This window comes from Thalassospiraceae bacterium LMO-SO8, from assembly GCA_031655335.1.
Classification (GTDB): domain Bacteria; phylum Pseudomonadota; class Alphaproteobacteria; order Rhodospirillales; family Casp-alpha2; genus UBA1479.
On sequence record CP134226.1, the window covers coordinates 3,707,015 to 3,762,508 of the forward strand.

61 protein-coding genes, 1 tRNA gene and 1 pseudogene (2 of these 63 only partly in view) are annotated in these 55,494 nt (G+C 64.2%); 14 read left to right on the plus strand and 49 right to left on the minus strand.

The features are described from left to right. The 4 genes from RJ527_17940 to RJ527_17955 all read right to left on the minus strand — a co-directional run. On the minus strand, positions 1-622 hold the 5' portion of the coding sequence (locus RJ527_17940; protein WND75895.1) for an aspartate dehydrogenase. The gene continues 206 nt to the left of window position 1, outside the view; only the first 622 of its 828 coding nucleotides appear in the window; the start codon lies at positions 620-622; the stop codon falls past the left edge of the window. 75 nt (positions 623-697) lie between these two features. Continuing rightward, positions 698-1,114, minus strand: a complete 417-nt coding sequence (locus RJ527_17945; GenBank protein WND75896.1) for a MerR family DNA-binding transcriptional regulator — start codon at positions 1,112-1,114, stop codon at positions 698-700. Between the two features lie 51 nt (positions 1,115-1,165). Beyond that, complete coding sequence (gene mgtE, locus RJ527_17950; GenBank protein WND75897.1) at positions 1,166-2,581, minus strand: magnesium transporter; 1,416 nt, start codon at positions 2,579-2,581, stop codon at positions 1,166-1,168. Between the two features lie 168 nt (positions 2,582-2,749). Continuing rightward, a tRNA-Leu gene (locus tag RJ527_17955) sits at positions 2,750-2,836 on the minus strand. Between the two features lie 110 nt (positions 2,837-2,946). Here RJ527_17955 and lipB point away from each other — a divergent pair. Both lipB and RJ527_17965 read left to right on the plus strand, forming a co-directional pair. Next, positions 2,947-3,609 carry a lipoyl(octanoyl) transferase LipB gene (gene lipB, locus RJ527_17960; protein ID WND75898.1) on the plus strand — a complete coding sequence of 221 codons (663 nt, stop codon included), beginning with the start codon at positions 2,947-2,949 and terminating at the stop codon, positions 3,607-3,609. A 10-nt stretch (positions 3,610-3,619) separates the two neighbouring features. Then, the gene (locus tag RJ527_17965; GenBank protein ID WND75899.1) at positions 3,620-4,018 is read left to right on the plus strand and encodes a hypothetical protein; all 399 of its coding nucleotides are present in this window, start codon (positions 3,620-3,622) and stop codon (positions 4,016-4,018) included. A gap of 10 nt (positions 4,019-4,028) precedes the next feature. Here the strand turns inward: RJ527_17965 and RJ527_17970 are convergent, their stop codons facing one another. Next, positions 4,029-5,690 (minus strand): GGDEF domain-containing protein, encoded by a 1,662-nt coding sequence (locus RJ527_17970; protein ID WND75900.1) that lies wholly within the window; start codon positions 5,688-5,690, stop codon positions 4,029-4,031. Between the two features lie 125 nt (positions 5,691-5,815). Continuing rightward, the gene (locus tag RJ527_17975; protein WND75901.1) at positions 5,816-6,775 is read right to left on the minus strand and encodes an MBL fold metallo-hydrolase; all 960 of its coding nucleotides are present in this window, start codon (positions 6,773-6,775) and stop codon (positions 5,816-5,818) included. A 142-nt stretch (positions 6,776-6,917) separates the two neighbouring features. On the opposite strand from RJ527_17975, the gene RJ527_17980 reads away from it, so the two are divergent. Next, a complete protein-coding gene (locus RJ527_17980; protein ID WND75902.1) occupies positions 6,918-7,427 on the plus strand; it encodes a heme-binding protein in 510 nt (169 codons plus the stop codon). Between the two features lie 256 nt (positions 7,428-7,683). After that, a complete protein-coding gene (locus RJ527_17985) occupies positions 7,684-9,708 on the plus strand; it encodes a methyl-accepting chemotaxis protein (protein ID WND75903.1) in 2,025 nt (674 codons plus the stop codon). Between the two features lie 6 nt (positions 9,709-9,714). Here the strand turns inward: RJ527_17985 and RJ527_17990 are convergent, their stop codons facing one another. From RJ527_17990 to RJ527_18000, 3 genes are all read right to left on the minus strand, one after another. Continuing rightward, positions 9,715-9,990: an acylphosphatase gene (locus tag RJ527_17990; protein ID WND78084.1), complete on the minus strand. Its 276-nt coding sequence runs from the start codon at positions 9,988-9,990 to the stop codon at positions 9,715-9,717. Between the two features lie 38 nt (positions 9,991-10,028). Beyond that, on the minus strand, positions 10,029-12,014 hold the full coding sequence (locus RJ527_17995; protein ID WND75904.1) for an acetyl/propionyl/methylcrotonyl-CoA carboxylase subunit alpha: 1,986 nt from the start codon (positions 12,012-12,014) through the stop codon (positions 10,029-10,031). A gap of 192 nt (positions 12,015-12,206) precedes the next feature. Further along, complete coding sequence (locus RJ527_18000) at positions 12,207-12,446, minus strand: 2TM domain-containing protein (protein ID WND75905.1); 240 nt, start codon at positions 12,444-12,446, stop codon at positions 12,207-12,209. Positions 12,447-12,513: 67 nt separating this feature from the next. Here RJ527_18000 and RJ527_18005 point away from each other — a divergent pair, with 67 nt between their 5' ends. The 5 genes from RJ527_18005 (at position 12,514) to RJ527_18025 (ending at position 18,118) form a co-directional block, all read left to right on the plus strand. Then, positions 12,514-13,995, plus strand: coding sequence for an SLC13 family permease (locus RJ527_18005; GenBank protein ID WND75906.1), 1,482 nt, complete (start codon positions 12,514-12,516; stop codon positions 13,993-13,995). A 77-nt stretch (positions 13,996-14,072) separates the two neighbouring features. After that, on the plus strand, positions 14,073-15,008 hold the full coding sequence (locus tag RJ527_18010) for an N-carbamoyl-D-amino-acid hydrolase (protein ID WND75907.1): 936 nt from the start codon (positions 14,073-14,075) through the stop codon (positions 15,006-15,008). A 12-nt stretch (positions 15,009-15,020) separates the two neighbouring features. Next, positions 15,021-15,614 carry a demethoxyubiquinone hydroxylase family protein gene (locus RJ527_18015; protein ID WND75908.1) on the plus strand — a complete coding sequence of 198 codons (594 nt, stop codon included), beginning with the start codon at positions 15,021-15,023 and terminating at the stop codon, positions 15,612-15,614. Between the two features lie 7 nt (positions 15,615-15,621). Next, the gene (locus tag RJ527_18020; GenBank protein WND75909.1) at positions 15,622-16,323 is read left to right on the plus strand and encodes an NAD(P)H-dependent oxidoreductase; all 702 of its coding nucleotides are present in this window, start codon (positions 15,622-15,624) and stop codon (positions 16,321-16,323) included. Between the two features lie 100 nt (positions 16,324-16,423). Beyond that, complete coding sequence (locus RJ527_18025; protein ID WND75910.1) at positions 16,424-18,118, plus strand: tetratricopeptide repeat protein; 1,695 nt, start codon at positions 16,424-16,426, stop codon at positions 18,116-18,118. Between the two features lie 9 nt (positions 18,119-18,127). Here the strand turns inward: RJ527_18025 and RJ527_18030 are convergent, their stop codons facing one another. Continuing rightward, a complete protein-coding gene (locus tag RJ527_18030; protein ID WND75911.1) occupies positions 18,128-19,300 on the minus strand; it encodes an NAD(P)/FAD-dependent oxidoreductase in 1,173 nt (390 codons plus the stop codon). Positions 19,301-19,474: 174 nt separating this feature from the next. On the opposite strand from RJ527_18030, the gene RJ527_18035 reads away from it, so the two are divergent. Continuing rightward, positions 19,475-20,596, plus strand: a complete 1,122-nt coding sequence (locus RJ527_18035) for an NADH:flavin oxidoreductase/NADH oxidase (GenBank protein WND75912.1) — start codon at positions 19,475-19,477, stop codon at positions 20,594-20,596. 168 nt (positions 20,597-20,764) lie between these two features. Here the strand turns inward: RJ527_18035 and RJ527_18040 are convergent, their stop codons facing one another. Next, positions 20,765-21,397 carry a YdhR family protein gene (locus RJ527_18040; GenBank protein ID WND75913.1) on the minus strand — a complete coding sequence of 211 codons (633 nt, stop codon included), beginning with the start codon at positions 21,395-21,397 and terminating at the stop codon, positions 20,765-20,767. A 99-nt stretch (positions 21,398-21,496) separates the two neighbouring features. Between RJ527_18040 and RJ527_18045 the strand changes: the two genes are divergently transcribed. Next, positions 21,497-21,940 carry a helix-turn-helix domain-containing protein gene (locus RJ527_18045; protein WND75914.1) on the plus strand — a complete coding sequence of 148 codons (444 nt, stop codon included), beginning with the start codon at positions 21,497-21,499 and terminating at the stop codon, positions 21,938-21,940. Positions 21,941-22,024: 84 nt separating this feature from the next. Here RJ527_18045 and RJ527_18050 read toward each other — a convergent pair whose 3' ends face one another. From RJ527_18050 to RJ527_18065, 4 genes are all read right to left on the minus strand, one after another. After that, positions 22,025-23,230, minus strand: a complete 1,206-nt coding sequence (locus tag RJ527_18050; GenBank protein WND75915.1) for a CoA transferase — start codon at positions 23,228-23,230, stop codon at positions 22,025-22,027. Positions 23,231-23,241: 11 nt separating this feature from the next. Continuing rightward, positions 23,242-24,126: a TauD/TfdA family dioxygenase gene (locus RJ527_18055; GenBank protein ID WND75916.1), complete on the minus strand. Its 885-nt coding sequence runs from the start codon at positions 24,124-24,126 to the stop codon at positions 23,242-23,244. 132 nt (positions 24,127-24,258) lie between these two features. Continuing rightward, complete coding sequence (locus RJ527_18060; protein WND75917.1) at positions 24,259-27,147, minus strand: YdbH domain-containing protein; 2,889 nt, start codon at positions 27,145-27,147, stop codon at positions 24,259-24,261. Between the two features lie 45 nt (positions 27,148-27,192). Next, positions 27,193-28,725: an acyl-CoA carboxylase subunit beta gene (locus RJ527_18065; GenBank protein WND75918.1), complete on the minus strand. Its 1,533-nt coding sequence runs from the start codon at positions 28,723-28,725 to the stop codon at positions 27,193-27,195. Between the two features lie 310 nt (positions 28,726-29,035). Between RJ527_18065 and RJ527_18070 the strand changes: the two genes are divergently transcribed. Then, positions 29,036-29,608, plus strand: coding sequence for a response regulator (locus RJ527_18070; protein ID WND75919.1), 573 nt, complete (start codon positions 29,036-29,038; stop codon positions 29,606-29,608). 15 nt (positions 29,609-29,623) lie between these two features. Here RJ527_18070 and RJ527_18075 read toward each other — a convergent pair whose 3' ends face one another. Genes RJ527_18075 through RJ527_18085 form a run of 3 tightly spaced genes read right to left on the minus strand, consistent with a single transcriptional unit; the run spans position 29,624 to position 33,366 of the window. Beyond that, positions 29,624-30,358, minus strand: a complete 735-nt coding sequence (locus RJ527_18075) for an ATP12 family protein (GenBank protein ID WND75920.1) — start codon at positions 30,356-30,358, stop codon at positions 29,624-29,626. 27 nt (positions 30,359-30,385) lie between these two features. Next, a complete protein-coding gene (locus tag RJ527_18080; protein ID WND75921.1) occupies positions 30,386-32,692 on the minus strand; it encodes an AsmA family protein in 2,307 nt (768 codons plus the stop codon). Further along, positions 32,689-33,366 (minus strand): HAD-IA family hydrolase, encoded by a 678-nt coding sequence (locus RJ527_18085; protein ID WND75922.1) that lies wholly within the window; start codon positions 33,364-33,366, stop codon positions 32,689-32,691. Before RJ527_18085 ends, RJ527_18080 begins: the two co-directional genes overlap by 4 nt. Before the next feature lie 309 nt (positions 33,367-33,675). On the opposite strand from RJ527_18085, the gene RJ527_18090 reads away from it, so the two are divergent. After that, entirely contained in the window at positions 33,676-34,152 is a 477-nt protein-coding gene (locus tag RJ527_18090; GenBank protein ID WND75923.1) for an OmpA family protein, read from the plus strand. A gap of 93 nt (positions 34,153-34,245) precedes the next feature. Further along, complete coding sequence (locus tag RJ527_18095; GenBank protein WND75924.1) at positions 34,246-35,076, plus strand: OmpA family protein; 831 nt, start codon at positions 34,246-34,248, stop codon at positions 35,074-35,076. A 347-nt stretch (positions 35,077-35,423) separates the two neighbouring features. Here RJ527_18095 and RJ527_18100 read toward each other — a convergent pair whose 3' ends face one another. The 31 genes and pseudogenes from RJ527_18100 to RJ527_18250 form a co-directional block, all read right to left on the minus strand. Beyond that, on the minus strand, positions 35,424-36,494 hold the full coding sequence (locus tag RJ527_18100) for a PAS domain-containing sensor histidine kinase (GenBank protein ID WND75925.1): 1,071 nt from the start codon (positions 36,492-36,494) through the stop codon (positions 35,424-35,426). Further along, positions 36,487-37,638, minus strand: a complete 1,152-nt coding sequence (locus RJ527_18105; protein WND75926.1) for a DUF2336 domain-containing protein — start codon at positions 37,636-37,638, stop codon at positions 36,487-36,489. Before RJ527_18105 ends, RJ527_18100 begins: the two co-directional genes overlap by 8 nt. 15 nt (positions 37,639-37,653) lie before the next feature. Continuing rightward, complete coding sequence (locus tag RJ527_18110) at positions 37,654-38,397, minus strand: response regulator (GenBank protein WND75927.1); 744 nt, start codon at positions 38,395-38,397, stop codon at positions 37,654-37,656. 215 nt (positions 38,398-38,612) lie between these two features. Continuing rightward, a complete protein-coding gene (locus RJ527_18115; protein ID WND75928.1) occupies positions 38,613-39,647 on the minus strand; it encodes an RluA family pseudouridine synthase in 1,035 nt (344 codons plus the stop codon). Beyond that, positions 39,647-40,024: a fluoride efflux transporter CrcB gene (gene crcB / locus RJ527_18120; GenBank protein ID WND75929.1), complete on the minus strand. Its 378-nt coding sequence runs from the start codon at positions 40,022-40,024 to the stop codon at positions 39,647-39,649. Before crcB ends, RJ527_18115 begins: the two co-directional genes overlap by 1 nt. A gap of 50 nt (positions 40,025-40,074) precedes the next feature. Next, on the minus strand, positions 40,075-41,391 hold the full coding sequence (locus tag RJ527_18125; GenBank protein WND75930.1) for a replication-associated recombination protein A: 1,317 nt from the start codon (positions 41,389-41,391) through the stop codon (positions 40,075-40,077). Further along, positions 41,388-42,833, minus strand: a complete 1,446-nt coding sequence (locus RJ527_18130) for a DegQ family serine endoprotease (protein ID WND78085.1) — start codon at positions 42,831-42,833, stop codon at positions 41,388-41,390. The genes RJ527_18125 and RJ527_18130 overlap by 4 nt, the downstream gene beginning before the upstream one ends. A gap of 174 nt (positions 42,834-43,007) precedes the next feature. Beyond that, positions 43,008-43,436, minus strand: a complete 429-nt coding sequence (gene rplQ, locus RJ527_18135) for a 50S ribosomal protein L17 (GenBank protein ID WND75931.1) — start codon at positions 43,434-43,436, stop codon at positions 43,008-43,010. Positions 43,437-43,571: 135 nt separating this feature from the next. Further along, positions 43,572-44,588: a DNA-directed RNA polymerase subunit alpha gene (locus tag RJ527_18140; protein ID WND75932.1), complete on the minus strand. Its 1,017-nt coding sequence runs from the start codon at positions 44,586-44,588 to the stop codon at positions 43,572-43,574. Between the two features lie 154 nt (positions 44,589-44,742). Beyond that, positions 44,743-45,135: a 30S ribosomal protein S11 gene (gene rpsK, locus RJ527_18145; GenBank protein WND75933.1), complete on the minus strand. Its 393-nt coding sequence runs from the start codon at positions 45,133-45,135 to the stop codon at positions 44,743-44,745. A gap of 24 nt (positions 45,136-45,159) precedes the next feature. Continuing rightward, on the minus strand, positions 45,160-45,528 hold the full coding sequence (gene rpsM / locus RJ527_18150; GenBank protein ID WND75934.1) for a 30S ribosomal protein S13: 369 nt from the start codon (positions 45,526-45,528) through the stop codon (positions 45,160-45,162). A gap of 229 nt (positions 45,529-45,757) precedes the next feature. Further along, positions 45,758-46,408, minus strand: coding sequence for an adenylate kinase (locus RJ527_18155; protein WND75935.1), 651 nt, complete (start codon positions 46,406-46,408; stop codon positions 45,758-45,760). Then, the gene (gene secY / locus RJ527_18160; GenBank protein WND75936.1) at positions 46,408-47,748 is read right to left on the minus strand and encodes a preprotein translocase subunit SecY; all 1,341 of its coding nucleotides are present in this window, start codon (positions 47,746-47,748) and stop codon (positions 46,408-46,410) included. The genes RJ527_18155 and secY overlap by 1 nt, the downstream gene beginning before the upstream one ends. 148 nt (positions 47,749-47,896) lie before the next feature. Next, positions 47,897-48,349: pseudogene (rplO, locus tag RJ527_18165) on the minus strand (50S ribosomal protein L15). A gap of 23 nt (positions 48,350-48,372) precedes the next feature. Next, positions 48,373-48,564 carry a 50S ribosomal protein L30 gene (gene rpmD / locus RJ527_18170; GenBank protein WND75937.1) on the minus strand — a complete coding sequence of 64 codons (192 nt, stop codon included), beginning with the start codon at positions 48,562-48,564 and terminating at the stop codon, positions 48,373-48,375. A gap of 14 nt (positions 48,565-48,578) precedes the next feature. Beyond that, entirely contained in the window at positions 48,579-49,187 is a 609-nt protein-coding gene (gene rpsE, locus RJ527_18175) for a 30S ribosomal protein S5 (protein ID WND75938.1), read from the minus strand. A gap of 33 nt (positions 49,188-49,220) precedes the next feature. Beyond that, the gene (rplR, locus tag RJ527_18180; protein ID WND75939.1) at positions 49,221-49,583 is read right to left on the minus strand and encodes a 50S ribosomal protein L18; all 363 of its coding nucleotides are present in this window, start codon (positions 49,581-49,583) and stop codon (positions 49,221-49,223) included. A 3-nt stretch (positions 49,584-49,586) separates the two neighbouring features. Then, positions 49,587-50,120, minus strand: coding sequence for a 50S ribosomal protein L6 (rplF, locus tag RJ527_18185; protein WND75940.1), 534 nt, complete (start codon positions 50,118-50,120; stop codon positions 49,587-49,589). 35 nt (positions 50,121-50,155) lie between these two features. After that, positions 50,156-50,554, minus strand: a complete 399-nt coding sequence (gene rpsH / locus RJ527_18190; protein ID WND75941.1) for a 30S ribosomal protein S8 — start codon at positions 50,552-50,554, stop codon at positions 50,156-50,158. An 18-nt stretch (positions 50,555-50,572) separates the two neighbouring features. Next, positions 50,573-50,878: a 30S ribosomal protein S14 gene (gene rpsN, locus RJ527_18195; protein WND75942.1), complete on the minus strand. Its 306-nt coding sequence runs from the start codon at positions 50,876-50,878 to the stop codon at positions 50,573-50,575. Positions 50,879-50,904: 26 nt separating this feature from the next. Further along, the gene (gene rplE / locus RJ527_18200; GenBank protein WND75943.1) at positions 50,905-51,450 is read right to left on the minus strand and encodes a 50S ribosomal protein L5; all 546 of its coding nucleotides are present in this window, start codon (positions 51,448-51,450) and stop codon (positions 50,905-50,907) included. Between the two features lie 16 nt (positions 51,451-51,466). After that, positions 51,467-51,781 (minus strand): 50S ribosomal protein L24, encoded by a 315-nt coding sequence (rplX, locus tag RJ527_18205; protein WND75944.1) that lies wholly within the window; start codon positions 51,779-51,781, stop codon positions 51,467-51,469. Positions 51,782-51,796: 15 nt separating this feature from the next. Continuing rightward, on the minus strand, positions 51,797-52,165 hold the full coding sequence (gene rplN, locus RJ527_18210; protein ID WND75945.1) for a 50S ribosomal protein L14: 369 nt from the start codon (positions 52,163-52,165) through the stop codon (positions 51,797-51,799). Positions 52,166-52,222: 57 nt separating this feature from the next. After that, the gene (gene rpsQ / locus RJ527_18215) at positions 52,223-52,459 is read right to left on the minus strand and encodes a 30S ribosomal protein S17 (protein ID WND75946.1); all 237 of its coding nucleotides are present in this window, start codon (positions 52,457-52,459) and stop codon (positions 52,223-52,225) included. A gap of 17 nt (positions 52,460-52,476) precedes the next feature. Next, the gene (gene rpmC, locus RJ527_18220) at positions 52,477-52,683 is read right to left on the minus strand and encodes a 50S ribosomal protein L29 (protein WND75947.1); all 207 of its coding nucleotides are present in this window, start codon (positions 52,681-52,683) and stop codon (positions 52,477-52,479) included. A 3-nt stretch (positions 52,684-52,686) separates the two neighbouring features. After that, positions 52,687-53,106, minus strand: coding sequence for a 50S ribosomal protein L16 (gene rplP, locus RJ527_18225; protein WND75948.1), 420 nt, complete (start codon positions 53,104-53,106; stop codon positions 52,687-52,689). 45 nt (positions 53,107-53,151) lie between these two features. Then, positions 53,152-53,832, minus strand: a complete 681-nt coding sequence (gene rpsC, locus RJ527_18230) for a 30S ribosomal protein S3 (GenBank protein WND75949.1) — start codon at positions 53,830-53,832, stop codon at positions 53,152-53,154. Beyond that, positions 53,833-54,213, minus strand: coding sequence for a 50S ribosomal protein L22 (rplV, locus tag RJ527_18235; protein WND75950.1), 381 nt, complete (start codon positions 54,211-54,213; stop codon positions 53,833-53,835). Positions 54,214-54,215: 2 nt separating this feature from the next. Continuing rightward, entirely contained in the window at positions 54,216-54,494 is a 279-nt protein-coding gene (gene rpsS, locus RJ527_18240; protein ID WND75951.1) for a 30S ribosomal protein S19, read from the minus strand. Between the two features lie 11 nt (positions 54,495-54,505). Beyond that, positions 54,506-55,342, minus strand: coding sequence for a 50S ribosomal protein L2 (gene rplB, locus RJ527_18245; protein WND75952.1), 837 nt, complete (start codon positions 55,340-55,342; stop codon positions 54,506-54,508). A 51-nt stretch (positions 55,343-55,393) separates the two neighbouring features. Next, on the minus strand, positions 55,394-55,494 hold the 3' portion of the coding sequence (locus tag RJ527_18250; protein WND75953.1) for a 50S ribosomal protein L23. The gene runs 223 nt beyond the window's last position; only the last 101 of its 324 coding nucleotides appear in the window; its start codon lies beyond the right edge, outside the window; it ends in the stop codon at positions 55,394-55,396.

Below are 55,494 nucleotides of genomic sequence, written 5' to 3' on the forward strand. Positions count from 1 at the left end.
CGCCCAGCCCCGCCAGGCCCAGGGCGACCGCCACATTGACGTTGGCGGGGAATTTGTCGGCGGCGTCGCGGACCGAACCTTCGAACAGCTTTTTCGGCGCGGTCAGCCCCATCAGGTCGATGCCCTGCTCCCGCACCCAGCGGGCCTTCTGGAAGCCTGCGGGCGGCTTGTGGGTGCGCATGACGACCGACCGCAGATTGCCTTCGGCGGCGGCGCGCACGGTGTCCAGGCCGACCAGGGCCCCCGTCGGCACGACGATGGTGGCGCCGGTTTCGCGGGCCCGGTCGACCAGATCCATGTGATGAAGAAGCTGGCTGACCGAAAGCGGCACCAGGATGCGGCCCTGTTCCACGGCCGGGCCGCAGACGTCGAGAAAATGTTCCGGCGGCGCACATTCGACCACCACGTCGGCGACGGCGGCCAGATCGGCCAGTTCCATCACCTGGGGCGGCGTCTTCAGATGAGCCAGACGGCCGACCGCCCGTTCCTTGTCGCCGGCCGACACGGCGACCAGTTCCAGGCCCGGTTCTTCCCGGGAATCAAGCCATTCCACCACCGGCAGACCGACGGCGCCCAGGCCGCCCATGGCGACCCGCAGGGGGGTATTCTTGGTGTTTTGCAATGATGTATCCTCCGCTCCCTTCCTTCTCACAGGGACGGCCTAAAATCAATCTTGGTCACAGGGGGAATGGCGGGATCAGCCGGCGGCCTTGGTGCGCGGCTGCTCCCGTTGGGTCAGCAGGTCCTGCGACTGGGCTTCCAGGCGGTCCAGCTCGGCCAGGGTCTCGGCAATGTCTTCCTGCTGAATGCGCAGTTGTTCGCGCCGCAGCTGAAGTTTGCCGATGAACAGCTTGAGCTGCGAAACCTCGCTGGGATCAACGTCGTACAGGTCGATCATTTCGCGGATTTCGTCGAGCGAGAAGCCCAGGCGCTTGCCGCGCATGATCAGGCGCAGGCGAACATGGTCGCGGGGGCCGTAGACGCGCCGCTGGCCGTCCCGCGCCGGAGTCAGCAGCCCCTTGTCCTCGTAGAACCGGATCGCGCGGGTGGTGATCCCGAATTCGCGGGCCAGTTCGGCGATGCCGAAGGTCGGTTGTGTCTGGTCCAGTGCCATGGCCGGAACTGTAGCTAACGTTTACGTTAACGTAAAGTTCGCCGTCGGCGGCTAGAGCAGGAACACCGCCGCCAGCCCCAGGAAGGCGAAGAAACCGACCACGTCCGTCACCGTGGTCAGGAACACCGAGGACGCAATCGCCGGATCGATCCCGAAACGGTCGAGGATAAGCGGAATCGCGGCCCCGGCCAGGCCCGCGACGATCATGTTGATGATCATCGCCAGGCCGATGATCAGGCCGATCTGCGGCTGCCCGAACCAGAACCAGGCGACGGCCCCCGTGATGACGGCGAACAGCACGCCGTTGATGACGCCGACCAGAACTTCCTTGCCGATCACGCGGTAGGCGTTGGTCGCGGTCAGTTCGCGCATGGCCATGGCGCGCACGGCCACGGTCAGCGTCTGGGTGCCCGCGTTGCCGCCCATGGAGGCGACGATGGGCATGAGGATGGCGAGCGCCACGATCTGCTCCAGCGTCGTCGCGAACAGGCCGATGACCAGCGACGCCAGGATCGCCGTGAACAGGTTGACCAGCAGCCAGCGGAACCGCGCCTTGGTCGTGTCGATGGCGGCGTCGTACAGATCGTCCTCGCCCACGCCGGCCATCGCCAGCATGTCTTCCTCGTGTTCCTCGTGGATGACGTCGACGACGTCATCGATGGTGATGGCGCCGACCAGGCGCTGCGCCTCGTCGACCACGGGGGCGGACACTAGGTCGCGCTGACGGAACAGGAAGGCGACGTCTTCCTGGTCCATGTTCACGGGGATCAGCTTGAGCTCCGTCTCCATGATGTCCGAGACCTTCACGGGCCGCTTGGACCGCAGCAGGTGGCTCAGATGGATCGTGCCGACGGGCTTGTGCGTCGGGTCGACGACGAAGATGTCGTAGAATGAATCCGGCAGGATGTCGTCGTCGCCTTCCGCCGCCTGGCGCATGAAATCGATGGTCTGGCCCACGGTCCAATGGGTCGGCACCGTGACGATTTCCCGCTGCATCAGGCGGCCGGCGGATTCCTCGGGATACGACAGGCTTTGTTCGATCAGCCGCCGGTCCGGCGCCGGCATGGCGTCGAGCACCCTCTGCTGGTCGGGGGCTTCCATCTGGTGGACGATTTCGACCGCGTCGTCGGAATCCAGTTCCTGGACGTGGGCCGCGATCTGCTCCGGGGCCATGGCCTCGAAGATTTCCTCGCGCACCGACTCGTCCAGTTCGGCCAGCACGTCGGGCGCCATGTCGGGCCCGATCTCGGTGATCAGCTGTTCGCGGCGGTCCGGGTTCAGGCGTTCGACGATGTCGGCGACGTCCGCGTAATGCAGACCGTCGACCAGTTCCCTCAGACCGGCCGTATCGCCCGCGTCCAGCGCCGTGATGACGGCGGCATCGACCTCGTCGTGCTCGGGCTCGGTCGGCTCCTCGGGCTTGGCCGCGGGCTCCATCTCAAGCGTGTCGTCCGGGCGCTCGCTCATGGCGCGGGTCTCCGATCCAGGGGTCTAGGCTGCCGCAGATGGCGTGATTGCGGGCCCACCGCAGATCGGCCGCGCGAAAGCGACAATAGCCCGAATTCATTACAATTTCGCCCGGAAAAGCAAAAAACCCGGGCCAGAGCCCGGGTTTTTTCATGCCTATTCAAGGTTTGGTGCGGTCGAGAAGACTCGAACTTCCACGGGATCTCTCCCACAGCGACCTCAACGCTGCGCGTCTACCAATTCCGCCACGACCGCATTTTTCCTTGCCGCAAGCACGTCACCTGCGAAATACATGGCGGCAGATAGCAAATCGGCGCACCCATATCAAGCGGAAGCGCGACCACGGCGGAGCAAATAGGAAATTGATGACGGACCAAGGCGTCGAATGGCGGATATCGGACACGCCCGTGGCCTATGACGAGGCCGTGGCCGTGATGGAGGACCGCGTCGCCGCGATCCGCGCCGGCACCGCGCCGGAAATGGTCTGGCTGCTGGAGCATCCACCGCTCTACACCGCCGGGACCAGCGCCGATCCGGCCGAGTTGACGGACCCGGACCGCTTTCCCGTCCACAAGACCGGGCGCGGCGGGCGCTACACCTATCACGGCCCCGGACAGCGGGTCGGCTACGTGATGCTGGACCTGAAACGGCGCGGCGAGGACGTGCGCGCCTTCGTCTGCGACCTGGAGAACTGGATCATCCGCGCCCTCGCCCGCTTCAACGTGATCGGCGAGCGGCGCGACGGCCGGGTCGGCATCTGGGTCGCGCGCGGCGCGCCCGGGTCGAAGCTGTACCGCGAGGACAAGATCGCCGCCATCGGCGTGCGCCTGCGCAAATGGGTGACCTTCCACGGGGTTTCGCTGAACATCGAACCGGATTTGAGCCATTTCGACGGCATCGTCCCCTGCGGGATCGCGGAGCACGGGGTAACGTCCCTGGTCGACCTGGGGATCACGGCATCCACGCCCGAGGTCGACGTGGTCCTGCGCCAGACCTTCGCCGAGGTGTTCGGAACCCCTCAAGCCTAAGGAGCCAGTTTTGCAAAATACTCCCGACAGGGCCGCCGTCGAGGCGGCCGGGCTGGACCTTCTCGACCGCCACATGGCAGCACTGAACGCCCATGACGCCAAGGCCATGGCGGCCCTGATGCATTATCCCCATCCGCGCCTGGCGGAAGGCAAGGTCACCATCTATGACGGCCCGGACGCCAACCCCATGGACCTGTTCGACCGCCTGAAGGCCCAGGACAACTGGCATCACAGCGAATGGAACGAACGCGAACTGATCCAGTTCAACGCCGACAAGGCCCATTGGCGGCTGGTCTATACCCGCTTCCGCGCCGACGGCAGCGTCATCGGCGTCTATGATTCCCTGTATATCCTGACCCGCCTGGACGGGCGCTGGGGCATTCAATCACGGTCCAGCTTCGGGCCCTGACCGGGCACCCTCAGGTGTCCTGCGGCGCGTGGGCGACGACCCGGTTGCGCCCGCCCCGCTTGGCTTCGTACAGCGCGCGGTCGGCATCGTCGAACATCTGTTCCGCCGTCTGACCGGGCGCCCGTTCCGTCACCCCGAAACTGAGCGTCACGGTGAGCGGCCGGCCGTCGTGCGTCATTCCCATCTGTTCGATTTCCCGGCGCAGCCGCTCGGCCAGTTGGCGGGTTTCCTCAAGGGGGGAGCCGAAGCAGCCCAGGGCGAATTCCTCGCCGCCGATCCGCGCGTCGAGATCGCCCGAGCGCACATGCGCCCGCAACACGCCGCCGACCCGGCGCAGCACCACGTCCCCCACGGAATGGCCGTGGGTGTCGTTGATCTGCTTGAAGTTGTCGACGTCGGCGAGGATCAGCGATACCGGCGCGTTCTGCCGCTCCGCGCGGGCGATGTCGCGCCCGAACCCTTCGAAGAAAGCGCGGCGGTTGGACAGCCCGGTCAGTTCGTCGGTTCGGGCCTCGTCCTCGGCCCGGCGCTTGGCGACTTCGAGTTCCCGCGTGCGGGCCTTGATCTGCACCCGCAGGCTGGCGATGTGGGAAACCGCCAACAGCGCGAGAAGGACGACGATTCCCGCCGCCAGTTCCGCGCGGTAGCGGTCGATGTATTGCATGATCTGCCCCCAATCCCCCGACGGGTACATGAACCGGGTCAGATTGACCTGGTCGGACAGCCGGCCCTGCTGTTCGAACACCGCCTGGATCCGGCGCCAGCGTTCCTCGTTCATGTAGCCGATGGGAACGACGTTGGGCAGGATCAGCTTGGTCAGTTCCAACGCTTCGAATTCCAGGTGCTCGCGGACCTTGTTCTGGGTGTTGTAGCGCTTAAGGATCACCTCGATCAGTTCGTCCGGGTGGCCGACGGCGTAGCTCCAGCCCTTGAGGGTCGCGGCGCGGAACGCCTCGACCATGTCGGGCTTCTCGTCGATCAGCTTCTCGTTGGTCAGCAGCACATCGCCGTAGAAGTCGACGCCGTAATCGCGGGGCTGAAAGATTTTGAAGGGTATCTTCCGCTGCGCCATGAAATAGGGCTCGTTCGTCGTATAGGCGGTGTAGGCGTCGACCCGGCCATCGATCAGCGTGTCGAGCGAGGTGTCGCTGGGCACCAGGTCCAGTTTCTCGACCGGCAGGCCCGCATTGCGCAACATCGTCGTCAGTTCGGCGTTCATGAAGCCGCCGCCCAGCATCAGCCGCCGGAAACGCAGGTCCTCAAGCGTTTCGATACCGGTGTCGGCGCGGGTCATCAGGATCGACGGCGAATGCTGGTAGATCGCCGCCAGGGCGACCAGCGGCACGCCGCTCGCGCGGTAGATCAGCGCCCCCGTGTCGGCGACGGCGAATTCCACGCGGCCCTGCATCAGCTGGTCGATGGGCGTCACGCCGGGCGAATATTCGATCAGGGTCACGTCGAGCCCGGCGTCGCGATAGAACCCCTTCTCGATCGCCGCGTAGTAGCCGGCGAACTGGAACTGATGGCGCCATTTCAGCTGCACCCGCACCGGGGTCAGGCCGTCGCCGCGGTTCTCGGCCTGGACGGGTGCCGCCACGCCGATCCATATCCACAGGCCCAGCAGGCAGGCCGCCGTTTTCAGGTTCGCAGACACTCTCGGCAGGGCATGCATCTCGGTTTCGGCCGTTCGATCTGATCGCGGGCGATGCCACGGCCGACGTGCGCCAGCCGAAGGTTCTAGATAGCAACCTTAGCCCCCTGCCGACAACAGGCCGCGGTCCCGCAGCGGCCTACCCGCTATTCGAACTCCATCTGCACGAACACCCGCCCGGCGTTGCGGGTCGCCAGCTGCTTGAAGGTGTCGAGATGGGCATAGGCCGACTGGTCCACGTAATAGGCGCCCTTCAGGTCGCCGCCGCCATCCAGGTGTTCGCGGATATTGCCCCGCAGATAGACCAGATAGTCGTGGGTATAGCGCCGCACCTGGGCCATGTTGGTGGGATGGCCGTGGCCGGGGATGACGTAGGTCGCCTTCAGGCCCTCGAACGGCCCTGCCCAGGTTTCGACCCAGCCCTTGGTGTCCGTGTCGTCGAAGATCGGCGGCATGCGTTCGTGGAACGCCATGTCCCCGGCGATGACCAGAGATTGCCTGGGCAGCCAGACCTGGGTGTCCCCGGGGCTGTGGGCCGGCCCCAGATGCAGGACCTCGATATGGAAGCCCCCCATCTCGATCACCCGCTTGTCGGTGAAGGTTTCCGTGGGACCGACGATCCGCGTGCCCGCGGCCCGTTCCTTCAGCACGCCCTTGGCCGACGCCAGGATTTGCGCGCCGCGCGCCGCGAATTCCTTGGCCGCATCGCCGTGCGCCAGGATCGGCACCTTCTGCTCGGCCCAATACGAATTGCCCAGCATGGCGTGGCCCTGGCCGTTTTCGTTGATGACCAGTTTCACCGGCTGCGGGGTGATGCGCTTGATCTCGTCATGCAGGGCCTTGGCCAGAAGGTAGGCCCCGCCGCCGTTGACCACCACGACACCGTCGCCGGTGACGATGAAGCTGAGGTTGTTGTTATGGCCCCAGTTTTCGTAAGTCGGCGGCGCCGTGGCGCCGATCGCCGACCACACATGGGGAATGACCTCGACCGGCTTGGCGTAAAGGGCGGAGGCCGGATACTGGTCGGCGATGGCTTCGCTGGCCCGCGCGCCGGCGGGTGCCGTCATGCCGAGAATGACCCATATCAATGCGAAGAAACGTTTCATGTGGGAATCCTGTCGTCGTTGCAGGGTGGTGACCCGGTTGGGGATTGCTCAACTATGCGATAACAGTTACATAAAGTCGAATATGAGATTTCGCGCGGATGCCCCCCTGCCCGCCCGCGCGCCAAACGGGAGGACAACCACCATGAAACAGCTGCATGCCACCCTCGCCGCGGCCGCCCTTGCCGTCGCCGCCCTTGCCGCCCCGCCCGCACAGGCCGAGGGCGAGATCATCAAGGTCCGCATCATGTCGTCTGACCTGGCCGCCAAGATCGCCCAAGGCGCCGTCCACGCCTGCCGTGACAAGGGATACCAGGCCTCGGCCGTGGTGCTGGACCGGGCCGGCAACATGATCGCCGCCCAGCGCGACACCCTGGCCAGCCGTTACACCCTGGAAATCGCGGAGCGCAAGGCCGGCCTGGTCGTCATGTCCGGCTCCGATTCCGGCGAAATGCGAAAATCCCGGGGCGACATCCGCCCTGAATTGAACCAGATGCGGGGCATTATCGTGATGGACGGCGGCGTGCAGATCCGCGTTGCCGGCTCCCTCGTGGGGGCTGTCGGCGTGTCCGGCGCGCCGGGCGGCGACATCGACGCGGAATGCGCGCGTAGCGGCATCGACAAGGTGCGCGATATTCTCGACTTCGCGGATTGAGCGCTTGTCGCGGCCGCGAAAATGACAAAAACCTGACAACAAATCGCGTTTTTTCGTATACAATTTTATGACAAACTAAATTAGGAAATGACCTTAACTATCTGTTATATATAATTATTTTAATTCATGCGTTCGGTCTGATTTTAAAAGTATGACCAACGGCCAGATTTTTCCTTTTAAATAAACGGTGTATTGCCGTCGATTGCTGCGGACCGGGGGGACCGCACGGCATCGTATTTGGAGGAGAGTCCGCACCATGTCCTTGTTCCTGTCATTCATGAACAACACGAAGATTCTGACCAAGATCTTCATCGGCTTCGGGATCGTCCTGGCCCTGCTGCTGGTCATCAGCGCAACCGGCGGCGTCAGCCTGCAGAGCGGCGAAGGCAACTTCACCCAGTACCGTGAGCAGGCCGCCCTGTCGAACCGCGCCGCCATGGTCCAGGCCACCCTGCAGAAGGCCCAACTGGCGGTCGGCGACTACATCACCCAGTCGTCGGAAGACGCCATCGCGGAATTCGAGGAACGCATTTCCGAGACCATGGAATTGATCGAGACTCTGGACGGCCAGGTCACCGACCCCAAACGCAAGAAGACCATCACCAACGCCATCGAGAACCTGGGCACCTATCGGTCCGCGTTCGACCAGGTCACGTCCCTGCAAACCAAGCGGAATTCCATCTCCCAAAGCCAGATGGAGGTGATCGGCCCGGACATGGAGAGCAAGCTCACCGCCCTCATGCAGAAATCCTATGACGAGACGGACGTGTCCGCCGCCTACCGCGCGGCGAAGACCCAGCGTTCGCTTCTGCTCATGCGCCTTTACGCCAACAAGTTCATCACGGCCAACCAGCTCGACGATTTCGACAAGGCCATGGCAGCCGCCGGCGAGATGAAGGAAAACATCGCCGAATTGCAGAACGAGCTGTTCGACGAGGAACGCAAGGCCACCACCGCCAAGATCGCCGAGATGCTGGAACAGTACGAAGCCGCCCTCACGGAAGTAAGCGAGGTCATGGCCCAACGCGACGAACTCGTGCTCGGCACCATCGGCTTCGTCGGCCCCAATATCGCGGCCTTGATGAACGACCTGCGGAACGACCTGAAGGCCGTTCAGGAAGCCTTGGGGCCGGCCACCAGCAAGGCCATGAAGACGGCGATGATGGTAACCCTGGTGGTCGCCGGCGTCAGCGTCCTGTTGGGCGTTCTGGCGGCGCTGTTGATCGGCAACGGCATCGCGCGGCCCGTGACCGCCCTGACGGCGGCCATGACGTCGCTGGCCGGCGGCGACAAGACCGTCGACATTCCCAGCCAGAAAAACGGCGACGAGGTCGGCGACATGGCGCGGGCCGTCCTGGTGTTCAAGGAAAGCATGATCAAGGCCGACGAGCTTGCGGCCCGCGAACGGGAGGCCCAGAAACGGCGCGAGGAACGGGGCCGCCAGATCGAGGCCCTGACCGGCTCGTTCGATTCCGACGTCTCGGCGCTTCTGCAATCCCTGACCACATCGGCGGCCGAGATGACCTCGACCGCGTCGACCATGTCCAAGATCGCCGACGGCACCAACGAGCGGGCGGCCACGGTCGCCGGCGCCGCCGAACAGGCCTCGGCCAATGTGCAGACCGTCGCCACGGCGACCGAAGAACTGTCCTCCTCGATCCAGGAAATCGCCCGTCAGGTCGCGCAGTCGTCCAACGTGGCCGCACGGGCGGTCAACGAGGCCAACCACACGGACGAACAAATCCAAGGACTGGCCCGCGCCGCCCATCGTATCGGCGAGGTCGTCGACATGATCACCGACATCGCCGAGCAGACCAACCTGCTGGCGCTCAACGCGACCATCGAGGCCGCCCGCGCCGGCGACGCCGGCAAGGGCTTCGCCGTGGTCGCCAGCGAGGTCAAGAATCTGGCCAACCAGACCGCCAAGGCGACCGACGAGATCAGCCAGCAGATCGCCGATATCCAGGCGGAAACCCAGGATGCCGTGCGGGCGATCAAGTCGATCACCTCGACCATCAGCGAGATGAGCGAGATCGCCAGCACCATCGCGTCGGCCGTCGAGGAACAAGGGGCGGCGACCAGCGAGATCGCGCGCAACGTGGAACAGGCCTCGACCGGCACCCAGGAAGTCACCTCCAACATCATCGAGGTGACCCATTCGGCCGGGGAAACCGGCACCGCCGCGACCCAGGTCACCAGCGTCGCCAGTTCCCTGAACACCCAGGCCGATCACCTGAAGCAGCAGGTCGAGAGGTTCCTGGAAGGCGTGCGGGCGGCTTAAGACGCCCTAGACGGTCGGCCGGGCGTCGAACCCGGTCACGCCGGGGGCGGTGGCGGGCATGCGGACAACACTGTCCACCCGCGCCGCCGGCGGGCCTTCGTGGCAGCGTTCAATCATCCGGCGGACGGCATCCGGCCTGCCCGAGAACACCGCCTCGACCGTACCGTCGCGGCGGTTGCGGACCCAGCCCGAAAGCCCCAGTTCCCGCGCCTGCTCGCAGGTCCAGCCCCGGAACCACACGCCTTGGACCCGGCCGGAAATGACGACATGAACGGTTTCGATGGGGCCGGACATGACGGCCTGTCACTCCGTCGGGGCGGTCACTCGAATTCCAGGATGATCTGGTCGACCATCAGGCTGTCGCCGGGGGCGGCCTTGATCTCCTTGACCACGGCGTCCTTTTCGGCGCGCATGACGTTTTCCATCTTCATGGCCTCGAGAACGCAAAGCTCCTCGCCGGCCTTGACCTCCTGCCCGACCGCGACGGCGAGCGACACCAGCAGCCCCGGCATGGGCGACATCAGGAATTTCGACGTGTCGGGCGGCTGCTTTTCCGGGATATGGCGGTACAATTCGGCCGTGCCGGGGCTCAGCACCAGGGCCCGCGATTCCGTCCCCGCATGGATGATGCGGTAGGCAATATCGGCGCGCCCGACCTGGACGCTCTGCGGCTTGCCGTCCAGCGTCAGCTCCATCAAGGTGTCGCCAAGCCGCCAATCGGTCCGCAGTTTTAAGGTCTTGCCGCCATAGGTCACGTCGTAGCCGCCGTCGGCGGGATCGACGTGGACCGGATGGGGATCGCGGCCCAGAACGACCACCCAGTCGGCGGAAACGGCGCGGGAATGGCCTTCGACCTGACCGCTGATACCGGCGGCGCGGTCCTGATAGGCGCGGTGCATGGCGGCGGCGACGGCGACGCTCAGGGTCGGGTCGTCCTGCACGGCGTCCTTGGGGTTGAAGCCGTCGGGATATTCCTCGGCGATGAAGTTGGTGGAGAACTCGCCCGAACGCACCCGCTCGTGCGCCATCAAAGCCGACAGAAAGGCGATGTTGTTGGCGATGCCGGTGATCTGGAATCGGTCCAGGGCCCGCGCCATCTCGTCCATGGCGGCATTCCGGTCCTTCCCATAGGTCACCAGCTTGGCGACCATGGGATCGTAGAACATGGAAATCTCGCCGCCTTCGAACACGCCGGTGTCGACGCGCACGGTCTCCGTCTCGGCCGGCGGGCGGTAACGCACCAGGCGCCCGGTCGACGGCAGGAAGTTGCGGAACGGGTCCTCGGCGTAGATGCGGGCCTCGACGGACCAGCCGTTGAGCGGCACGTCCTTCTGCGCGAAGGGCAGCTTTTCCCCCGCCGCGACGCGGATCATCAGTTCGACCAGATCCAGGCCGGTGATGAATTCTGTCACCGGATGTTCGACCTGCAAGCGCGTGTTCATTTCCAGGAAGAAGAAATTCTTGTCCTTGTCGACGATGAATTCCACGGTCCCGGCCGAGCAATAATCCACCGCCTGAGCCAGGGCCACGGCCTGTTCGCCCATGGCCTTGCGGGTCTTGGCGTCGAGGAACGGCGACGGCGCCTCCTCCAGCACCTTCTGGTGGCGGCGCTGGATGGAGCATTCGCGCTCGTTCAGGTAAACGCAGTTGCCGTGCTTGTCGGCCAGCACCTGAATTTCGATGTGGCGCGGCTGGACGATGTATTTCTCGACGAACACCCGATCGTCGCCGAAGCTGGACGCCGCCTCGGACCGCGCGCGTTGCAGGCCGTCACGGCATTCGGCGTCGTTGTGCGCGATGCGCATGCCCTTGCCGCCGCCGCCGGCGGACGCCTTCAGCATCACCGGATAGCCGATCTTGTTGGCGATCTCGACCGCCATGTCGGGGTCCGCGATCGCTTCCGTATGGCCGGGGACGACGCTGACCTTGGCCTTTTCCGCCAGTTTCTTGGATTCGATCTTGTCGCCCATGGCGTTGATGGCACCCACGGGCGGGCCGATGAAGGCGATGCCCTTCTTGGCCAGGGCCTCGGCGAACTTGGCGTTTTCCGAGAGAAATCCGTATCCCGGATGAACCGCGTCGGCGCCCGTCTGCTCGATGGCGGCCAGAATCTTGTCGATCACCAGATAGCTGTCCGACGACGGCGAGGCGCCGATGTGCACGGCTTCGTCGGCCATGTCGGCATGCAGGGCCAGCTTGTCCGCGTCGGAATAGACGGCGACGGTTTTGATCCCCATCTTCTTCGCCGTTTTCATGACGCGGCAGGCGATTTCGCCCCGGTTGGCGATGAGAATTTTTTTAAACATTATTCGGCCGGCCCTGTTTGTTATTTCCGTGTTTGAACCTGTGACGGTTCGTCCTTCTGGCCTGAAACGGCCAATCCAACCCCGCCATTGGTGTAACCGAATTCACACGCTATTGCAGCGCAAAATTCGGCTTCCCGCGTTGATTCTACTAGTAGAATTGGCCGTTCCGGACCTGTTCACGGTTCCGGCCGCCTAGTTCTTCCCGGTCAGGCCATCGAACAGCCCCATCACCCAGGCCGCATGCAGCGCCAGCGGCGCGCCCCAGGCGACCATGGGGTAGATGAACCACAACTGGTCCGGCGTCTTGAGGTAGTTCAAGGCGGCGCAGCCGGCGATGGTGATAAAGTATATCAGCAAATGCAGGGCGAAACCCTTGAGGCGATTGCGGGTGCGCGCATCGTCATCGTCTTCGGCGGGGTCGTGATCGTTCATGGCGGGTCCTTCGTCTGGTCTTTAATCTAGGCCCGCGCCGCCGCCACTGCCAACACAGGAAGCCATGATGACCGCAGATTCCAGCCCGCCCCCCAGCCCGGAAGGCGCCCGCCCGGCCGCGCCGCTCGTTGGATTGGCGGCGGGGCCGGCTCTGTGCCTGGCCCTGGCCGCCCTGCCGGCACCCGACGGGCTTGGCCGGGAGGCCTGGATGACCGCCGGGGTGGCGGTCTGGATGGCCCTGTGGTGGCTGACCCAGGCCGTGCCGCTGGCCGTCACCGCCCTGCTGCCGGTCCTGCTGTTTCCCGTGCTGGGCATCGCCAAGGCCGCCGATGCGGCCCATCCCTACGCCCATCCCCTGGTCTTCCTGTTCCTCGGCGGCTTCGTCATCGCGCTCACCATCGAACGCTGGAACCTGCACCGCCGCGTCGCCATCGCCATCGTCTCCGTCGCCGGGGTGCGCCCGGACCGTCTGATCGGCGGCTTCATGCTGGCCACGGCGGGGCTCAGCATGTGGGTGTCCAACACGGCGACGACCCTGATGATGGTGCCCATCGGGCTCAGCGTCGTCGCCTTCATCGAAGGCCGGCGCCAGGACGGTGCGCCGCCCACACCCGCTCAGGACCGTTTCGCCCGCGGCCTGCTGCTCGCCATCGCCTACGCCGCCAGCATCGGCGGCACGGCGACCCTGATCGGCACGCCGCCCAATGCCTTTCTCGCGGGATACCTGGCGCAGAACCACGGAGTAGACCTCGGGTTCGCGCGCTGGATGCTGCTGGGCGTTCCCCTGGCGGCCGTCATGCTGCTGGCCGCCTGGCTGCTGCTGACGCGGGTCCTCTACCCGGCGAACGGCCTGGACCTGACACGTGTCGCCGCCGGCATCGCGGCCGAAAAGGCCCGCCTCGCCCCGCCCGCGCGCGGTGAGGCGCTGACCGCCCTGCTGTTCGCCGCCGTGGCCCTGGCCTGGGTGTTTCAGCCCTTGATCGCCGACATCGTTCCGGTCAGCGACACCGCCATCGCACTCGCCGGGGCCGTCGCCGCCTTCGCCATCCCCGTGAACCTGAAAAAGCGGGAATTTCTGATGGACTGGGACCACGCCATCCACCTGCCCTGGGGCATCCTGATTTTGCTGGGCGGCGGGTTTTCCCTGGCCGAAGCCATACAATCGACGGGCCTCGCCGCTTGGCTGGGCGGCCTCGTCGCCAGCGGCGGCCATCTGCCGCTGATCCTGCTGTTGCTGGCGATCACCGGGCTTGTCGTGTTCCTGACCGAGATCACGTCGAACACGGCGACCGCCGCCGTGTTCATCCCCGTGGCCGCGACCCTGGCCGTCAGCATGGGGTTCGACGCCGTGACCTTCGCCGTGCCCGTGGCGCTGGCCGCCAGCTGCGCCTTCATGATGCCCGTGGCGACCCCGCCCAACGCCATCGTGTTTGCCGCCGGGCGGCTCGACGTCGTGCATATGTGCGCCGCCGGGGTCTTCCTGAACCTGATCGCGACGGCGGTGATCGCCGGGGCGGCGCTGGTCCTGGTCCCGATCGTGTTCGGCTAGCACCGCCCGGCTTGTCGGCCCCGCCGTCCGTCCCGTATTCTCGCGGCCCCGCAGTCCCACAAGAAACGGAATACACCATGACTCGTATCGTCCGCGTCGCCGCCGCCCAGCAGGGCCCCAATCTGGAAACCGACAGCCGCCAGGTCATCGTCGCCCGTCTGCTCGACATGATGAAACAGGCGAAATCCAAGGGCGCCGACTTGGTCGTCTACACGGAAACGGCGCTGACCACCTTTTTCCCCCGCTTCTATGCGGAAAACCGCGCCGACATGGACCCCTGGTTCGAACGCGACATGCCGAATGACGCGACGCGCCCCCTGTTCGACTACGCCGCCGACAACAACATCGGGTTTTCATTGGGATATGCGGAACTGACCCCCGACGGTCACCACTTCAACACCCAGATCCTGGTCGACAAGGCGGGCGCCATCGTCGGCAAGTACCGCAAGGTGCATCTGCCGGGCCATGTGGAGCTGGAGTCCGAACGGCGCTTCCAGCATCTGGAGAAACGCTATTTCGAGCCGGGCGACCTGGGCTTCCCGGTGTGGCGCACCATGGGCGGCGTCATGGGCATGTGCATCTGCAACGACCGCCGCTGGCCGGAAACCTACCGGGTCATGGGCCTGCAAGGGGTGGAACTCGTCATGCTCGGCTACAACACGCCGTCGTGGAATGGCCTGGGCGGCCCGGACACGCCCGAACTGCGCCACCATCATTCACGCCTCAGCATGCAGGCCGGGGCCTATCAGAACGCGACCTGGGTGGTCGGCGTCGCCAAGGCCGGCGAGGAAGCGCCGGGCTATCACCTCATGGGCGGGTCCTGCATCATCAACCCGGACGGCCAGGTGGTGGCCGAGGCGGAGACCGAGGACGACGAGGTCATCGTCCACGACTGCGACCTCGACGCCTGCGCGTTCCTCAAGAACTCGACCTTCAACTTCGCCGCCCACCGGCGCACGGAGCACTACGGCCTGATCACGGAACGCACGGGCGCCGTGCCGCCGCCCGAGTAACAGCAAAAGACCATGGATCAACCTGACCGCACCATTGCTCGGATTCTTAAGGTGAATCACGCCGGCGAATACGGGGCGATCCGTATCTACCGAGCGCAATTATTGATGGCGCGGCGCCTCTATCCAGACATCGTGGATTTTCTGGAAACCACATTGGAACATGAGATCCACCATTGCTCTGCATTTCGCCAAGCCATGCCCCAATGGTCAGCGAGGCCGTGCCGCATCATGGCGTTGTGGGGCAATGGCGGCTGGGTCCTGGGATTCGTCACCGCTCTGATCGGTAGGAACAGCATCTGGATATGCACTGCGGCGGTGGAGGCCACGGTTCATCGACACCTGGAAGACCAATTGGGATTTCTCCACGATAGAGCACCGGGCTTACATCAGCTGATCACCGGCATCCAAATAGAGGAACGGGAGCATTTGCGGTACGCGCAGCAGCAAATCGCCCGTCATGGCGTTTGGGAGGAGCTCCTCACTTGGACTATCAGCCTGTCCACGGAGATTGCTATCTGGTTATCCACTTGGGGTGAGTCTACGCGGATGGCCAAGATCCTAAAACGTCAGGGAACCGGACCGACGCAACCCACAGTGGTGAAATGACAACGCCATGAACGTCTTGATCGTCCACGCCCATCCGGAACCGAAGTCGTTCAACACGGCGCTGCGCGATCATTCCGTCAAGATACTTAACGGTCTGGGCCGTGCGGTTCAGGTCTCCGACCTGTACGCCATGGGCTTCAACCCGGTCGCGGGGCCGGGGGATTTCGGGGACCGCGCCGATCCGGACTATCTGGTCTACGCGCTCGAACAGCGCCATGGGCACGAGACGGGCACCCTGGCCCCCGACATCCGGGCCGAGATCGACAAGCTGATGTGGTGCGATCTTCTGATCCTGCACTTCCCGCTTTACTGGTTTTCCGTCCCCGCCATCCTCAAGGGCTGGATCGACCGGGTGCTGGTCTCGGGCCTGACCTACGGCGGGCGGCGGTTCTATGACCGGGGCGGCTTGGCGGGCAAACGCGCCCTGCTGACCCTGACGCTCGGCGGGCGGGAACACATGCTGGACAATGATGCCGCCGTCCACGGGCGCCTGAACGACATGCTGAAGCCATTGCTGCAGGGCACCCTGGCCTATACGGGCATGACCGTGCTGCCGCCCTTCGTGGCCTGGCATGTGCCCTATGTGGATGATGCCGCGCGGGCGGGATACCTGGAGACCTACGCGGAACACTTAAGAAATCTCGACAATTTGACGCCCCTCGCCTTCCCCTCCCTCGACGATTTCGACGTGGCCATGAGGCCCAAGTAAGTCTTGGCGGCAACCAACCCTCGGATAACGGCTGGCCCCTCGGCCAGTGCTGGGTTAAACCTTTGGTCACCTTCATGCCGTCTGTTCGAGAGCGCCCAACGTGAATTTACTGCAAGAAGCATTCGCCGCGCACCAATCCGGCAGGCTTCAAGATGCCCAGCGCCTGTACCGCGCGTTCATCCAGGCCAACCCCGGGCACGCGGAGGCCCATCATCTGCTTGGCGTCGCCTGCATGCAGATGGGCAACCTGTTGAGCGCCATCGAGGCCTTGACCCAGGCGGTCGACCTGAACCCCAAGAATCCGAATTATTTCAACAACCTGGGCCTGGCGCAGTTTTACCGCAACGACGCCGCGGCGGCGCGGGACAGCTATCAACGCGCCCTCGCCCTGGCGCCGAACAATCCGGACACGCTGAACAACCTGGGGATGGCGCTGCAACGGCTCCAGGATTTGACGGGCGCCGTCGCCAGTTTCGAGGCCGCGCTCCGGATCAATCCGGACGAACCTGAAATTCTCCACAACTACGGCATCGCCTTGCGCGACGACGGGCAGGCGGCCAAAGCCATGGCGGCCCTGAAGAAAGCCATCGCCGTCAGCGGCGGCATCCCCGACACCCATGCCGCCCTGGCGTCCTTGCAGTTCGTGTTCGACCAGTATGACGACGCCATCGCGTCCTGCTGGGCGGCGGTCAAGCTGGACCCCCTGCATATCGACGCCCACAAAACCTTCAAAGGCCTGAAGAACGCCATGAGCCGCGAGAGCGAGCGTTACGACACGTTTCGCTGGGCGCTGGAGGCGATGCCGCAGAACCCAAAGGCCTACGAACAATACGGCTGGGAACTGGCGCAGGACGAAAAATTCACCGAGGCCGAGCCGATCCTGCGCCAAGCGCTTGAGATCGATCCCGACCTGCCCATCGCCCTGACCTGCCTGGGCTGGTCCCTGTCCATGCAAGGGCGGCACGATGAGGCCCTGCCCCATCATGCCCGGGCGGCGGAATTATCGCCGGACGATCCGCAAATCCTGGAAAGCTACGGCCAGAGCCTGATCCGCGCCGGCCGCCCCGGCGACGCGGTCGCCGTGCTCATGAAGGCGCACCGGATCGTCCCGCGCCTGAGCACCGTCATCGGCACCATGACCATCGCCATGGTCGAAGCCGGCGATCCCGCCGTCGATACCTTCGTCGACTACGACGCCGACGTGGTCACGCAGATGCTGCCCACGCCCGCCGGGTTTCCGGACATGGCTGCCTTCAACGACGCCCTGCATGCGGAACTGGAAAAACGCCACCAGAAGGGTTCGCTCCCCCTCGACCAGACCATGCGCGGCGGCACGCAGATTCCCAACAACCTGTTCCGCAACGCGTCGGGCCATGTCCTGACCGTGCGGAACATGATCCTCGATGCCATCCGCGCCTATGTCGATGGGCTGGAGGACGACCCCGACCACCCGTTCCTGCGCTACATCAACCGGGACTTCCGGTTTACCGGCGCCTGGTCGACGATCCTGTACGGCGCCGGATACGACGCCAGCCATGTCCACAACGAAGGCTGGCTGTCGGGCGTGTACTACGTGAAGGCTCCGGAATTGGACGAGGACCGCTGGGCATCCGGCGAGGGCTGTATCCAGTTCGGCGCGCCGCCGGACGCCTTCGTCAGCGACAAGAACCGGACCCGAAGGCTGATCCGGCCGCAGTCCGGGTTGTTGGTGCTGTTCCCGTCCTATGTCTGGCACGGCGTCAAGCCGTTCACCCAGGAAGGCCTGCGCCACTCCATCGCCTTCGACATCAAGTAGCCCGCGGCCCTAGACCACCTCGCCGCAGGCATGGCCCGACGCCCAGGCCCATTGGAAATTGAAGCCGCCGAGATGGCCGGTCACGTCCACGGCCTCGCCGATGAAGTACAGGCCCGGCGCGTCCTTCGCTTCCATGGTCTTCGACGACAAATCCCGCGTATCGACCCCGCCGACCGTGACCTCCGCCGTGCGCTCGCCCTCCGTGCCGGCCGGCGTGACGGCCCAGGCATTGACCTGATCTCCCAGGGCGCGCAGGCGCTTGTCCGGCTGGTCGGCCAGACGGCCGAGGCAGCCTGTCCATTCGCAGAGCCTTTGCGCCAGGCTTTTCGGCAGCACCTGGGCCAGCGCCGTCGGCACCTCTTTCTTCGGTTGCGTCCGCTTCCATTCCTTCAGCATTTGGAACAGGTCCGTGCCCGGCAAAAGGTCGAACAGGATCGTGTCTCCCGGCCGCCAGTAGGATGAAATTTGCAGCACCACCGGCCCGCTAAGCCCGCGATGGGTGAACAAGAGCGCCTCGGCGAAGCGCACCTTGCCGAGCGCCGCCGTGGCCTCGACCGAGACGCCGGACAGGCCCTCGAGCCGTGCCAGCATGGCCGCGTCGAAGGTCAGCGGCACCAACCCCGGGCGCGGCGTGACGACACGCAGCCCGAATTGTTTGGCGATCTCGTAGGCGAAGCGGCTGGCCCCCATCTTGGGAATCGACGGCCCGCCCGTGGCGATGACCAGCGCCGCGCCCGAAAACGTCCCCTTGTCCGTGTCCACGCGGAACCGCGCGCCGTCCCGGGCGACCGCGGTCACGTTGACCGCCGTGCGGATGTCCGCCCCCCTGGCCTCGTCCAATAACAGGTCGATGATCTGCTGCGCGTTGTCGTCGCAGAACAGCTGGCCCAGGGTCTTTTCGTGATAGGCGATGCCGTGCTTTTCCACCAGGGCGATGAAATCGCGCTGGGTATAGCGCTTGAGCGCCGAGACGCAGAAATGCGGATTGTCCGACAGGAAGTTCGCGGGGGCCGCGTGCAGGTTGGTGAAATTGGCCCGCCCACCGCCGGAAATGCGCACCTTCTGCGCGACCTTGGGGTTGCGTTCCAGCACCAGCACCCGGCGCCCGCGCCGGACCGCCCCGGCGGCGCACATGAGCCCCGCCGCCCCCGCGCCGATGATGATGACGTCGAAGTCTTCCATCCGCGTCCTATAGCCGACTGCCGGCCCATTCCCAAGCGCGGGTTGTCAGGCGGCACGGGGCTCCCCATTTGTCCGGAACAGGGAATTCCACTAGGCTTTCCCGCATCCCGCCGCTGATTTCACCCTCCGCGCTTCCGCGACACCTCCCGCACTCTCAACAACCGATGGACCGCCATGCCCAGCCAGCTTTTCTCGCCCATTCGTCTCGGCAACCTGGACCTTGCCAACCGCATCGTCGTCGCCCCCATGTGCCAGTATTCGGCCCATGACGGCACCATGACCGACTGGCACCTGGTCCACCTGGGGCAGTTCGCCCTGGGCGGGGCCGCGCTGGTGTTCGTCGAAGCCGCCGGGGTCGAGCCCGTCGGGCGCATCACCCCCGGCTGCGTCGGGCTGTATTCCGACGACAACGAGGCGGCCATGCGCCGGGTCATCGACTTCTACCGTGATTTCGGCAGCGCCAAGATCGGCATCCAGTTGGCCCACGCCGGGCGCAAGGGATCGACCGAGGTGCCGTGGAAGGGCGGCACGCCCCTGCCCGCCGACGACCCCCGCGCCTGGGCGACGGAAAGTGCCTCTGCCCTGCCCTTCGCGGCCCCCTGGCCGACGCCGGCCGCCTTGGACGACGCAGGCCTGGCGCGCATCAAGAACGCCTTCGTTCAGGCCGCGCACCGCGCGCTCCGCCTGGGCTTCGACGCCATCGAGTTGCACGCCGCCCACGGCTACCTGTTTCATCAGTTCCTGTCGCCCCTGAGCAACCAACGCAACGATGCCTACGGCGGCGATCTGGCCGGACGCATGCGCTTTCCGCTGGAGGTGTTCGAGGCCGTCAAGGCCGTGTGCCCCAAGGACTATCCGCTCGGCGTGCGCGTCTCGGCGACGGATTGGGTCGACGGCGGCTGGGACATCGCCGACACCGTCACTTTCGCCAAGGAAGTTCAGGCGCGGGGCGGCGCCTTCGTCGACGTGTCGTCGGGCGGCAATTCGCCGTTGCAGCAGATCGCCGTCGGCCCGGGTTACCAGACCGCCTTCGCCGCGCAAATCCGGCGCGAGACGGGCATGACCACCATCGCCGTCGGCAAGATTACCGATCCGGTGCAGGCGGAGACCATCGTCGCCTCGGGCCAGGCGGACATGGTGGCGCTGGCGCGCGGCATGCTCTACGACCCGCGCTGGCCGTGGCACGCGGCAGAGGCGCTTGGCGCCGAGGCCGCCTTCCCGCCGCAGTACAAGCGGGCGCATCCGACGCTCATGGGCGAGCCGGTGCCGGGAACCCCACCTGCGCCGAAGCCGTAGCCTCCGTCTTCCGGCGGCGCGGCGTCAACAGTCCGGCAAGACGGCGAACGGCGGCGTGAAAAGCCAAGGAGCGTAGAAGCCGCGCGCGGCGCAGTTCCTCCGCCATGCGGCCGGGCGAAAGGTCGGTATCGGGTTGCAAGTTCATGTCACGTCTCCTTCTTCTTCGCTTCATGCATAGAACGGCGAACGCATTTGACGGCTGGCCTGCTCGACGACCGCCCCGTCGAAAATCCGGGTCGTGTAGGCCGCGCCCAGAGTCGCCGGCGTTCCCGGGAACGCCTCAACCGCGAAGGCGGTCGCGTTCTCAATCGTGTCGAACGCGTCCAGACCGCCGATCGACTGCGTGTTCAAGCCGCTGAGCCAGGTCTTGGACATCAGGCCGGGAACCTGTTTCAGAACCGGATTTCGTTTCCGCCATGGCCCTTGTTCAAACGGAACGCTGGCCTGGATCTCCGTATAGACATAGGCCCCTGGCATTTGCCGCAGGACACCGCCGAAGTGCGGAGAGTTCATGTCGCGGCTCGCCTCCTCGATCACGCCGGCCTCGAAAAGGCGCGTCGTCTGCGCCACGCCGAACCTGCGCGCTTCGCCCGGGAAGTAACCGGTCACGAAGGCCGTCGCGTTCTCCAGGCTGTCGAAAGCATAGATCCCGCCCAGCGAATGATTGCCGACGCCCGCCAGCCAGGTCTTGTTCAACAACCCCGGCTGTTCGAGCAGGGTCTTGTTCACCTCTGCCCAGGGGGCGTCGGCGAAGGGCACGGCCAATTGCAGTTCCGTGTAGACGAATGCCTGGGGGGTCATGGCGGGGTCTCCTGATTTCGATATAACTTGCTTTTTACAAGTTGTATCGATTTACGCATATTGCTTGCTTTTTACAAGTGTTATTTTTATGCTGTTTTCATGAAGACCGAAGTCAAGAAACACGACAGCGATTGCCTGGTCGCCTACGGCGTCGATACCTTCGGCGACCGCTGGACCCTGCTGGTGCTGCGCGACATGATGCTGTACGGCAAGCGCCGCTATAACGAGTTCCTGGCATCGGAAGAGCAGATCGCCACCAACATCCTGGCGGCCCGTCTAAAGCATCTCGAATGCGAAGGCATTCTGACCAAGGAGCGCGACCCGGAAAACCGGCGGAGTTATGTCTACAGGCTGACCGACAAAGGCATTCGACTGGCGCCGGTGATCCTGGAAATCATGCGCTGGAGCAGCCATCACTCCAAGATCACGGCCCGGCGCCGCAAGCTGCTGGACCGCATCGAACACGACCGTGACGGCGTTCTGGCAGACATCCGCGCCGCGCGCCCGATCCTCCCGCCCCCCCCCGCCCGCGCCGGAGCCTGAACCAAAATCCCCCGCAACGGCTAGGACCGTGCGGGGGATCATTGGTACGGCGGCCGAGCGACGGGCGGCCAATATCTCAGGCGGTCAGATCACGCCTTCGTCCTTGAGCTTGGCAAGCTCTTCCTTGGAAACGCCCAGTTCACCGCAAAGGATTTCCTCGTTGCTCTGGCCCTTGCGCTGACCGGGATGGCGGACTTGCGCCGGGGTCTCGGACATGAACGGAAACGCGTTGGTCATGCGCAGCTTGCCCAGATCTTCATCCTCGATTTCGATGATGTCGCCCCGCGCCTGATACTGCGGGTCCTGGTAGATCTGATCGATGGTATAGGCCGGGCCGATGGCCGCCTCCGCCTTCTCGAATTCGTCCAACACGGTCTTGAGGTCGTGGCGGGAAATCCACCCGGCGACGATGCCGTCGATCTCGTCGATATGCTTGACCCGGTCCTGCGGCGTCTGGAACCGTGGGTCGGCCGCGACTTCCGGCCCGCCGCAGAGCGTCAGCACCCGCGTCACGATGGCCGGCGAGTTGGTCGAGATGGCGACCCAATGCCCGTCCTTGGACTGGTAGGTATTCCTGGGCGCGTTGTTCTTCGACCGATTGCCCCAGCGTTGCTGAACCACGCCCAGCTGATCGTACTCCATGGGCTGCGGGCCCATGACCTGGAACAGGGGTTCGTAGATCGACAGGTCGATGTACTGTCCCTCGCCCGATCCCTGGGCGTCGCGGTGATAGAGCGCGAACATGGCGGCGAAGGTGCCGTAGGCCGCCGCCACGCCGTCGGCCAGGCCGAAGTTGGGCAGGGTCGGCGGACCGTCGGGCACGCCGGTGATGCTGGCGAAACCGGAAAAGGCTTCGGCGATCGTGCCGAAACCGGGCCGGTTCTTGTAAGGCCCCGTCTGGCCGAAGCCGGTGACCCGCACCATCACCAGACGTGGATTGATCTTCTTCAGATCCTCCCAGCCCAGGCCCCATTTTTCCATGGTGCCGGTGCGGAAGTTTTCGATCAGCACGTCCGCCGTCTTGACCAGTTCCTTGAACAGGGCCTGGCCCTTTGCGTGGCTGAAGTTCAAGGTGACGCAGCGCTTATTGCGGTTGGCCATCTTGAACCACAGGCCAATGCCGTCCTTTTTCTGGCCCGTTTCGCGCAGCACGTCGCCGCGTGGGTGTTCGACCTTGATGACGTCGGCGCCGAAGTCGCCCATCAGCATGCCGATGGTCGGCCCGGCGATGACCGTGGCGGCATCGATCACGCGCAGCCCCTTCAGTGGGGGCGCTTTCTGTTCTGTCACGATGATATCCTTCAGGCGGCGTTCGGTTCGGGAACGGCGAAGTCTTCGGGCCGCAGGAAGATGGTCGTGCGCCGGGCGAACCGCGGCTTCGTCATGTCGAAGGCCTCGCGGCGATGCCACAGGCGCGCGTTGTCCCACATCACGACGTCGCCGTTACGCCAGGTATGGGTATAGACGAACTTGTCTTGCAGCATGTGCTGGGTCAGGGCTTCGAGAAGCTCCTTGCTTTCCGTTTCTTCCAGCCCGTCGATGCCGACGGTCTTGTTGGGGTCGATGTAAACGGACTTCTGCCCTGTCGCCGGGTTTTCCAGGACGATGTCGTGGGTCGCGGCCGGGGTCCGTTCGTGGATTTTCTTCATTTCCTCGGCGTTGTTACCAAGGTCCAGGACCGTCGTCGAATCCTTGCGGTCGGCATACTTGGCCGTGGCGCGGCGGCCTTCGATCGCCTTGCGCAGATTGTCGGGCAAGGTTTCATAGCCGAGCTTGGTATTGCAGTAGGACGTGCGGCCTTCGTTTTCCGGCATTTCAGCGGCATAGAAGATCGAGCCCGAGGCCGGCCGCAGGCGATAGATCTGATCGTGATGCCAATAGACCTCGTAGTTCCCCAACCCGCCCAGCGGCGTGCCGTCCGGCCGCTTCAGGTTGGTGATGTAGATGATTTCCGGATTGTCCGGCGACAGCATGTCGTCGCGCACGATGATGTCCATTTCGCCGAACCGACGTGAGTATTCGACCTGCTGTTTTTCGCTCAGGCTTTGGCGGCGCAACAACAACAGGGGTTCCTGTTGCCACAGCTTGTAGATGGCGTCGAAGGTTTCGTCGTTCAGGTCGGACAGGTCGACATCCAGGATTTCCAGGCCGAACGTGTCCGTCAGGGGTCGGGTGCGCAGTTGCATTTCGGGGGTTCCTCGGGTTTATCAGGTGGCCGCATTGTATACAATCCTGCGCAGCCTTCAATCGCCAAATGGCCGTTGTTCGCGGTTTTTATTGGGCCCAATCTGCGCAAATTTGTCGATAATCCGGGGCCGCTATTTGCCGCCTGCGCCTGCGCCGGTCAGCCCCTTGATGTCGAAATTCTGCAATTCGGCCTGGATCGCCTGGCCGATGTTGCCCGTCAGATTGACCGTCAGGTCGACCGGGCGCCCCTCCTGAATTTTCGGATTGCGGCCTTGGACGTGCATCCGCATCTGCACGTCCTTTTGCGCGTCGCCATCCAGCGTCAGCGTCATGCCGTCGAACCGCAGGTCCTCCAGGATGTCGAGAACCATGTCCATGCGCCCGCCTTCGGGAGTCTGGCCGGGCGTGGCCCGGGTCGGCGACTTGAACGCGAGCAGCCCCTTGCCCTGGGACGTCAGCAGGCCGCCCCGGATCGCCACCGCCCCGCCCTTGCCCAGTTCGAGGGGGATGCGCCCGGACAGCCTTCCCTCGGCCTTGAGCCCCAGGATATTCATCTGCGCCGCCAGATCGCCGAGGCCCAGGCCGTCGACATTCAGGGTCGTCTGTTCGGGCAACACGCCATCCCGGACGGCCAGGTTCTCGACCCACATGCGGCCGCCGATGCCGGTCACCTCCGCGCGCTCGACCTTGACCGAGGCCGGGCCGAGGATCTGGAAGCGGATGCGCCCGTCGACGGCCGGCAGCGCCGCGATCACCCGCTCGACCCCGATTTCCTGGCCCGGCGGCGTCATGGGCGGCCACAGATGCTCCAACGCGATGCGGCCGGAGATGCCCGTGGCCTGGGTCGCGCCGAGTTGCAGATTGCCGCCGGTGATCGCGACGACGCCTGTCCCCGCCGCCGGATCGCCGGGCGGCAGGGAAAATTCCGCGGCTAGGTTGGACACCCCCGCGACCGCGCCCTTGGCGGCCGGCGGCAGCAGCGCGGGCGCCGGGGTGATGCCCGCGCCGCGCAGACTGCCCGTGACCTGCACGGGACCGGCGCCCTCCTTGGTCCATTCCGTTATGGCCGAAACCTGCACCGTGCCGGTGATGCTTTTGACGAAGGGGGCCAGCAGCGGCGTGATCGCATGCACCCCGCCGTCGATCCCCGCCAGATTGAGCGGCACCATGTCCATGCGGGCCCGCCCTGCCCCCGTGCCGCTGCTTTCATCGGCGGCAAAGCTGGCGATCAGACCCGAACGATCCTGGCGCAGAGTGCCCTCGACCCCCCACTTGCGCTGGCTCCAACGCCCCTTGGCGGTGACGGCGAAAGGCGCCGCCGCCGTATGGCGCAGGGCCTTGGCCGCCGCCTGGATGTTCCAGCCGGCATCCGTCCCACCCCGGCTGGCGGCGTTTACACTGATCCCCTGGGCTTCGACATCCTGGTCCGGCAGATGGGCGTCCAGGCCCGAAAGGTCGAGACGCACCCCCGGCGGCCCCTCGGCCGGGAGCGTCACCGTCACCCCGCCCGTGATCCGCGCCGTGCGCAGAACGGCCGTGCGGCCGCCGGCCCGCAGGCCCAGCGACGGACTATCCGCCTTGAGCGCGAAATCGACTTTGCGCAGGCTGCCGTCCGGCGCGAGCGTCACGCCGCCCTTGCGCGGGGTCAGCACCACGGCCAGGGGGCCGGAAACGGATGCACCGCCGGCATCGACCTTGCTGATGGCAAAGCGAAGCGGCGCCAGATCGATCTTGGTCAGCTTCAGCGGATCAAGGCCCAGGATGACCCGCCCCGGCACCGCCGCGGTCATTTCGCCACCCAGGAGGCGGCCCGCAATCTCCACCGGCTCCGTGAACGTCAGGGTCGCGCTTCCCGCCTCGGCGGCAAGGGTTGCCCTGGTCCGCACGGACCAGGTGCCGGGCGCCGCCGGGTGCGCCGCGTCGGGCAGAATCAACAGGGCTTCCACGGGCGGCAGGCGGGCCGGGTCGCCGGACAACAGATCGGCCAGCGGCCCCGCCGTTTTCAGGTCGAGCGTTCCCTTGCCCGTCACGCCTTCCGGCAACGGCAGACGCGCCAGATCGGACGCCGCGGCCCGGGCGGTCAGGGTGACGGGGGCAGCGGGGTCGAAAGGCACGCCTGCCGCCGTGCCCGACAAGGTCAGGCCCAGGCCGTCGTCCGCCAGATCCGCCGACAGCGTCGCCCGCCCCTCGGCCAGGCGCGCCGACAGGGTTCCTTCGGTCAGCAGACCGCCGGGCAAGGCCAGACCGGCGACCTCCAATATTCCGTCGCCGGTCATCTCACCCGGCCGTGCGGGATCGCCGGCGAGACGCAGGCTGCCCTTGGCCCCGGAAAGCGACACCGACCCCACCGCCCCCTGGGCGTCCTCGACAATCACATCCAAGACCAGCCCGCCCGCCGCGTCCCGACGTCCCGTCGCCTGAACCGTGGCCTGGCCCAAGGGGTGAACAAGGTCGATGGACGCCTGCTTCACCAGCAGGCCGCCGCCCGACTGCGGCACCAGATCCACGTCCGTCAGGGACAGCGTCGTCGGCCCGCCCGCATGGACAACGTCGATAAGGGCGTCGGTCAGGGCCACGTCGGGCAAAGCCCCCAGACCGCCCCCCGTGCCGCCGCCCGCCACCAAGGGCGTCAGGTCGCCCCAGCCGAGGGCGCCGTCCTTGACCGTCAAGGACAGATGCACACCTTCGAGGGTCAGAGAACTGACCCGGGGGGCCGTCCAACTGGGCCAGCTCAAATCCATGGCGAGGCGCTGAATGCGCGCCGTGCCGGCGGGGCCGGTCGCCAGATTGCGCACCTCGACCCGCCAGGGGGTCAGGCGGGTGATTTCCAGATTGCTGCCGCCCAAGCCCATGTCGGCCAGCCGCTCGCGCACCAAATTTTCGGCAATGGGCGCGCGGTTGACGGCGACGACGGCAATAATGGCGGCCAGGACCGCGACGATGGCCCCGGCCCACAGCGCCCGGCGCCGCCATTTGGGCGCGGGTGGGTCAGAGGAATTGGTTTCCGGTTGGTCCGCCACGTGATCCGATCCCCGTTGCTTGGGGGATCATAGCAAAGATCGCCCCTAAAGCGGGATGTTCCCGTGCTTTTTCCAAGGATTCTTCAAATCCTTGTTCTTCAGCATGCGCAAGCTGCGGCAGATCCGTGTCCGCGTGCCGTGGGGCATGATGACGTCGTCGATGAAACCGCGGCTGCCGGCGATGAAGGGATTGGCGAAGCGGGTGCGGTATTCCTCGGTCCGGGCGGCGATCTTTTCCTGGTCGCCCAGGTCGCCGCGGAAAATGATTTCGACGGCACCCTTGGGCCCCATGACGGCGATTTCCGCCGTCGGCCAGGCGTAATTGGCGTCGCCGCGCAGATGCTTGGACGACATCACGTCGTAGGCCCCGCCATAGGCCTTGCGGGTGATGACCGTGACCTTGGGCACCGTGGCCTCGGCATAGGCGTACAGAAGTTTCGCCCCGTGCTTGATGATGCCGCCGTATTCCTGCGCCGTGCCGGGTAGGAAGCCGGGCACGTCGACGAAGGTCACCAGGGGGATGTTGAAGGAATCACAGAAACGCACGAAACGTCCCGCCTTGGTCGCCGACGCGATGTCGAGACAACCGGCCAGCACCATGGGCTGGTTGGCGACGATGCCGACGGTCGAGCCCTCCATGCGGGCGAAGCCGATCACGATGTTGCCCGCGTAATCGGGCTGCAGTTCGAAGAAATCGCCCTCGTCCACGACCTTCTCGATCAATTCCTTCATGTCGTAGGGCTTGTTCGGATTGTCGGGGATCAGGGTGTCCAACGACATCTCGACCCGGTCGTGGGGGTCGGGCGTCGGGCGGACCGGCGGCTTTTCCCGGTTGTTGGCGGGCAGGAAGTCGATGAAGCGGCGCAGGTACAACAGCGCCTGCAAATCGTCCGTGAAGGCCTTGTCGGCGACCCCGGACTTGGTCGTATGGGTCGAGGCGCCGCCCAGTTGTTCCTGGGTCACTTCCTCATGGGTCACCGTTTTCACAACATCGGGGCCGGTGACAAACATGTACGATGAGTCCTGCACCATGAAAATGAAGTCGGTCATGGCCGGCGAATAGACGGCGCCGCCCGCGCAGGGACCCATGATGCAGGAAATCTGCGGCACCACGCCGGACGCCAGGACGTTGCGCTGAAACACCTCGGCATACCCGGCCAGGGAATCCACGCCTTCCTGGATGCGGGCACCTCCGGAATCGTTAAGGCCGATCACGGGAGCGCCGACCTTCATGGCCTGATCCATGATCTTGCAGATCTTTTCCGCGTGGCTTGCCGACAGCGAGCCGCCGAACACGGTGAAATCCTGGCTGAACACGAAAATCAGGCGGCCGTTCACCGTGCCGTAGCCGGTGACCACGCCGTCGCCCGGGGTCGATTGTTCGGCCATGCCGAAATCCGTGCAGCGGTGTTCGACGAACATGTCCCATTCCTCGAAGGAACCGGGGTCCAGCAGCACCTCGATGCGTTCGCGGGCGGTCAGCTTGCCCTTGCCGTGCTGGGCGTCGATGCGCCGCTCGCCGCCGCCCATGCGGGCGCGGTCGCGTTTTTCTTCAAGCTGCCGGATGATGTCGTACATGGAATCGCGTCTCGCTGATGGTCGTTTCGCCGCGGGGTTCGGGAGGGGGCAAAGGATACTGTCGGGTCTTATGTTGCGCCAGCGAAAATGCCACCCCCCAAGATGCCACCCCTCCATGCTCGCCATAATAGATGAATAATTTTTTATTCATCTACATGGCACCTCGTTAACCATCATGATATAAGCATCCCGCGCTGTTCGGCGGAAACGTGTTCGCGAATGGTTAATCAATAAATTCCGGGCCGGAAGAGCCCACTCATCAGGGTGTGTCGCGCGGTCGGGCCTAGATTTAGGGGAGCCTCGGGGACGCATGCCCGATTACAATCTTTCGCGTTTAAACGTGCTGGTCGTCGAGCAACATGCGCCGATGCGGCACCTGATCCGCAACATCCTGCACGAGTTCGGGATCGAGAACGTGCGCGATGCCGGCGACGAGGAAACCGCCTTCGAATTATTCCAGGATTTTCCCGCCGATCTGGTGCTGACCGACTGGTCGCCGGGCTTGAACGGCATGTCGTTCCTCGACCGCATCCGCAAGCATGCGGAAAGCCGCGACATGTTCGCGCCCGTGGTGATGATCACCGCCTTCACGGAACTGCATCAGGTGTGCAAGGCACGCGATGCCGGGATCAACGAATTCCTGGCCAAGCCGTTTTCCGCCCATCTGATCTATTCGCGCATCAAGTCGCTGATCGAGAATCCCCGCCTGTACGTCCGGGCCGACAGCTATTTCGGCCCTGACCGGCGCCGCCGGGCGCTTAACTACCGCGGCCGCGAACGTCGCGACAGCGCGCCGACGGAACTGCCGACCCCACGCGGACGGGCCGCCACGCCGCTGAACACCAGCGGCCCGGCACCGGGCAGCAACCCGCTCTACAATTGATCCTGACCTGACGGCCTAGAGCAGACCCAGGAAGGTTTCCGCCTGGACGATTTCCGCCTGCAGGGCACGCAGCCGGTCGACGGCTTCCTTGTCCGCCCCCCATTTCGCGCTCTGATAGCTTTCGTCCAGTTGCGACAGGGCGACCGCCGCCGAGGCGTCAAGCCGCCCCCGCACCACAGCCAGACCGATCACCAGGGACCCCGCCGCCTGTGCCACGGTGGCCAGCGCCGTCAGCCGATAGGCATCCAGGCCCGCGACCGCGCGGGCAAGCGCCGCGATGGCCGCCTTGGGCTGCTCCACGGGCACGATGCCCTCGGTCACCACAAGCGCGGCCCCCAGATCATTCGCCGCCCAGGCCAGCAAGGGATCCCAGCGATCGGCCTGAAGCTGCACAAGATCCGTCGGCGCCGTGGCCCGGTAGCACAGCAGATCCGTCTCACCGTATCGGACGATGCGGTCGGCGACCTCGGCCTGCTGCGGCGCGATGCGGTCGATGGCCGTGAACGCCAACTGGGTCAGCGGCATGGAGGCGGGCAATATCTTTTCCGACTGGGCGTCCCATTCCGCCGCCACGGCCTCGGCCAGGGGGCGGCTCGGCACGGCAAGATCGCGGGCAACGGGCGACTTTACCCGCCGGCCGTCGAGCAATATCTGGAACGCCTCCCCTGTCCCATTTGCGGCAGGATCATCGACCGCAACCGGGGCGACCGTGACGTCGCGGTAGAACCGTTTCATATCGGGTTTCAGCATGGCGTGATCCGGAGTGTTGAGCGGCGGTTACTTGCCGAGCAGGCCCTTGAGGCCGCCCAAGCCCTTTTCCAGGTTCTGCAAGGCCCCGCCACCGGACTTGGGCTTTTCCTGCGGCTGCTGCTGAGCGGGCGCCGGTTTGGCCGCCCCCTTCGACGGCGCCACCTGCTTGCCGGCCAGGGCCTGGGCGCAATAGTCCGTGTCGTCCGTGCTGGTCGCGCGGTTGAACGCACTTTGCGCCAATGCCGACAGACCGAACGTCATGATCGCGGCGGCGCCGCTGGCCACGTTGGACGCCATGCCGGTCACCAGATCCGCCGGATTGACCTTCGGTTCGGGCTTGGCCAAGGTACCGCGCACCGCGACCGGCACAATGGTGGCCGACAGCAGGCTGGTCTTCTTGGCGCGCGGCTCAAGCACCAGATTCAACGTCTCGTCCCGCAGGTTTATGCCACCGACGCCGACCACGGACAGCCCCCCCGTCTCAAGCACCAATGCCTTGGCGTTGGCGATCCCTTTCACGACATCGAAATCGACGACGGCGCAGCGCAGATCCTTGTCGCCCTTGCTGTCGATCAGCGGTATGGCCGACAGGATGTCGGCCGACGCCACGTTCAACAGCGTGCTGTCGATATGGCCCTTTTCCGAGACCACGCGCAGCTTGCCGTCCAGCCCGGCCATGATCTGGCGGACACTTGTCCCCGCCCCCGTCACCTTAAGCGTCACGTCGGCGGTGCCCTCGGCCACGGACTTCTGTCCCATGGCGGCGGCCAACTTGCCGTAGTCCAGCTTGGCGACGTTCAGGTTTACGGCGAGCGGCGGCACGGCCTGATCCGCCCCCAGGGTGATTTCGCCGGAAATCACGCCGTCGGCGACCGTCGCCTGCATCGGCTTCACGGTCAGGCGCCCGCCCTGCAACAGCACGCCCAGGCGCAGGCCGGTCACGTCCATCTTGTTCACACGCAGGCGGGTGGCGGCCAGATTGATGTCCGCATCCACGGCCTTGAGCCCGTCCAGCGGCAATGGGTCGGCCGGAAACAGGCGGCCGTCGGCGGCCGGCGGCGCCGGTTTCCCATCGCCCTTGGGCAGAAGTTCGTCCAGGTCCAGCAGCGTCGATTGCAGGTCCGCGGAAACCTTGGGCCGCGCCCCGCCCAGGTTCAGCGCGGCCGTGCCCTTGAGATCACTCGCGCCAATCTTCACGTCCACGTCCTGAAGGCGGTATCCGCCGTCCTTGTCGGTGACACGCGCCGAGGCCGTCACGGCAGGCAGCGGCGGCGCCTCTGCCCCCAGGTCCTTGGCAAGACCGGCGGGGTCCTGCACCGTCGCCGCGATTTGCAGATCGATGCCTTGAGCCTTGATCGCGTCGGCGATCGACCCGGCGGCGGTCAGCGCCGTTTCCCCGGGCCGCCCCAGGGAAGCCTTCAGATTGCTGACGCTGGGCTTGGTCGACGACCCGGTGACGGTCAGCGACACGTCATAGGGGCCGAGGTCGGGCACCTTCAGCGATGCCAATTGAGGCGCGAGTTTGGCCGCCGTCGCCAGGGTTTCGGAAAGGGAGTCCCCCTTGATCGACAGGGTCAGGGCCAGGCCGGTCATGGCCCTGGGATCGGCGATGGCGCCGCGTACCGTCATGTCGGCCCCCAAAGCCTGCGCCTTGAGGTCGAGCGGCATCTCGCCGCCCGCCGTCAATTGCCGGATCGAGGCGATCGTGCCGGCGGCGGAAAAGTCCTCGCCGTTCACATCCCCTTTCAGGGCAACGCGCAGCGGCGCCTCGATCCCATCGGCCCCCAGGTCGAGGGACGGCAGGGTCAGGCGCGTCTGTTCGCCCGTGCGGCCGTCGCGGTAGGTGACGCGCAGATCCTTGATATGAACCTTGCGGACGAGCGGCAGGTTGCCGCCGCCGGACGATTCCTCGGCGGGGGCGGCCGATTTGCCGTCCGCCGCGCCGAACTGCCAGTTGCCGCGTCCCTGCTTGTCCGTTTCGGCCAGCAGGTCGAGCCCGATCAGGACCACACGCTTCACGTCCACCTTGCTCGACAGCAACGGCAGCAAGGCGACCTCGGCCTCCAGGCGTTTCAAGGTCACCATGTCCGGCCGCGAGCCCCAGGGCGCGTTGGCGAAGGTCACGCCGTCGACATAGAGCGACGGGGTAAGCGAAATATTGAGCTTGAGGTCGCCCGATATCTTCAGGTCGCGCCCCGTCGCCTTCTTCGCCTCTTCGGCGATGACGCCCTTGTAATCGTTGAAGTCCAGGGAACTGAGCACCGCCACGGCGGCGACGACCACCGCGATCAGCAGCACGCCCAGGATCGATATGGTCTTGAACAGCCGCTTCACGTCGACACCTCCATAAGTTCATTCAGATTGGGAACGAGGGCTTCAAAGCCGGGGATTACCCGGCGCGCGCCCGCCGCCGTCAGCTCCTCCGCCTCATGATAACCCCAGGCGACCCCGATGGCGAGGACACCGGCATTATTGGACATCTCCACATCGAAAGTGGTGTCGCCGATCATCACCGTATTGCCGGGATCAGCCCCCGCATCCGCCATGGCGTTCAGCAACATCCCGGGCGCCGGCTTGCCCGGCGCGCTGTCGGCGGTCTGCAGGGTCACGAAGCGACCTTTCAGGCCGTGGCGGTCCAGGGTCTGGTCCAGACCCCGCCGCCCCTTGCCCGTGGCAATGCCGAGCAGCCAGCCCGCCGCCTCCAGCGTATCGACGACGTCGTGCACGCCGGGGAACAACGGGTCGTCGATCTGCCCGCTGCGGCGCAGGTCGGAAAAGGTGTCGCGGTAGGCATCCGCCAGGTTTTCCGCCATGCCGGGGTCCGTGCCCGCGGGCGCCAAAACCATCGCCGCCGTGGCCAACGGCAGGCCGACCACGCGGCGGATATCGCGCGGCGCGGGCAGCGTCAGACCACAGGCCCGGAACGCCGCCTGCATGGAGCGCACGATGCTGTCCTGTGAATCGACGAGCGTGCCGTCGCAATCGAAAACGCAAAGCTTGATATTCATGACGCCGTTCTATGCCACGGGATTGTGGCGCTGCAAGGACACCTTTTTGCCGGCCCCGCACGCCACGGCGAAAAGGCCGGATATCCCGGCGACAAATCGCTTTTCGCGATTGCACCGCTTGCTTCGCACGGCGTTATAGTCAATTCTGCACCTGACTGTTGACGAGGAGCACAAGCGGACGGACCGGCGAGTTCGGTACGAATAATTCAGTATGTACAGAGCTCGATACACCGGAGCCGCCGTCGGGGGGCATGGCGCGCCTACGCAACAAGAACCAAACCCTCAATCTCTTTGGAAGGAAATACGACTATGAACATCCTGAACAGATTTGCTGTTTTGGGACTTACCGGTGCGTTGGTCGCTGCTTGCGCCAGCATGGACGGCGACACCGCGACGACGACCAAGGCCGAAGCCAAGCCCGCCGCGGCCAAGGCTGCTGAAAAGAAGACCAAACCGGACCAGAAGTACGTGATATATTTCGACTTCGGCAAGGCAGCCATGAATGAAGAGGGTACGACGGTTGCCTACAAGTTGATGGCCGATACCATAAACGGTTACAAGGCCATCCTGCTGACAGGCCACACCGACACCGCCGGTGATAAAAAATACAACCGAAAACTGTCGGAAAAGCGTGTTGAAAACGTGAAGCAGGCCTTTTCGGAAATCGGCATTGATCCGAACAAGATCATCACCCAGTTTTTCGGAGAAGACGAGCCCGCCGAAAAGACGGCGGACGGCGTCAAGAACGACAAAAACCGTCGGGTTGAGGTCGTTCTGAAGTTTTAGGTCGTCGGTTCAAGTAGCCGCCGGCCGGGGGGAGTAGAGGTCCACGCCTAAGCAATACGAGCCCAACTCTCAACCTTGGAAGGAAATACCGAAATGAAATTCCTGAACAGATTGGCTGTTCTGGGGCTGACCGGCGCATTGGTCGCCGCCTGTTCCAGCATCGACCTGGACGCCACGAAGAAGATGCCGCTTTCGGGCGACAACTTCCAAAAGGCGTTGTTCAAGGAGTATGTCGACCTTGCCCGTTCCGAAGACGATCAAGCCGACAGCCGGTCGGCGGTCTACTACAACACCCGGGCCCAGATGGCGGCCGCCGGCAAGGACACGGGTCCGCAGGATATGAAGGATCGCAAGATCCCCTCCAGCGCGACCGCCGACCTTGCCACCGCCCGCAAGAAACTGACCGATGCCCTTGCCGCCGGTGCCGGAAAGACGGCGCCGGAAAAGGCGGCACGGGCCCAGGCCATGTTCGACTGCTGGATGGAACAGCAGGAAGAAAATGACCAGCCCAAGGACATTGCCGCCTGCCGCAGCGCCTTTGAGGAAGCCATGAAGGGTCTGGGCGGCGCCAAGGCCGCCAAGAAACCCAAACCCGCCAAGGAATTCGTCATCTACTTCGACTTCAACAAGGCGACGTTGAACGAAGCGGCGACCGCGGTTGCCTATCAGGTGATGGCGGAATCCATTTCCGGATACAAGTCGATCATGCTGACCGGCCATGCGGATACGGCGGGCGACAAGAACTACAACCGCAAACTGTCGGAAATGCGGGTCAATGCCGTGAAGAAGGCCTTCACGGAAATCGGCCTGGACCCGGCGAAAACCGCGGTTCAATTCTTCGGTGAGGACGCGCCGGCCGAAAAGACGGCCGACGGCGTCAAGAACGAGAAGAACCGCCGGGTAACGGTGATCCTGACACAATAGGATCGGCGTTCCTCGGAACCAATCGCAGGGGGCGGCACCGCAAGGCGCCGCCCCTTCGTTTTGGCCCCTCCCCTTCTGCCGGCGTCCGGGCGCCGGACAAAAAAAAGCCGCTCAACGGAGCGGCTTTAAGTTTCGAGGGTGAGCCGCCGCAAATCAGTATGATCTGCGACGGTACGGTGAATTCGTAAACGCGGCGGAGCCCATCCAACCCGTCCTGGGCCCACCACATCCAGGGCAAACCACCAATGGCCGTCACCCCGGATGTTGAAATCCATGACGAAGTGTCGGCGATCAAGCTGACCGCTACCTGACAAATCGAACATTATTGGGAATCTTGGGTCGGCGCCCTATCGGGCGGGAAATTTAACGCAGAAATCCGTGCCGCCGCCGGGCGGATCAGTGATTTCCACCTTGGCGCCGTGGGCGTCGGCAATCCGCTTGACGATGGCCAGACCCAGGCCTGCGCCGTCGCCGCGCCGGTCCGCGCGGTCGAATCGGTCGAAGATCGTCGCCCGGCGTTCCTTCGGCACGCCCGCCCCCCGGTCAATCACGTGGATCGCCGGTTCGTCCGTGATGCGCACGGTGACCGTGGATTGCGGTGGCGCGTACCGCACGGCATTTTCCACCAGATTGCGGACCGCCTGTTCCAGCGCGGGGGAAGAGCCGCGCACGATCACCGGCGCCTCGGCCAGAACCTCAATCAAACGGTCTTCCAGAATCGCGATCGGCGCCAGATGGGTCGCCACGTTGGTGCAGACGTCACACAGGTCCGCTTCTTCCTCGGACCCGGGGCGAAACAGCTCGTAGCGCGCGAAAGAAAGCATCTGCGACACCAACCGGGTCATGCTGTCGATCTCGTCACGCAGCACCGCCGCCGCGGCCTCGTCCTTCAAGATGTCCAGCTTGGTGCGAAGAATGGCAAGCGGCGTCCGCAGTTCATGGGCGACGTCGGCGACGAACGCACGCTGGCGTTCTTCCTGTTCGGCACGGATACGCTCGGCGCGGTAGATTTCCGTCACGTCGCGGGCGGTGCCCCGGATGCCGGAAAAGCGTCCACTGTCCGGATCGAAAAACGGCAGACCGCTGGTCAGAAGACGCCTCTGCTCCCCGTCGGCACTCTTGGCCACGAAGGTGACATCGCGGAACGGCTTACGGATGTCGAGGGGAATATGGTTGCCCGCGTCATCGACGAATTGACCCAACTCCTCGAAGTGCCGGCCTTCAAGCTGAAGCGGCACATACCCCATGACTTCGAAGGCATGTTCGGACACATAGGCGAGGCGAAAATCCGCATCCGTCTCCCACACCAAATCCGAGACCAGGCGGGTGACGTCCTCCAGCCGCGTCAGAGCCTCGGCCGCGCGCGTTTCGGGGTCAGCGGATAGAGAAGGCCAGCTGCGCGGTTTACGCTCACGCATTTCGCCGGGTAGCCGACTGAATCTGGCGGATCGCCGCCAAATAGCCCGTATTCCGGCGCCACGTCTTCAGCACGCCCGCGGCGGCCTCGCGGCTCATGTCCTCGTAGATCCAGATCACGTCCGCCAGGGCTTCGTCGATGCGGTCGCTGCGACGCGCGCGGACCAACTGCGAATAGCGGAAAATCTGGGCGAACTCGTCCTTGGTCAGGCCCACCGCCTTGCAACAGATGGCCATGCCCTCGCCGCCCGGTTCGAACAGAATGCGCTTGGCCAAATACTCACGGATACCCGTGAGCCGCGAGAACAAGGCCAGGAACAGCGATACCTCGCCCTGGCTCAGGGCGGTAATCAGCATTTCCGGCGTGACCAGCCCCTCGCGGTCCAGGTTGGCCGCCAATTCATTGGCCTTCAGCCCGTTTGCGTGATCGGGCTGCACCCCGCCTTCCTGGGAGGCGATCTGTTCCAGAAGATCGTCGACCACCGACTGGTCGAGCTTGAAGTTCTCCAGGATGAATTCGCGCAGCGCCGCCGTCACCCACAGGAACATGCGCTGCGCCAGTTCAGGGCGCAGTTCCTCGCGATGCAGGATGGGTTCCTGGAAGGTATCGACGCGTTTCGACTGTTCCACCAGATATTCCATGGTGCTTTGCGAAATCTTCGCGTTCTCATTCTTGAGCAAGGTCACGACCACGCGCTCGTTGCCCGTCTCGACCAGTGCCTGAGACACGGCTTCGCTGATGTTCTGGCGGATGGCGACGGCAAGTTGATGTTCAAGCGTACGGTGGCGGATGATCTCGATCAGATCGGAATCCTTGAGCAACCCGGATTCCGTCAAAACCGGATAGGCAACCTCGATCTCGTCATTGGCGAGAATGCGGATCAGGTCCTCGGGCACGTCGCTCAATCCCGCCAACTGTTGGGCAACACCCCGGCGCACGGACATCTCGATCTCGCGCACGACGCTACGCAGAATGCCGAACATCAGCGCCCGTTCACGGTCCGTCAGGGCATCGCCCTTGTTTTCGAACAGATCCATGATCGTTTCGGTCAACTTCGCACGGCCCATGGTCGACTTTTCGCGCGCGAGGTTCAGAAGAAACTCGTGATCCACCGTCGGTTCGCCGTTTTCTTTGTTTTCGTTCATTTCACGATCAGATCGTTAAGTGTTAAGTGAGCCTTCGGACAGCAAGTAGCCCACACCGCGAAGAGTATGAACGCTCACACTGGCCCCGTTTTTTGTAAGCCGCTTACGCAGTCTGGAAACATGAACCTCCACAGAATTCGACGACACCTCCTCGTCAAAACCGTAAATCTTGTCTTCCAGAACCGATTTGGGAACCACACGCCCATATCGCCGCATAAGTTGTTCTAGCACGCCCATCTCGCGCCGAGAAATGGATATGGGCTGATCGTTGACCCGCACCTCCCGCGCCGTGGTGTCGAACGACACGTTGCCCGCCGTCATGACCAGTCCCAGAACCCCGCCGGGTCGGCGCAGCAGGGCGCGGATGCGGGCAACCAGTTCCTCCATTTCGAAGGGCTTCAGCAGGTAGTCATCGGCGCCGGTGTTCAATCCCTTGACGCGATCGTCCAGGCCGTCGCGGGCGGTCAGAATCAGGACCGGAACGACATTCCCCTGTTCCCGCCACTGCTTGAGTAAGGTCAGGCCGTCCGTGTCCGGTAGGCCAAGATCAAGAATGATCGCATCGTATTGAACGCTGGCCACGGCGGCGTCGGCGCCGGCGCCGGAATCGACCATGTCAACGGCAAAGGCCTGATTTTCCAACCCCACCTTGATGGATTCAGCAAACCGATTGTGATCTTCGACTAGGAGTAGGCGCATGGTCTTTTGGTCTCTGTTACAGACGGCATTTGGCACCGCCCGTCTTGTTTCGGCAACCATGCATCCCCCGTGCCAAGTCGCCATTTTGGAACCGTCAAATACCTCTCAAGTGATATGCAATCCTGCATACAATGCAATGTTTGATTGTCGCATGGTATGAAATTCACCTAAGAATCCTTAGACTCAGTTGGGTGGCGGCAACGGACGGAACAACCCCGCACGAAGCAATTGAAGGCGCGCCTCCCCGACCGGGCTGCCTGGGATATAGTTTAAGGCTATTCCTCAAAGAGTTCATCCGCCGATTGATCCTTGGTGAAACCGAGTGCCTTCCAGGTTTCAGCCATATGCGGCGGCAACGGCGCCACGACGTCGATCACGCCGCCCGAGGGATGCTTGATGACGATACGCCGGGCGTGCAGTTGCAGCATACGGATTTTCACCGGCAGGTCGGGAAAAGCTTCCGCGCCCCCATATTTTCCGTCACCCAGGATCGGCGTTTCCATGGCCAGGGCATGGGCGCGAAGCTGGTGCGTGCGGCCCGTCACCGGCTCCATGGCCAGCCAAGCCACCGCCTTGCGGCCGACACGGTCGACGATGCGGTATAGGGTTTCCGCCCGCTTGGCGTCCTCGGCATCGGCGTCCATCTTTTCCTGCCCGCCGGCGCCGCGCTTTTTGCCCAGCTTCAGGCGGATACGCCCTTGGGCGATTTCCGGCACGCCCGCGACAGCCGCCCAATAGAGTTTACGGATGGTCTTGCGGCGAAACCCTTCGGTCACCCAGCGCGCGGCGGCGCGGGTGCGGGCCAGAACCAGCACGCCCGAGGTATCCTTGTCCAGCCGATGGGTCAGACGCGGCCGTTCCGCCGCATCGAAGCGCAGCCCGTCGAGCATGGCGTCCAGATGGTGGCTGAGCCCCGATCCGCCCTGTACGGCCAGGCCGGCCGGCTTGTCCAACACCAGAATCTCGTCATCGCGATAGATCACGCGGGCCTGCAGGTCCTTGATCTCGCCGGCGGAAACCTTGGGTGCCGGCTTCGCCGCCGGTTTGACGGCGGTCGGCGCGCGATTGACCACCCCCTCGCCGCCCGGCCGCAGGCTTGGCGGCAGGCGCACCTCCTGGCCCGCCGCCAGGCGCGTCCCGGTCTTGGCGCGATGGCCGTCGATTCTGATCTGCCCGGTGCGCAGAAGCTTCTGGACCTGCCCGAACGGCAGGTCGGGAAGATGCTGTTTCAGCCAACGGTCGAGGCGCAGGCCGTCTTCGTCCGCGGAAACCTTCTGGCCTTTGGCATCGGGCGCCTTGGTGTCGGCCATCACAGAACCTGACGCAACAAGGCGATCCCGGCCCAAAAGCCGAAGATGCACAGCACGACCGAGCCGCCGATATAGAGGGCCGCGGCCCCGATCTGCCCGCGATCGATCAAGGTATAGGAATCCAGCGAGAACGTGGAAAAGGTCGTGAAGGCCCCCAGCATGCCGACCACCAGAAAGGCCCGGATTTCCGGCGTCGGCGACCAATGCAGGGCGCTGATTTCGATCAGCGCGCCCAGCATGAAAGAGCCCACCAGGTTGACCGTGAAGGTGCCCCAAGGAAACCCATGGCCCAGTTGGCTGCCCACGGCGTTCATCACCAGGAACCGCCCGACGGCGCCCACGGCGCCCCCCATGGCCACGGCAAACAACATCTGCATCACAGGTTTCCCGTCATCGTTCCGGTCCTTGTCCCCGTTCGGCGCCCAATCTACTCCGAAGACGAACCGCCGTCGTCCCCCTTGGTCCGCTGGCGCCGCAATTTGTCCCAATAGGCCAGGCGCTTCGTTATCTCACGCTCGAACCCGCGATCGCGCGGCGAATACAGCCGCGTGCGCGCCATGCCGTCGGGGAAATAGTTCTGCCCGGAAAAACCGTCCTCGGTGTCGTGGTCATAGGCGTAGTCCTTGCCGTAGTCCAGGTCCTTCATCAGCTTGGTCGGCGCGTTGAGGATATGTTTCGGCGGCATCAGGGAACCCGTTTCCCGCGCCACGCGGCGGGCCGCCCCCGCCGCCTTGTAGAGGGCGTTGGATTTCGGCGCGGTCGCCAGGTAGACGACGGCCTGAACCAGGGCCAGTTCGCCCTCGGGCGAGCCCAGGCGTTCGTATGTATCCCAGGCGGCCAGGGCCTGCGGCAGGGCTTGCGGGTCGGCCAGACCGATGTCCTCGGAGGCGAAGCGGGTAATCCGCCGGGCGATGTAGAGAGGATCCTCCCCGCCGTCCAGCATCCGCGCCAGCCAGTAGAGCGCGGCATCGACGTCGGACCCCCGCATGGACTTGTGCAACGCCGAGATCAGGTTGTAATGGCTTTCCTGCCCCTTGTCGTAAATCGGCATGCGCTTTTGCACGGCGGCGGCCAGGCCGGCGGGGTCCAGGGGCGCCGTGAGCGCCATGGCGTCCAGGTTTTCCACCATGTTCAACAGATAGCGCCCGTCGCCGTCGGCCATGGCGGCGAGCGCCTGTCGGGCATCGGCGTCCAACGGCAGCGGATGACCCAGTTCCCCCTCGGCCCGGACCATCAATTCCTCAAGCGCCCCGGCATCCAGGCGGTTCAGCACCAGCACCTGGGCGCGCGACAGCAGCGCCGGATTCAGTTCGAACGACGGGTTTTCCGTCGTCGCCCCGATCAGCACCACCGTGCCGTCTTCCACATAGGGTAGGAATCCGTCCTGCTGAGCCCGGTTGAAGCGATGGATCTCGTCGATGAACAGCAGGGTCCCCTGCCCCATCTTGCGCCGCTCTTTCGCCCGGTCGAACACCTTACGCAGGTCGGCGACGCCGGAAAACACCGCCGACAGGGGCTCGAAATGCAGGGATACGTGATCGGCCAGAAGCCGCGCCAGGGTCGTCTTCCCCGTCCCTGGCGGCCCCCAGAACACGATGGAGGTCAGCTTTCCGGCCTTGACCGCGCGGCCGATGAAGCCGTCGGGGCCGGTCAGGTGGGTCTGGCCGACGACCTCGGCGATCGTCTTTGGCCGCAGGCGGTCGGCCAGCGGGCGCGGCGATTGGCTTTCGAAAAGCGTGCTCACCCTTCGAACCGCTCGGTGATCTCGCGGCCCTGGCGTTCGATGGTGATCTCCCAGGACGGCGCCTGCTTCGAGAACACGGTCAACAGGTCGCGCACCAGCCCGATATCGGAGCCGTTGACCCGTTTCACGAAATCGCCGGGGCGCAGGCCGATCTTGTCGGCCGGCGCGCCGCGTCGGACCTGCAACACCATGACCCCCCGCTTGAAGGTATCGACGCCCAATTCATCGCCCAGCGCCGGCGACATGTTGACAACCACCGCCCCCGTCAGCGGATGGCGGCCGGCCAGTTCCGATCGGTTACGGGCGGGGAATTCCACCGGCGCCTCGATTTCCAGCTTGAGCGCCTCCAGGCGGCCCTGGCGCCAGATGCGCAGGGGCACGGTCTCGCCCAACGGCGTCGTCGCGACGCGGAACTTGAGCGCCGTCGTATCCCGCACCTCGTGGCCGTTGACGGCCAGGATGATGTCGCCGCGCTGGATCCCCGCACGGTCGGCGGCGGAGGCCGGATAGACATCTTCGATGATGACCCCGCCGGGCCGGTCGAGGCCCAGGGAGTTGGCGATATCCGCCGTCACCGGCCGGCCCGCGGCGCCGATCCACGGCCGCACCAGCCGCCCGCCCTTGACCACGCCGTTGACCACGGCGCGCACCATGTTGGAGGGAATGGCGAAGCCGATGCCCAGGGAGCCCCCGGTTTTGGAATAGATCGCCGTGTTAATGCCGAGCAGACGGCCGTCGAGCCCGACCAGCGCGCCGCCAGAATTGCCCGGGTTGATGGCCGCGTCCGTTTGGATGAAGAAATTCAGATCCGTTCCGGCGTTGGCCATCTGGGTCCGCGCCAGGGCCGAAACGATGCCGCTGGTCACCGTCTGCCCGACGCCGAAGGGGTTGCCGATGGCGAGCACCAGATCGCCGACCTTGACCGAGTCGGAATCCGCAAGGTCCAGAACCGGCAGGTCGGCAGGCGCCCCCTCCAGCCGCAGAACGGCCAGGTCCGTGCGGTCGTCGGTGCCGATGATCTTGGCCTCGTACTCGCGCCGGTCGTGCAGCACGACCTTGATCTCGTCCGCCCCTTCGATGACGTGGTTGTTGGTGACGATCAGGCCGTCGGCCCGCACGATGACGCCGGAGCCCAGGGAATTCTGCACCCGTTCACGCGGCTGCCGCCCAAACTGGTCGCCCAGGTTGGGGCCCAGGAAGCGCTGGAAAAAAGGATCGTCGAACAGGGTCGTGCGGCGGCGCTGGACCTTTTTCGCCGTGAAGATGTTGACCACCGCGGGGGCCGCCTGCTCAACCACGGGGGCATAGGACAGCATGATCTGGTCGCGGCTGTCCGGCACCTCGCGCCCCGCGGACTGGGCATGGGCCGCCGGCGTGGCCAGGACGACGCCCAGGCTGAGAACGGCACCAAGAACGGACGGGCGGACCAGGATCGACATCATCGGCAAGGGAGGCTCCAGGATCAGGTGTACGGGACGGCCGAAACCGTGTTCATAACAGGATTTAGCCCGTTTGTGGCCAGGTCAAGGCCTGCCCGCGCGAACGCGGGACCGAGAAACGAAAAAGCGCGGCCGAAGCCGCGCTTTCCCAAATTCTCGGACGAACCGGCGGGATCGCTATTCCAGGGCGTCCGCCGCTTCCATTTCCGCAGCGTGGCGAGCCTTGTCCTCGGCACCCTTGGCGTCCGGATCGCGGTCGACCAGTTCGATCACCGCCATCGGGGCCGCGTCGCCGTGACGGAAACCCGCCTTCAGCACACGGGTGTAGCCGCCCGGGCGGTCCTTGTAGCGCTCAGCCAGCGTGCCGAACAGCTTGGCCACGGCGGCATCGTCCTGCAGGAAGGACACGGCCTGGCGCCGCTGGTGCAGCGTGCCCTTCTTGCCCAGGGAGATCATGCGGTCGGCGAACCGGCGCAGTTCCTTGGCCTTCGGCAGGGTCGTGGTGATCTGTTCGTGGATGATCAGCGACGCCGCCATGTTGGAGAACATGGCCTTGCGGTGGCTGGCGGTGCGGTTGAGTTTGCGGTATCCGCTGCGGTGTCTCATGTCAGGCTCCTTTTTTCAGTTATTCGCCCGGGCGTGCCATTTTACCCCCTGGGGCGCCCGGCCGACCGACGATCGGTGACCGGGGTGGTTCTTTAGGTCGGAACGGCGCGCCGGGGTTAGCGACGCGCCGCCGGATCAAAAGGGATCTTCCAGTTTCTTGGCCAGTTCCTCGATGTTCTCGGGCGGCCAGGCGGCGATTTCCATGCCCAGATGCAGGCCCATGGAGGCCAGCACTTCCTTGATCTCGTTCAAGGACTTGCGGCCGAAGTTGGGCGTGCGCAGCATGTCGGCTTCGGTCTTCTGGACCAGATCGCCGATGTAGATGATGTTGTCGTTCTTCAGGCAGTTGGCCGAACGCACGGACAGTTCCAACTCGTCGACCTTGCGCAGGAGGTTCTTGTTGAACGGCAGGTCTTCCTGCTGCGCTTCCTCGCGGGCGTGTTCCGGTTCGTCGAAGTTGATGAACAACTGCAACTGGTCCTGCAGGATGCGGGCGGCGAGCGCCACCGCGTCTTCCGGCGTCACGGCGCCGTTGGTCGTGACGACCAGGGACAGCTTGTCATGGTCGGTGACCTGGCCAACGCGGGTGTTGTCGACCTTGTAGGCGACCTTGCGGACCGGCGAGTAAACGGCGTCGATGGGGATCAGGCCGATCGGGCTGTCTTCGGCGCGGTGCTGGCTGGCCGGCACATAGCCCTTCCCGGATTCCACGGTCAGTTCCATGTTCAGCTTGCCGTCACGGTCCAGGTGGCACAGCACCAGGTCCGGATCCATGACTTCGATGTCCGCACCCGTATCGATCATGCCGGCGGTCACGATGCAGGGCCCATCGGCCTTCAGCGTCATCCGCTTCGGGCCCTGAGCCTGCATGCGCAGGCCCATGGACTTGATGTTGAGAACGATATCGGTGACGTCTTCGCGCACGCCGGGAATCGACGAGAATTCATGCAGCACGCCGTCAACCTGGATCGACGTGACCGCGGCACCCTGCAGCGACGACAGCAGGATGCGCCGCAGCGCATTGCCCAGGGTCAGGCCGAAACCGCGTTCCAGCGGTTCGGCGACGATGGTCGCCTGGCGCAGCGGGTCGACGCCCGGGTTGATGTCGAGCTTGTTCGGTTTAATAAGTTCTTGCCAATTTTTCTGAATCACGTCAGTGACCTCGCGTTCACTTGAACCATCGTCAGGGACCGTTGCCGGGCGGTCCCCATTTCATTGTGTTCCCAAGCGGCGTAAGCGGCCTGCGGCCGGGAACCCGGGCAGCGGCCGATCGGAGCCCCTGATGGCCGTCTGCCCGCAGGAGGAACTAAACCCGGCGGCGTTTCCGCGGACGGCAGCCGTTGTGCGGGATCGGCGTCACGTCACGAATGGCGGTGATGGTGAACCCGATCGCCTGCAAAGCCCGCAGGGCGGATTCACGACCGGAACCCGGCCCCTTGACCTCGACATCAAGGGTCTTCATGCCGTGTTCCTGCGCCTTCTTGCCGGCGTCTTCACCAGCGACCTGCGCCGCATAGGGGGTCGATTTGCGCGACCCCTTGAACCCCATGGAACCGGCCGACGACCAGGCAATGGCGTTGCCCTGCGCGTCGGAGATGGTGATCATGGTGTTGTTGAACGTGGAATTGATGTGCGCCACGCCGGAGGCGATGTTCTTACGCTCGCGGCGCCGCGGGCGGGCTGTTGCTGCCTTAGCCATAACTTAAAATCCTTGCCCTAGCCGTTATTTCTTCTTACCCGCGATGGCCTTGGCCGGGCCTTTGCGGGTGCGCGCGTTGGTATGGGTACGCTGTCCGCGCACGGGCAGGCCGCGACGATGGCGGAGACCGCGGTAACAGCCCAGATCCATCAAACGTTTGATGTTCATGGCCGTTTCGCGGCGGAGGTCGCCTTCGACCTGGAAGTCACGGTCGATGGTCTCACGAACGCGCGCGACCTCGTCTTCCGTCAGTTCATTGACGCGCCGATCCAGAGGGATTCCGACACTGTCACAAATCTTCCGCGCGGACGTGCGGCCAATGCCATGAATATAGGTCAAGGCAATCACCACCCGTTTCGCCGTCGGAATATTAACACCCGCAATACGCGCCAAGGCTTTCGCTCCTCACGTTCGACAAAAAACTCAAGAGCAAGTCCCCGCTCCGCAGAATCACTGGACTTGCTCTAACTCGTTGTATTCAAGGCAAAAACGTCGCAACGAACGGTTCCGTGCGTTCGAATTCGCCTGGAAATTTTCAAAATCCGCCGGGCCTGAAAAGAGGCGCGATTATAGGCACTTGCGCCCCCAAGTCAACCTGGGGGAAAGGCCTTTTTCACACCCCTCACGCCTGACCGATTACTCCTTTCAACTGGGCCGTCACGGCGTCGATATCGGCCATGCCGTCGACGTCGTTCAGAAGCCCTTGATCCTTGTAGTAAGCCAGGATCGGCGCGGTCTGGGCATGATAGGCGTCCAGCCGGTTGCGCACCGTTCCCTCCGTATCGTCGGCACGGCGGGTAAACTCCGTCGCGCCGCATTTGTCGCACACGCCGTCCTTGGCGGGCTTTTCGAACTCGTCGTGGTACCCCTTGCCGCATTTGGCGCAGGTGTAGCGGCCGGTGATTCGCTTGACCATGGCGTCGTCGTCAACGGTCAACTCGATCACGTGGTCGAGGCTCAATCCCTTGTTCGCGAGCATGGCGGCCAATGCTTCGGCCTGCGGCACGGTGCGCGGAAAACCGTCCAGAATGAACCCTTTCGCGCAATCCGCCTGTTCGATCCGGGCCGAGATCATGTCGATGATCAGGTCGTCAGGCACCAGATCGCCGCGGGCCATGATCTCTTTCGCCTTGTTGCCGAGGTCGCTGCCCGAGGCAACGGCGGCGCGCAGCATGTCGCCGGTCGACAATTGAACAAGCCCGTAAGCTTCCTCAAGCCGCTTCGACTGCGTCCCCTTGCCGGCGCCCGGCGGACCTATCAGCAACAGAATCATTAACGCCTCCCCCGCAGCCGCTGCTTCTTGATCAGGCCTTCGTACTGATGCGCGATCAAGTGTGACTGAATCTGGGTCACCGTATCCATGGTCACCGTGACCACGATCAGCAGCGACGTGCCGCCGAAGTAGAAGGGAACCGAGAAGTTGGAGATCAGCAGTTCGGGAATGGCGCAGATGACGGCCAGATACAGGGCACCGACGCAGGTCAGGCGGGTCAACACGCGATCCAGGTATTCGGCCGTGTTCTTGCCCGGACGGATGCCGGGAACGAAGCCGCCGTACTTCTTCAGGTTCTCGGCCGTGTCGTTCACGTTGAACACGACGGCCGTATAGAAGAAGGCGAAGAACACGATCAGGCCGATGTAGATCGACATATAGACGGGGGAGCCACGGCCCAGATAGGCGGCCGCTTCCGTCATCCATTCCGGCCCCTGCCCGGCCGACAGCGTGATGACCGTAATCGGCATCAGCAGCAGCGAGGACGCGAAGATCGGCGGAATGACGCCCGCGGTGTTGAGCTTGAGCGGCAGGTGGGAGGATTCGCCGCCCATCATCTTGTTACCGCGCTGGCGCTTGGGATACTGGATCAGGATCCGGCGCTGCGCGCGTTCGACGAACACGACCAGCGCGATGGTCGCCACGGCCATCACCAGGATGCCGATGATCAGGCCCGTCGGCAGCGCGCCCGTGCGGCCCATTTCGAAGGTCCCGGCCAGGGCCATCGGCAGTTCGGCGACGATGCCCGCGAAAATGATCAGTGAAATGCCGTTTCCGACGCCGCGCGCGGTGATCTGTTCGCCCAGCCACATCAGGAACATGGTGCCGCCGGTCAGGGTCACGACCACGGAGAACCGGAAGAAATAGCCCGGTTCGTGAACCGCCGGCCCCTGGTTGCCCGACATGCCCTCGATCCCGACGGCAATGCCGTAGGCTTGCAGGAGACAGATCAGCACCGTGAGATAGCGCGTGTACTGGTTGATCCGCTTGCGGCCGGCCTCGCCTTCCTTCTTCATCTGCTCAAGCGACGGCGAAATCGACGTCATCAACTGCATGATGATGGAGGCCGAAATGTACGGCATGATGTTGAGCGCGAAGATGGTCATGCGCCCCAGCGCACCGCCCGCGAACATGTTGAACATGCCCAGAACACCGCTCTGGTTGGCGCGGAAGATCTCTTCCAGCACCACCGGATCGATACCCGGCAGCGGGATGAACGTGCCCAGCCTGTAAACGATGAGCGCACCCAGCGTGAACCAGATGCGCTTCTTCAACTCGGTCGCCTTCGAGAAGGCGCCCAGGTTTACGTTGGCGGCAAGTTGTTCGGCGGCAGAGGCCATTCAGTCTTCTCCGGCGGCGGGGGCAAACGCCCTCACCGTTCTGTTATTCGGCGGATTCCCCGGCGGCGGCCTTGTCCTGGGCGCGGCGCTTGTTCTTGCCGCGGATCCCCTTGGTTTCGCTCGCTTCGTCCTTCGCGACGGTCGGCGCCGACACGGCCACCGTGCCGCCGGCCTTTTCGACCGCGGCGATGGCGCCCTTGGTGGCGCTTTCGATTTCAAGCGTCACCTTGGCCTTCAGTTCGCCGTGGCCCAGGAGACGCACGCCGTCCTTCCGCTTCTTCGCGACGCCGGCTTCGACCAGCATGGCGGTCGTCAGGGTCTTCGAACCGTCGATGCGCTTGGCATCGATCGCTTCCTGCAGCAGGCCGACGTTCAGTTCGGCGAAGTCCTTGGAGAACGGGTTCTTGAAGCCGCGCTTGGGCAGACGCCGGTAGATCGGCATCTGGCCACCTTCGAAGCCCAGCAGGCTGACGCCGGAGCGGGACTTCTGGCCCTTCATGCCCTTGCCGGACGTCTTGCCGGTGCCGGACGCGATGCCGCGGCCGACGCGCTTACGCGGACGGGTCGCACCCAGATTGTCACTGATTTCGTTCAAACGCATGGCGGTATTCCTTCGTTAAGTATTTAGTCGCCTTGCTCGACCCGCACCAGGTGGCTGACTTTATTAATCATGCCGCGCACGGCCGGAGTGTCCTCCAGCACGCGCGAGCGGTGCAATTTGTTCAGGCCCAGGCCCTTGAGGGTTGCGCGCTGGTCCGCCGGGCGGCCGATGTGGCTGCCGGTCTGGGTGACTTTGACGGTCTTCTTGTCTGCCATCTTCAGGGTTCCAATCAGGCCTGTTCGGTCGTGGCGGAAACGTCGTCGCGACGCTGCACGATATCACCGACCTTTTTCGAGCGGCGGGCCGCCACGGTGCGCGGCGACTGAATTTCCTGCAATGCGGCGAAGGTCGCCTTGACCATGTTGTAGGGGTTGGCGCTGCCCATGGATTTGGCAACGACGTCCTGAACGCCCATGGTTTCGAACACGGCGCGCATGGGGCCGCCCGAAATGATGCCCGTGCCCGGAGGGGCGGAGCGCATGATCACCCGGCCAGCGCCGAAGCGCCCGGCAACGTCATGGTGCAGCGTGCGGCCTTCGCGCAGCGGCACACGGATCATGTTGCGCTTGGCGGAGTCCGTGGCCTTGCGGATGGCTTCCGGCACTTCACGCGCCTTGCCCGATCCGTATCCGACCCGGCCCTTGCCGTCGCCGACAACCACCAGGGCCGCGAACGAGAAACGCCGCCCACCCTTGACCACCTTGGCCACGCGGTTGATGTAGACCAGCTTGTCGGTCAGTTCAGAATCTTCCCGCTGCTCGGGAGAGCGATCCCGGTCCCGGTCACGCCGTCCGCGCGGACCCCGTCCCTGACCTTGTTCGTTGCGTTGCTCTGCCATGAGGCTGTTCCTGATTTCCTTGAATGCGTTAAATTAGAACGACAAGCCGGCTTCACGCGCGGCGTCGGCGAGCGCCTTGACCCGCCCGTGGTACTTGTAGCCGCCACGGTCGAAGATCACTTCCTTGATGCCTTCCTTGACGGCGCGGGCGGCAATCAGCTTGCCCACCTCGCCAGCGGCGGCAACGTTGCAGCCCTTGGCCAACTTGCCTTTGAGTTCCTTGTCCAGGGACGACGCCGCGGCAAGGGTCTTGCCGGCGCGGTCGTCGATGACCTGAGCATAGATGTGCAGGCCGGAACGGAACACGGCCAGGCGCAGGCGGTCGCCGGCGGCCTTGCGGACCTGACGCCGAACGCGCAACTGGCGCTTTTCGAATTTTTCGCGAGCGTTGGCCATGACTTACTTCTTCTTCCCTTCCTTGCGGAGAATGAATTCACCGGCATAGCGGACACCCTTGCCCTTGTAGGGCTCCGGCGGACGATACGCGCGGATTTCCGCCGCGACCTGACCGACAAGCTGCTTGTCGATGCCTTCAATGACGATCTGCGTCTGTTCCGGGCAGGCGATCTTGATGCCGGCCGGCACCGGATACTCGACGTCGTGGCTGAAACCAAGCTGCAAAACCAGCTTGTTGCCCTGCATGGCGGCACGGTAGCCGACGCCGGAAATATCCAGCTGCTTCTTGAAGCCCTGGCTGACGCCTTCCACCAGGTTATTCACCTTGGTGCGGCTCATGCCCCACATCTGCCGGGCGCGCTGGGTATCGTTCGCGGGCGCGAACTTGATCAGATTGTCTTCCATGGTGACGACGACATCGTCAACCAGGGTCTCGCTCAGCTCGCCCAGCTTGCCCTTGGCCTTGACCGTCATGCCGTCGATTTCGACGGTGACGCCGTCAGGCACCAGGACCGGGTTTTTTCCAATACGCGACATAATGAACCGCCTTCTCGTTCGTTCGCCGGGTGTTCTTAGAACACCTGGCAGAGAATTTCGCCGCCGACGTTGTGTTCGCGGCATTCATGATCGGACAGCACGCCCCGAGGGGTCGACAGGATGGAAATGCCCAGCCCGTTGTAGACCCGCGGCAGGTCGCCGATGCCCGAATAGACACGCCGGCCCGGCGTCGACACGCGCTGGATCTCGCGGATCACGGGCTGGCCTTCGTGGTACTTCAGTTCGATTTCCAGTTCCGCCATGCCGGGCTTTTCTTCGCGCTTCTGAAAGCCACGGATGTAGCCTTCGCGCTTCAGAACCTCGAGCACGTTGGCCCGCAGATTCGAAGACGGCGACAGAACCACGGCCTTGCGCGCCTGTTGTCCGTTGCGGATGCGGGTGAGCATATCACCCAGGGGATCGGTCATAGACATGCCAGTATCTTTCCCTTCCTACCAGCTCGACTTGACCATGCCGGGAATCATCCCGTCAGAGGCCAAATCCCGCATAGCAATGCGGGAAATCTTGAATTTGCGATAATTCCCGCGCGACCGGCCCGACAATTCGCACCGCAGGCGGTACCTGGTCGGCGAGGAGTTGCGGGGCAGTGCCGCCAGTTTGAGATGCGCATTGAAGCGGTCTTCCGGCGATGCCGTTTCGTCCTTCGTGATCGCCTTCAGACGTTCCCGTTTCGCGGCATAGCTCTTCGCCATGCGGGCCCGCTTGTTGTTTTTCTCAATCGCGCTTTTCTTCGCCATTACTCGATCTCCATCCGCCGCTGGGCTTACTTGGTGGCCAGCGGCATGTTGAAAGCCTTCAACAAAGCCTTCGCTTCATCATCGGTTTCGGCCGAGGTGCAGATCACGATGTCCATACCCCGGACCTTGTCGACCTGGTCATAGTCGATTTCCGGGAACACGATCTGTTCCTTCAACCCCATGGCAAAGTTGCCATGTCCGTCGAAACACTTGCCCTGGATGCCGCGGAAGTCGCGAACACGCGGCAGCGCGATGTTCACCAGGCGATCCAGGAATTCGTACATGCGGTCCTTGCGCAGCGTGACCTTGGCACCGATGACCATGCCTTCGCGCAGCTTGAAGCCGGCGATGGACTTCTTGGCCCGGGTCGCCACCGGCTTCTGGCCGGTGATGCGGGTCAGGTCCTGAAGCGCGCCGTCGACGCGCTTGCGGTCCTCGGTGGCGTCGCCGACACCCATGTTGAGAACGATCTTCTCAAGCTTGGGAACCTGATAGGTGTTCGCGTAACCGAACTCCTCCATCAAGGCCGGCTTGATTTCCTTCTCGTAAACTTCTTTGAGCCGTGTAGCCATCGTCAGAGGCCCTCGCTTAATCAATCTGCTCGCCGGACCGCTTGGCAAAGCGGACCTTGCGGCCGTCATTCAGGATCTTGGTGCCGACGCGGGTCGGCTTGCCGTCCTTGGGGTCCCGATGGGCCAAATTCGACAGGTGGATGGGGGCTTCACGTTCGATGATGCCGCCCGTGGACGTCTGCGTCGCACGCTGGTGCCGCTTCATGCGGTTGACACCTTGGACAACGGCGCGGTCGGCGGTGGGAAGCACCTTAAGCACCTCGCCTTCCTTGCCCTTGTCGCGGCCGGTCAGAACAACGACCTTATCGCCCTTTTTGATTCTCGCTACCATTTCTGCGGTTCCTCGTCAGATCACTTCCGGCGCCAGCGACACGATCTTCATGTAGGCCTTGGCCCGAAGTTCACGGGTCACCGGGCCGAAGATACGCGTGCCGATGGGCTCGCCGGCGTTGTTGATCAGCACGGCGGCATTGCTGTCGAAGCGGATGGTCGTGCCGTCCGCGCGCCGAATGTCCTTCGCCGTGCGCACGACGACAGCCTTCACGACCTCGCCCTTCTTCACGCGGCCCCGCGGGATCGCTTCCTTGACGGAGCAGACGATCACGTCGCCCACGGAAGCGTACTTGCGCTTCGAACCGCCCAGCACCTTGATGCACTGGACCCGGCGGGCGCCGGAGTTGTCGGCAACGTCCAAGTTTGTTTCGGACTGGATCATTGTTCTTGTCCTTGATTAAAGAGCGTCTACCACTGGGCCATTGGACCCGGTTCGGCGTCAGCCCGCCTCGCTTACCACTTCCCAGGTCTTCCGCTTCGAAATCGGGCGGGTTTCCCGGATCTGGACCTGGTCGCCAACCTTGCACGCGTTGTTCTCGTCGTGCGCGGCGTACTTCTTGGTCCGCTTGATGAACTTCTTGTAGAGCGGATGCTTGAACCGGCGTTCAACCTGAACCGTCACGGTCTTGTCCATCTTGTCGCTGACGACGACGCCCTGCAGGGTACGTTTCGGCATCTTTCGCTACCTCTTTGTCAGGACGCCGCGGCGACGGTGCCGCGCTCGCCCAGAATGGTTTTGATGCGCGCGATGTCGCGGCGAACCGCCCGCACCTGCGCCGTGTTTTCCAAAGCACCCGACGCCTGCTGGAAGCGCAGATTGAAAGCTTCCTTTTTCAGGCCCATGAGCTGGTCTTTCAGCTCGTCGTCGGACTTGGTCTTGAGATCAATAGCCTTCGTCATGGCTTAGTGCTCCTCGCCCAGGCGGGTGACGAACCGCGTTTCGATGGGCAGCTTGGCGGCCGCGAGTTCCATGGCCTCTTTCGCCACTTCATACGAAACGCCGTCGATTTCGAACATGATGCGGCCCGGCTTCACGCGGGCGGCCCAGAATTCCGGCGTACCCTTACCTTTACCCTGGCGGACTTCGGCCGGCTTCTTCGACACCGGCACGTCCGGGAAGATGCGGATCCACACACGCCCGGCGCGCTTCATGTGGCGCGTCATGGCACGGCGCGCGGCTTCGATCTGACGCGACGTGATACGGTTCGGCGAGGTCGCCTTCAGGCCGAAGGCACCGAAGTTGAGCGTCGTTCCACCCTTGGCGTTGCCATGGATGCGGCCTTTGAAGGCCTTCCGGTATTTCATTCTTTTCGGGGCCAGCATGTTCCGTCGCCTATCCCAGTTTTGCTTCTATCCGACCGATACCGCTTAGCGGACCGGCTGTTGTTCCTGCGCGAGCTTGTCCAGCGCCATCGGATCGTGGGCAAGAATTTCACCCTTGTAGATCCAGACCTTCACGCCGCAGGCGCCGTAGGTCGTGTTGGCAGTGGCTTCGCCATAGTCAATGTTGGCGCGCAGCGTGTGCAGGGGCACGCGGCCCTCGCGGTACCACTGCATGCGCGCGATTTCAGCACCGCCCAGACGGCCCGCACAGTTGATGCGGATACCTTCGGCCCCGAGACGCAGCGCCGACTGCACGGCGCGCTTCATGGCCCGACGGATCGACACGCGGCGTTCCATCTGCTGGGCGACGTTTTCGGCGACCAGTTGGGCGTCGATTTCCGGCTTGCGGATTTCAACGATGTTCAGGTGCACTTCCGAGGAAGTCATGGCGGCGACTTCGCGGCGCAGCTTTTCGATGTCCGCGCCCTTCTTGCCGATGACCACGCCCGGGCGGGCCGTGTGAATCGTCACGCGGGCCTTCTTGGCGGGACGCTCGATGATGATCTTCGACACGCCGGCCTGGTGCAGGCGCTCCTTCAGCATCTTGCGGATCTTGATGTCCTCGTGCAGCAGGGTCGCGTAATCGCCGTCGTTGGCGAACCACCGCGAATCCCAGGTGCGGTTGATGCCGAGGCGGAGCCCGACCGGATTGACTTTCTGACCCATTTAGGCGGTCTCCTCACGTTCGCGCACGATGACCCGAAGGTTCGAGAACGGTTTCTCGATGCGCCCCACGCGCCCGCGGGCGCGCGCTTTCCATCGTTTCATGACCAGGCTGCGGCCTACGGTGGCCTCCGACACGACCAGACGGTCAACGTCGAGCTGGTGGTTGTTTTCCGCGTTGGCAATCGCGCTTTCCAGCACCTTCTTCACCTCGATCGCGATGCGACGCTTGGAGAAGGTGAGCTGCGCCAGCGCCCGCTCGCACGGCAGACCGCGGATGCTTTCCGCAACCAGGTTCAGCTTGCGCGGGCTGGTCCGGATGTGCCGGGAATAGGCCATCGCTTCGTTGTCCTTGAGGGGACGTTCTGCTGAAGACTTACCCATGATTAGCCCCTCTTCGCCTTCTTGTCGGCAGCGTGGCCGTGATAGGTCCGGCTCGGCGAGAATTCACCGAACTTGTGGCCGATCATTTCCTCGGTCACCAGGACGGGGATGAACTTCTGGCCGTTGTAGACGCCGAAATTCAGACCCACGAACTGGGGCAGAATGGTCGACCGGCGCGACCAGGTCTTGATCACCGAATTACGTCCGGACGCCCGGGTTTCTTCTGCCTTCTTCAGCAGATAACCGTCGACGAAAGGACCTTTCCAAACGGAACGTGACATCGATCGCTCCTTTACCGCTTCTTACGGACGTGACGCGACCGCATGATCAGCTTGTCCGTTTTCTTGTTGTTCCGGGTCTTCTTACCCTTCGTGGGCTTGCCCCACGGGGTCACCGGATGGCGGCCGCCCGAGGTGCGGCCTTCGCCGCCGCCATGCGGGTGGTCGATCGGGTTCATCGCAACACCGCGGACCGACGGACGCTTGCCCAGCCAGCGCTTGCGCCCGGCCTTGCCGATCTTGGTGTTCTGCTGATCCGGGTTCGACACGGCGCCGATGGTGGCCATGCACTCGCCGCGGACCATGCGCAGTTCACCGGACGACAGGCGGATCTGGGCGTAGCCCTGATCCTTACCGATGATCTGGGCGTAGGTGCCGGCCGAGCGGGCCAACTGGCCGCCCTTGCCCTGCTTCATCTCCACGTTGTGGACGATGGTGCCGACCGGGATGTTCTTCATGGGCATGGCGTTGCCCGGCTTGATGTCCGCATGCTCGCCGGCGACGACCTTGTCGCCGGGGCGCACGCGCTGCGGCGCCAGGATGTAGGCGATCTCGCCGTCTTCGTACTTCACCAGGGCGATGAACGCCGTGCGGTTGGGGTCATATTCCAGCCGCTCGATGGTCGCCTCGACGTCGTACTTCTGACGCTTGAAGTCGATGACGCGGTAGCGCTGCTTGTGCCCGCCGCCGATCCGGCGCGCGGTGATGCGACCCGTATTGTTGCGGCCGCCCTTCTTGCGCAGGCCTTCGGTCAGCGTCTTTTCGGGCTTGCCCTTATAAAGATCGCTGCGGTCCACCAGAATAAGGCCCCGGCGGCCGGGCGTGGTCGGTTTAAATTGTGTCAGAGCCATTGGTCTCTGCCCTTTTTCTTCTCAAATCCCGTAGGGAACCCCGAAAGGCCCCTAGATACCCGTGGTCACGTCGATGGAGTTGCCTTCGGCCAGCGTAACGACGGCCTTCTTGGCATCGGCACGCTTGCCGGGACGACCGCGGAAACGTTTCG

Coding starts and splice junctions, on each gene's coding strand:
- RJ527_17945 (WND75896.1), bottom strand. CDS start 1,114: ATGGCACTGGACCAGACACAACCGACCTTCGGCATCGCCGAACTGGCC.
- mgtE (WND75897.1), bottom strand. CDS start 2,581: ATGAGCGAGCGCCCGGACGACACGCTTGAGATGGAGCCCGCGGCCAAG.
- lipB (WND75898.1), top strand. CDS start 2,947: ATGACGGACCAAGGCGTCGAATGGCGGATATCGGACACGCCCGTGGCC.
- RJ527_17970 (WND75900.1), bottom strand. CDS start 5,690: ATGCATGCCCTGCCGAGAGTGTCTGCGAACCTGAAAACGGCGGCCTGC.
- RJ527_17975 (WND75901.1), bottom strand. CDS start 6,775: ATGAAACGTTTCTTCGCATTGATATGGGTCATTCTCGGCATGACGGCA.
- RJ527_17980 (WND75902.1), top strand. CDS start 6,918: ATGAAACAGCTGCATGCCACCCTCGCCGCGGCCGCCCTTGCCGTCGCC.
- RJ527_17985 (WND75903.1), top strand. CDS start 7,684: ATGTCCTTGTTCCTGTCATTCATGAACAACACGAAGATTCTGACCAAG.
- RJ527_17995 (WND75904.1), bottom strand. CDS start 12,014: ATGTTTAAAAAAATTCTCATCGCCAACCGGGGCGAAATCGCCTGCCGC.
- RJ527_18000 (WND75905.1), bottom strand. CDS start 12,446: ATGAACGATCACGACCCCGCCGAAGACGATGACGATGCGCGCACCCGC.
- RJ527_18005 (WND75906.1), top strand. CDS start 12,514: ATGACCGCAGATTCCAGCCCGCCCCCCAGCCCGGAAGGCGCCCGCCCG.
- RJ527_18010 (WND75907.1), top strand. CDS start 14,073: ATGACTCGTATCGTCCGCGTCGCCGCCGCCCAGCAGGGCCCCAATCTG.
- RJ527_18015 (WND75908.1), top strand. CDS start 15,021: ATGGATCAACCTGACCGCACCATTGCTCGGATTCTTAAGGTGAATCAC.
- RJ527_18020 (WND75909.1), top strand. CDS start 15,622: ATGAACGTCTTGATCGTCCACGCCCATCCGGAACCGAAGTCGTTCAAC.
- RJ527_18030 (WND75911.1), bottom strand. CDS start 19,300: ATGGAAGACTTCGACGTCATCATCATCGGCGCGGGGGCGGCGGGGCTC.
- RJ527_18035 (WND75912.1), top strand. CDS start 19,475: ATGCCCAGCCAGCTTTTCTCGCCCATTCGTCTCGGCAACCTGGACCTT.
- RJ527_18040 (WND75913.1), bottom strand. CDS start 21,397: ATGACCCCCCAGGCATTCGTCTACACGGAACTGCAATTGGCCGTGCCC.
- RJ527_18045 (WND75914.1), top strand. CDS start 21,497: ATGAAGACCGAAGTCAAGAAACACGACAGCGATTGCCTGGTCGCCTAC.
- RJ527_18055 (WND75916.1), bottom strand. CDS start 24,126: ATGCAACTGCGCACCCGACCCCTGACGGACACGTTCGGCCTGGAAATC.
- RJ527_18065 (WND75918.1), bottom strand. CDS start 28,725: ATGTACGACATCATCCGGCAGCTTGAAGAAAAACGCGACCGCGCCCGC.
- RJ527_18070 (WND75919.1), top strand. CDS start 29,036: ATGCCCGATTACAATCTTTCGCGTTTAAACGTGCTGGTCGTCGAGCAA.
- RJ527_18075 (WND75920.1), bottom strand. CDS start 30,358: ATGCTGAAACCCGATATGAAACGGTTCTACCGCGACGTCACGGTCGCC.
- RJ527_18085 (WND75922.1), bottom strand. CDS start 33,366: ATGAATATCAAGCTTTGCGTTTTCGATTGCGACGGCACGCTCGTCGAT.
- RJ527_18090 (WND75923.1), top strand. CDS start 33,676: ATGAACATCCTGAACAGATTTGCTGTTTTGGGACTTACCGGTGCGTTG.
- RJ527_18095 (WND75924.1), top strand. CDS start 34,246: ATGAAATTCCTGAACAGATTGGCTGTTCTGGGGCTGACCGGCGCATTG.
- RJ527_18100 (WND75925.1), bottom strand. CDS start 36,494: ATGCGTGAGCGTAAACCGCGCAGCTGGCCTTCTCTATCCGCTGACCCC.
- RJ527_18105 (WND75926.1), bottom strand. CDS start 37,638: ATGAACGAAAACAAAGAAAACGGCGAACCGACGGTGGATCACGAGTTT.
- RJ527_18110 (WND75927.1), bottom strand. CDS start 38,397: ATGGTTGCCGAAACAAGACGGGCGGTGCCAAATGCCGTCTGTAACAGA.
- RJ527_18115 (WND75928.1), bottom strand. CDS start 39,647: ATGGCCGACACCAAGGCGCCCGATGCCAAAGGCCAGAAGGTTTCCGCG.
- crcB (WND75929.1), bottom strand. CDS start 40,024: ATGCAGATGTTGTTTGCCGTGGCCATGGGGGGCGCCGTGGGCGCCGTC.
- RJ527_18130 (WND78085.1), bottom strand. CDS start 42,833: ATGATGTCGATCCTGGTCCGCCCGTCCGTTCTTGGTGCCGTTCTCAGC.
- rplQ (WND75931.1), bottom strand. CDS start 43,436: ATGAGACACCGCAGCGGATACCGCAAACTCAACCGCACCGCCAGCCAC.
- rpsK (WND75933.1), bottom strand. CDS start 45,135: ATGGCTAAGGCAGCAACAGCCCGCCCGCGGCGCCGCGAGCGTAAGAAC.
- RJ527_18155 (WND75935.1), bottom strand. CDS start 46,408: ATGATTCTGTTGCTGATAGGTCCGCCGGGCGCCGGCAAGGGGACGCAG.
- secY (WND75936.1), bottom strand. CDS start 47,748: ATGGCCTCTGCCGCCGAACAACTTGCCGCCAACGTAAACCTGGGCGCC.
- rpmD (WND75937.1), bottom strand. CDS start 48,564: ATGGCAGACAAGAAGACCGTCAAAGTCACCCAGACCGGCAGCCACATC.
- rpsE (WND75938.1), bottom strand. CDS start 49,187: ATGGCAGAGCAACGCAACGAACAAGGTCAGGGACGGGGTCCGCGCGGA.
- rplR (WND75939.1), bottom strand. CDS start 49,583: ATGGCCAACGCTCGCGAAAAATTCGAAAAGCGCCAGTTGCGCGTTCGG.
- rplF (WND75940.1), bottom strand. CDS start 50,120: ATGTCGCGTATTGGAAAAAACCCGGTCCTGGTGCCTGACGGCGTCACC.
- rpsH (WND75941.1), bottom strand. CDS start 50,554: ATGTCTATGACCGATCCCCTGGGTGATATGCTCACCCGCATCCGCAAC.
- rpsN (WND75942.1), bottom strand. CDS start 50,878: ATGGCGAAGAAAAGCGCGATTGAGAAAAACAACAAGCGGGCCCGCATG.
- rplE (WND75943.1), bottom strand. CDS start 51,450: ATGGCTACACGGCTCAAAGAAGTTTACGAGAAGGAAATCAAGCCGGCC.
- rplX (WND75944.1), bottom strand. CDS start 51,781: ATGGTAGCGAGAATCAAAAAGGGCGATAAGGTCGTTGTTCTGACCGGC.
- rplN (WND75945.1), bottom strand. CDS start 52,165: ATGATCCAGTCCGAAACAAACTTGGACGTTGCCGACAACTCCGGCGCC.
- rpsQ (WND75946.1), bottom strand. CDS start 52,459: ATGCCGAAACGTACCCTGCAGGGCGTCGTCGTCAGCGACAAGATGGAC.
- rpmC (WND75947.1), bottom strand. CDS start 52,683: ATGACGAAGGCTATTGATCTCAAGACCAAGTCCGACGACGAGCTGAAA.
- rplP (WND75948.1), bottom strand. CDS start 53,106: ATGCTGGCCCCGAAAAGAATGAAATACCGGAAGGCCTTCAAAGGCCGC.
- rpsC (WND75949.1), bottom strand. CDS start 53,832: ATGGGTCAGAAAGTCAATCCGGTCGGGCTCCGCCTCGGCATCAACCGC.
- rplV (WND75950.1), bottom strand. CDS start 54,213: ATGGGTAAGTCTTCAGCAGAACGTCCCCTCAAGGACAACGAAGCGATG.
- rpsS (WND75951.1), bottom strand. CDS start 54,494: ATGTCACGTTCCGTTTGGAAAGGTCCTTTCGTCGACGGTTATCTGCTG.
- rplB (WND75952.1), bottom strand. CDS start 55,342: ATGGCTCTGACACAATTTAAACCGACCACGCCCGGCCGCCGGGGCCTT.